Below are 56,674 nucleotides of genomic sequence, written 5' to 3'. Positions count from 1 at the left end.
TTGCGCCGCGTGGCCGTGTCCGGCCTGCTCGGCACGGCCGTCGAGTTCTACGACTTCCTCGTCTACGGCACGGTCGCCGCGCTCGTCTTCGGCGACCTGTTCTTCCCGCAGGCCGACCCGGCCGTCGGCACCGTCGCGGCGTTCGGCACCTTCGCCGCGGGCTATCTGGCCCGTCCGCTCGGCGGCATCGTCTTCGGCCACTTCGGCGACCGGATCGGCCGCAAGTCGATGATGCTGCTGACCATGGTCCTGATGGGCTGCGGCAGCTTCCTGATCGGCCTGCTGCCGACCTACGACGCGATCGGCGTCTGGGCCCCGGTGCTGCTGGTCGCCCTGCGGGTCGTGCAGGGCATCGCCATCGGCGGCGAGTGGGGCGGCGCGATGCTGATGGTCGTCGAGCACGCCGAGCACACGCAGGGCTCCCGGCGCGGCCTGTGGTCCAGCTTCACCCAGCTCGGCGCGCCGCTCGGGTCGGTGCTGTCGGCCGGCGTGGTCACCCTCGTCGCCGGTCTGCCGGACGAGGAGTTCCGCTCCTGGGGCTGGCGGGTGCCGTTCCTGCTGAGCATCGTGCTGCTGGGCGTCGGGCTGTTCGTGCGGCTGAAGGTCGCCGAGAGCCCGCTGTTCGCCCGGGCCGTGCGGAAGCCGGCGGACAGGCCGCCGATCCTGGAGGTGCTGCGCCGCCCGAAGCCCGTACTGCTGGCCGCCTGCGTCGGCATCGGCGCCTTCACCGCGCAGTCGCTGCTGACCAGTTTCATGATCTCCTACGCCGTCGGCGAGGGGTACACCCGCCCGCAGGTGCTGACGGCCGTGACCGTCGCCTCCTGCGTGGCCCTCGCCGTGCTGCCCGCCGCGTCCGCGCTGTCCGACCGGGTCGGCCGCCGGCCCGTGGTGCTCGCCGGCGCCATCGCCTCGGCCGCGCTCGCCTTCCCGGTGCTGGCCCTGGTCGACTCCGGCTCGCCCGGACTGCTGATCCTCGCGCTGGCGCTCGGCCACGGCGTCGCCCAGTCCACGATGTACGGGCCGCTCGGCGCGCTGCTCAGCGAGATGTTCGGCACCCGCGTCCGCTACACCGGCGCCTCCCTCGGCTACCAGGGGGCGACCCTGATCGGCGCCGGGTTCTCCCCGCTGATCGCCGGCAGCCTCCTCGCCTCCTACGGCGGTGGCAGCACGCCGGTGTCACTGCTGCTGTGCGCGGGCGCGGGGATCACCGCGATCACCGTGTGGCGGCTGCGCGAGACCCACACGGACGCCCTGGACTCCCCCGCCGCCGCCCCCGCCCTGGAAGGAACGCCCCGTTGAGGATCCGCCTCGCCCTGCTGACCGCCTGCCTGTCCCTGGCGGCGACCGCCCTGCCCGCGCGGGCCGCCGACGACGGCACCCGCCTGGAGGGCCGGCTGCCCTCCGGCGCCGCGTACGTGATGGACGTCCCCGCGGCCTGGAACGGCACGGTCCTGCTCTACAGCCACGGCTACACCCCGGCCGGCGCGCCCAACCCGGCGCAGAACACGCCGGGTCCGGCCGCCCGGGACAGACTGCTGGCCGAGGGCTACGCCCTGATCGGCTCCTCGTACGCGACGACCGGCTGGGCGGTCACGGAGGCGGTGCCCGACCAGCTCGCCACCCTGGACCTGTTCACCGAGAAGTTCGGTGCGGCCCGGCGGACCCTCGCCTGGGGGACCTCCTACGGCGGTTTCGTCACCGGCCTGCTCGCCGAGCGGCACGCCGACCGCTTCGACGGGTCGCTGTCGATGTGCGGCCTGGTCCAGGGCGGTGTCGCCAACTGGAACAGCACCCTGGACCCGGTGTTCGCGCTGCGCACGCTGCTCGCGCCGGACTCCGGCATCCGGCTGACGGGCTTCGCGGACGCGACGGAGGCGGCCGCCGCCGCGAAGTCGCTCACCGCCAAGGCCGACGCCGCCCAGCGCACGCCCGGCGGCCGGGCCCGGATCGCCCTCGCCGCCGCCCTGCACCACATCCCGGGCCACAACGACCCCGCGCAGCCCGAACCCGGCCCCACCGACTGGACGGCCCGGCAGGCCAACCAGTACACCGCCGTCCGGGGACTGCTCGGCCTGCCCGCGTTCAGCTGGCGGCAGGAGGCCGAGAGCCGGGCCGGTGGCAACCCGTCCTGGAACACCGGAGTCGACTACACGTCGATGCTGGCCCGGTCGCCGCTGTACAAACAGGTGAGCGAGCTCTACCGGGAGGCGGGACTGTCCCTGCGCACCGACCTCTCGGCCCTGGCCGGCGCCCCCCGCGTCGCCGCCGACCCGTCCGCCGTCCGGTGGATGCGCGACACCAGCGCACTCTCCGGCCGGCTCACCGACCCGCAGCTGAACATCCACACGACCGGTGACGCGCTGATCCCGGTGCCGGCGCAGAGCGCGTACCGCAGGGCCGTCACGGCGGCCGGTTCCGCGGGGCTGCTGCGCCAGGCGTACGTCGACCGCCCGGGCCACTGCACCTTCACCACGGGCGAGACTCTGGCCGCCCTGCGCACGGTGGAACACCGCCTGGACACGGGCCGCTGGAGCGCCGCGCCGGACACCCTCAACTCCCGTGCCCGTCTGGAGGACCCGGCGGCCGAGCCCCGCTACGTCCGGTACCGTCCGGCCGCGTACCCCCGCCCCTACGACCTCGCCCACCCGGGAGACAGCCGCCCATGACCACCGGCCCCCGCGATCCCGGCCCCGCCCGGCCCGGGGGCACCCGCACCGCGCCCGGCCGGCTGCTGTCGGTGCTCGCCGCCTTCGACCACGCGCACCCGGCGCTGAGCCTGACCGACATCAGCCGCCGGGCCGGGCTCAGCCTCACCACCGCGCACCGGCTGGCCGCCGCCCTCACCGAGTGGGGCGCCCTGGAGCGGGACGAGTCCGGCGTCTACCACATCGGGCTGCGCCTGTGGGAGCTGGCCGCACTGGCCCCGCGCGGCCTCGCCCTGCGGCAGATCGCGCTGCCGTACCTGGAGGACCTGTACGAGGCCACGCACGAGAACGTGCAACTGGCCGTGCGGGACGGCCGGGAGGTCGTGTACACCGAGTGGCTGTCGGGGCGGTCGGCGGTCGGCGTGCACATCCGCGTCGGCGCCCGCTGGCCGCTGCACGCCACCGGGGTGGGCCTCGCCCTGCTCGCCCACGGCGACCCTCGGTTCCAGCGGGAGTACTGCGCGGGCGGACTCGCGTCCTTCACCCCGTACACGCTCACCGACCCCGCGCGGCTGCGCCGGGTGCTGGCCGAGGTGCGGCGGTCGGGCGTGGCGGTGAGCGATCGTCAGATCACCGAGGACGCCGTGTCGGTGGCCGCCCCCGTGCGCGGCGCGGACGGTGCGGTGACCGCCGCCGTGTCCGTCGTGGTGCCGCACGCGGACGCCCGGGTGCCGGTGCTGGCGCCGGCGGTGCGGGTGGCGGCGCGGGGCATCTCGCGGGCGCTGGGGTGGCAGCCCTGACCGCGGCCGGGGCGGTGCGGGTCAGGCGTCCCGGGGCGGGGTCATGGCCCAGCGGATGGTCCGCGTCAGGGCCTGGCCGGCCGGGCGTACGGCGATGTCCTCGACGACCGGGACCCGGGGCAGCCGCAGCAGTCCGCGCGCCCAGGGCGGGAGCAGGGTGACGGCGTTGGCGACCAGCCCGCCGTAGAACGGCCGCACGGGCAGCGGCAGCGGTGGCCGGAACAGCAGGAAGCGGGCGGCGGCCCGGGCCTCGGGGGTGGCCCGCAGTTCGGGCCGGTAGGCGGCCAGGCGCTCGGCCAGTTCGCGGCGGTTGCGGGGCGGGTCCGTCACGCCCAGCGCCTCGCCGACGCGCGCGGTGTCGGCGACGTAGCCGTCGTACCCGGCGGCGTCCAGGGGACTTGCCCCGTAGCGGGCGTGGGCGCGCAGGAAGCTGTCCGTCTCGGCGGCGTGCACCCAGCCGAGCAGGTGCGGGTCGGCCGTGTGGTAGGGGACGCCCTCGGAGGTCGTCCCGCGGATCCGCTCGTGGATGCCGCGCACGTGGTCGACGGCCCGCTGGGCGTCCCCGGCGGTGCCGTAGGTCGTCACGGCCAGGAAGGTGCTGGTGCGCTGCAGCCTGCCCCACGGGTCGCCGCGGTAGCCGGAGTGCCCGGCGACCGCCGCCATGGCGAGGGGGTGCAGGGACTGCAGGAGCAGTGCGGTCAGGCCGCCGATGAACATCGAGGCGTCGCCGTGGACCGCGCGGATCGGCCGGTCGGGGCCGAACCAGCGCGGGCCGGGCGTGTCGTGGATACGGGCGCGGGTCTCCGGCCCTCCGGGCCCGGCGACACGGCGGAACAGGGCCTGGCCCAGCTGCTCACGGACTCCGGTCAGCACGATCGGTCTCCCTTCCCCTGCTGCCAGTGTCCGTCATGGGGCGGCGCGGCGGGGCGGGGGTGTCCTCCCGTGCCGCTGCCCGGTGCGCCGCCGTGCCCCGGGGGAACGGGCGGAGGCGTCGTCGTGCGTCGCGACTGCGGGCCACGGGACCGACCGGCTCGGCAGCGCGGCAGGGGGCCGGTCCGTCGCGTGGCGCCGCGACGACGTGGTGAGCCGCGCCGCCGGTGGTCCCGCCGTTCCGGGTCGCGTAGCCGGTGACGCTGCCGGTCGCGGCCGAGGCCGACAGGGCCTGGTGGATCGCGATGCCCGTGGTCGCCCGGACCGTCTGGCCGCCGGCGCCCGCCCTGCCCGGCCGCACCCCGCACCACGGACGGCCTGCCCCAGCCCGTCCGGCACGGCGGCCCGCCGGACCTGCGCCGCACTCGCCTCACCTGCGCCGGAACACGCGTCAACCGTCCTGCCCGGAGGCCTCCTGGTCGGCCCGGCCGCCGGCGCCGAGGGGGCCCGTGTAGCCGGCCGGGTCCTCGGACTCCAGCCGGGGCAGTTCGCGGCGGGCCACGCGCAGCACCACGGGCGGTATGGCGGGGCGCAGCGGCTGGGCGAGCCGCAGCCAGGGCGGCGCGTACACGGCCGTGCGGCGGCGCTCCATGCCCCGCACCACACGGGCGGCGACCGCGTCCACGGAGTGCACCCGGTCGGCGGGCGGGGGCATGCGGGTGCGCAGGGCGCGCAGCAGGGTGTACCGGTCGGCGTCGCGGATCATGTCCGTGTCGGTCCAGTTGAGGTAGGCGATCCCGACGGCGACTCCCCGGTGCGCGACCTCGGCGCGCAGGGCGTGCGCGAAGGCCTCGACCCCTGCCTTGGAGGCGCAGTAGGCGCTCATCAGCGGGGCGGCGCCGATCGACGCGAGGGAGGCGATCTGCAGGAAGTAGCCGGCCGTGTCGAACAGGTCCGGCAGGAACGCCCGGGCCGTGTGCGAGCTGCCGGTGAGGTTGACGTCGATGACGCGGCGCCAGGCGGCCGGGTCGGAGGCGAGGAACGCGCCGCCCTCGGCGATGCCGGCGTTCGCGACCACGGCGGAGGGGCGGCCCAGGCCGCTCCGCACGGCCCGGGCGGCGGCGTCCAGCGCGGCGAGGTCGGTGACGTCGGCCTCCACCGCCAGGGCGGGGCCGGGCAGGGACGCGGCGACGGCCTCCAGGGCGGCCTTCTCGTGGCCGAGGAGCGCCACCCGGGCTCCGCGCCGGGCGGCCTCACGGGCCAGGGCCGCGCCGACGCCGCGGGCGGCTCCGGTGACGACGACCGTGCGCCCGGCGAGCGGACTGCTGCTGCCCATGGGGTGCGCTCCTTCCTCTCCGGTCCCGCGCCCGCCCCGGCCGTCCCGTCCGCTCAGCGCTTGGTTCCCGTGCGGTCGCGGCGGGCCAGGACCCGCTGCGCGCCCGCGAGGCCGGGTGGCCGGTTGCGGCGCAGCGCGGCGCGGGCGGCGTTGGCTCCGGGCGCGCCGTGCACGCCGCCGCCCGGGTGGGCCCCGGAGGAGGCGAGGTACAGGCCGGGCACCGGGGTCTCGGGTCGTCCGGTGCCGGGCAGCGGGCGGAAGAAGAGCTGCTGGTGCATGGCGGTCGTGCCGCCGTTGATGGCGCCGCCGGCGAGATTGCCGTCGAGTGCCTCCAGGGTCGGGGGCGCGAGGACGCGGCGGCTGCGGATCAGGCCGCGGAAGCCGGGCGCGAAGCGTTCCACCTGGCGTTCGACCCGGTCGGCCATCAGCTCCTGGTCCTTGGTGTCCCAGCTTCCGGTGACGCCCTCGTCGGCGGCGTCGGCGCGGATGTCGTGGGGGAGGTGGGTGTAGGCCCAGGCCGACTCGGTGCCCTGCGGGGAGCGGGAGGCGTCGGAGGTGGTCATCTGGCCGAACACCAGGAAGGGCCGGTCCGGGACCTGCCGCATGGCGATCTGCGCCGCGAAGCGGGTGAGTTCGTCCAGGCCGTCGGCGAGGTGCACGGTGCCGGCGCGGGAGGCCTGCTCGGCCTGCCAGGGCACCGGGCCGTCGAGCGCCCAGTCGACCTTGAAGGTGGCGAAGTCCCACTGGAAGCGCCGCAGGTCGTCGAGGAGCTGGGCGGGCAGGTGGCCGGGGTCGACGAGCCCGCCGTACAGGGCGGGCACCGACACGTCGGCGAGCACCGCCCGGCGGGCCGGCACACCGTCGCCGTTCGCCGTGCGCACACCGACGGCCCGCCCGCCGCGGACCACGACCTGCTCGGCCCGCTGCCCGCACCGCACCCGTCCGCCCAGGCTCTCCAGCCGCCGTACCAGGGCGGCAGTCAGCGCGCCGGAGCCGCCGGCCGGGACCGGGAAGCCGTACGTCTGCCCCAGCATGGCCATCAGCCAGCCGAAGCCGCCGCTGCCCGCCGACTCCGGGGCGAGGTCGGCGTGCAGGGCGTTGCCGGCCAGCAGCAGGCGGCCGCCCTCGCCGCGGAACTCCTCCTCGCCCATCCGGCGCACCGGCAGCACGAGTGAGCGGGCCATGCGCAGCCCGCCCGCAGCCCGCAGCCGCAGCGCGAGCCGGGCCGCGGCGCGCACGGGCGGGAAGGGGGTGAACAGGGCCTCCACGAGACCGGGACGCAGGCTCTGCCACACCTCGTGCAGCCGCTGCCAGGCGGCTCCGTCGCCCGGTGCGAAGGCGTCGAGGGACGCGGCGGTGGTGCCGATGTTCCGGTCCAGCACCGCGCAACTGCCGTCGCTGAGGGGGTGCGCCAGCACGCTGGGCGCGTGGCTCCAGCGCAGTCCGTGGTCGTCGAGGCGGAGGCCCGCCAGGACGGGCGAGGCGGCGGCGAGGGGGTAGAAGGAGCTGAACAGGTCGCTGACGAAGCCGGGGTCGACGCCGTGGTCGTGGCGCACGGCCCCGCCCGGTTCGGGCTGTTCCTCCAGCACTTCCACGCTCCACCCGGCGTCCGCGAGGAGGTTGGCGGCGACCAGGCCGTTGGGGCCGGCGCCGATCACCACGGCGTCAGGCACGGCCGGCTCCGTCCGCTTCGGACCCCGCGGTCACCTGGCCGAGGGGGCGGCGGGCGCCCCCGGTGTGCGTCGTCCCGCTCTCGCACAGCCGGGCCAGTCTGGCGAGCATGGTGCGGTGGCGCAGTTGGATCAGCGCCTCGAAGCCGACGTTGTGCAGCCGGCCGCCCGCGCCGCGCAGGGGATGCTCGTCGACGATGACCAGGCAGTGCTCGCCCCAGGGCCGCAGCTCGATCGAGATGCGCGCGGTGCCCAGCGCACCGGCGTGGGCCTCCAGTTCCAGCCGCCGGCCCCGCTCGCAGGAGCGGACGACCGTCCGGTTGGTCAGCTCCACCGGGCCGAGCCGGACCTGGTAGCGGATCGCCGCGTCCTTGTCGGGCCAGTGCCCGCTCACGGGGTGGGACTCCGAGGTGCCCACCACCCACTCGGCGTAGCGGTCGCCGTCGGCGAGGACGTCCCACACGGCGCTCGGAGCGACTCGGATCAGGCGATGGCGAACGGCCACGGGTACCTCCTGCTGCGTGTCTGTCGTCCACCCCGAGTGCCCCCACATTCCCCCGTCCAACAGCGCGGCGCGAGCCCGGACCGGCCGGACGGACGCGGACAGGGGCGATTACCGGCCATGCGCACGTCGTTCATCAACAAACGGACCGGTGCTCTGTCCCGGGTGACAGTTGATCAATAGCCTTGTCCCGTACACCTGTTACCGACTTATGGGAGCCCCGTGTCCACCGCGCAGCAGGTCCCCGACATCCTCTCGCCCGAGTTCGCCGCAGACCCCTATCCCGCCTATCGCGTGATGCGTGAGAGCGCTCCCCTCATCTGGCACGAGGCCACGCAGAGCTACATCATCTCGCGCTACGAGGACGTCGAGCGGGTCTTCAAGGACAAGGAAGGCCAGTTCACCACCGACAACTACGACTGGCAGATCGAGCCGGTGCACGGCAAGACGATCCTGCAGCTCAGCGGCCGGGAGCACGCCGTGCGGCGGGCCCTGGTCGCGCCGGCCTTCCGCGGCAGCGACCTGGAGCAGAAGTTCCTGCCGGTCATCGAGCGCAACTCCCGCGAGCTGATCGACGCCTTCCGCCACAAGGGCTCCGCCGACCTGGTCACCGACTACGCGACGCGCTTCCCGGTCAACGTGATCGCGGACATGCTGGGCCTCGACAAGGCCGACCACGCCCGCTTCCACCGGTGGTACACCTCGGTCATCGCCTTCCTCGGCAACCTCTCGGGCGACCCCGAGGTGGCGGCGGCCGGGGAACGGACCCGGACGGAGTTCGCCGAGTACATGCTGCCGATCATCCGGCAGCGCAGGGACCACCTCGGTGACGACCTGCTGTCCACGCTGTGCGCCGCCGAGGTGGACGGCGTCAGGATGAGCGACGAGGACATCAAGGCGTTCTGCAGCCTGCTGCTGGCCGCCGGCGGCGAGACCACCGACAAGGCGATCGCCGGCATCTTCGCGAACCTGCTGCTGCACCCCGACCAGCTCGCCGCCGTGCAGCGGGACCGCTCGCTGATCCCCCGCGCGTTCGCCGAGACGCTGCGCTACACGCCGCCCGTCCACATGATCATGCGCCAGTCGGCGACGGAGGTGGAGCTGAGCGGCGGCACCATCCCCGCGGGGGTCACCGTGACCTGCCTGATCGGGGCCGCGAACCGCGACGCGAGCCGTTTCGGCGACCCGGACCGGTTCGACATCTTCCGCGACGACCTCACCACCAAGAACGCCTTCTCGGCCGCCGCGGACCATCTCGCGTTCGCCCTCGGCCGGCACTTCTGCGTCGGTGCCCTGCTGGCCAAGGCCGAGGTGGAGATCGGCATGAACCAGCTCCTCGACGCCATGCCCGACATCCGGCTCGCCGACGGCTTCGACCCGGTCGAGCAGGGCGTCTTCACCCGCGGCCCGCAGAGCCTGCCGGTGAAGTTCACGCCGGTCGCCTCCTGACGCCCGCGGTCGCGGACGGGGCCCCGGCGCCGGGGCCCCGCTCCCGCCGCCCTACTGCACGACGGGCGTGAACTCCACCGGCAGCGCGGTCAGGCCACGCATCCAGATGGACGGCCGCCACCTCAGCTCGTCCGGCTCCACCGCCAGGACCAGGTCCGGCAGCCGCTCCAGCAGGGTCTCCACGGCCGTGCGCGCCATGACGTCCGCCAGCAGCGGTGCCGGGTACGGGCAGCGGTGCTCACCGTTGCTGAACGACAGGTGCGCGGCGTTCTCCGCCCCGACGTGCGCATCCGGCCAGATCTGCGGATCGGTGTTGGCCGCGGCCAGGCCCAGCACCAGGCAGTCGCCGGCCTGGATCCGCCGGCCGCCGAGCTGGGTGTCCCGCACCGCCCAGCGGCCGATGAAGTTCTGCGTGGGCGTGTCCAGCCACAGCACCTCGTTGAGCGCCTCGCCCACGCTGAGCCGGCCGCCCGAGACGTTCAGCGCGAACCGCTCGTCGGTGAGCAGCAGCCGCAGCGTGTTGCAGATCCAGTTGGCCGTCGGCTGCTGGGCCGCCGCGATCACCGAGATCAGATCCTGGACGATCTCCTCGTCCGTCAGCCCCGCCGGGTGCTGCAGCATGCGGGAGGTGACGTCCGGGCCCGGGCGTTCCCGCTTGTCCTTCACCAGCTGCGTCAGCCGGGCGCCGACCCGCCCGTAGGCGGCGATCGGGTCCTCGCCCTCCGCCGCGTCCAGCGAGATCCGCAGGTCGTCCACGAGCTGCCGGGTGTCCTCGCCGGCGAGCGGCATGCCGCACACCTGCACCACGGCGCGCGCCGGCAGGGAGTGCGCGTAGGCGCTCATCAGCTCCGCCTGGCCGCTTCCGGCGAAGGAGGAGATGAGCTCGTCGGCGATGATCTGGCAGTCCCGGGCCAGCTCGAACTGGTCCACGCCCTCCAGCGCCTCCGTGATCACCCCGGCGCGCCTCTGGTGCTCCTCGCCCTCGGTGAACAGCACGGACGGCTGGTAGCCGACGAAGGGCAGCAGCGGCCAGTCCTCGGGGATGTTCGGCCACTGGTTCCAGCGCCGGGAGTCGCGCGCGAACAGCTCGTCGTGGCTGGTCACGTAGCTGACCTCGGAGTAGCCGAGCACCAGCCAGGCGGGGATGTCGCCGTCGAGCAGGACGGGGGCGATGGGGCCGTGCTCCCGGCGCAGGGCGCGGTAGAGCTGGGACGGCGCCTGCTGGTACTCGAGTCCGCCCAGGCGCACCGCGCCCGGGTGGGCGGGGCAGCCCGGGGGCGGCGCGTCGGCGAAGGAGGGTCCGGTGTCGGTCACAGTGTCGTCTCCTGGGCCAGGGCCCGTTCGTAGAGGTAGTCCACGAGGGTGATCAGGACGTCCTTCCCGGACTGCCGGACCCGGGCGTCGCAGTCGATCAGCGGCACGTGCTCGGGCAGGGCGAGGGCCTGCCGGATCTCGTCCAGGGAGTGCCGGGCGGCGTCGTCGTCGAACCGGTTCACGGCCACCACGAACGGTGTGCCGTGGTGCTCCAGCCTGTCGATCGCGTACCAGGAGTCGTCCATGCGGCGGGTGTCGACCAGGACGACCGCGCCGAGGGTGCCGGAGAACAGCCGGTCCCACAGGAACCAGAAGCGTTCCTGCCCGGGCGCGCCGAACAGGTAGAGCACCATGGTCTCGTTGAGGCTGATGCGCCCGAAGTCGAACGCCACCGTGGTGGTCGTCTTCCCCGCGACCTGGTGGGTGTCGTCGACGCCCATGCCAGCCTGGGTCATCACCTCTTCGGTGTTGAGGGGCCGGATCTCGCTGACCGAGCGGACCAGGGTGGTCTTGCCGACCCCGAACCCGCCCACGATGACGATCTTCAGGCCGGTCTCGGCGGCGTCGGCCAGGGGTGTGCGTCGGGAGGGCAGCTCAGAGGTTGCGGAGCCCATGGAGCACCTCCTTGAGAAGGGCGGAGTCGGGAAGCGAGGCGGCGGACCGGGCCGCGCGGGGGTGGCGGGCGGTGATGCGGCCCGTGGCGAGCAGATCGCCGAGCAGGATCCGGACCACCGTGATCGGCAGCTTGAGTTCCGCCGCGATCTCGACCAGGGCCGTCGGGTGGCGGCACAGTTCGAGGATCCGGGCGTGCTCCGACTGCATCCCGGTCGTGGGCTCGCATTCGCTGACGATGAGGGTGACCAGGTCGAACGCGTCGTCCGCGCGGCTGCGACCGCCGGTGACCGTGTAGAGCCGGTCGGGGTCGCCGGTGTCCACGGGCCTGCGGGTCACGAGCCGGCACTCCCCGCGGCGGGCTGGCGCGGCTCGGCACGCAGGTGGTCGCCGATCTGCTCGACCAGCTCGGTCATCTGGTGGCCGACGACGCCGGGGTCGGCGTTCTGTTCGGCGAGGACCGCGAGATGGGCTCCCTCACCGGCCTCCACGATGAACAGCAGGCCGCCGTGGAACTCGGTCATCGAGTGGCGGACGCCGCCGGTCCCGTCGCCGAACTCGACGGACGCGCCCTGGGCGAGGGCCTGGATGCCGGAGCAGATCGCCGCCAGCTGGTCGGCCTGGTCCTGCGTCAGATGGTCGGTCCAGCACAGCTTCAGGCCGTCCCGGGACAGCACCAGGGCGTGCCGGGTGCCCGGGGTGCGCTCCAGCAGGGACTGCAGAAGCCAGGTGAGGCTGTTGTCGGTGGTCTGCATGGTGGGTAGTGGGACGGTGGTGCCCGGGTGACCGGTCACCGGCCCGTTCCTCCAATCTCACGAACTCAGGCGAGGGAAGTGGGCGCCGTGTCCACGGCGCTGGGCGGGAGGGCGGGGGTCACGGGGCGGACGGCGGTTCCGGCTCCCCCTCCGGCCGGGCGACCGCGCGGCCGGAGTCCCGTCCGGTCTGGCGCCCGCGGTGGAAGGCGCCGAAGCTGGAGCCCGCGTCGCGCGCCGGGGCACGGCCTTCGGTGGCGGGGCCGGGCTGCGCGGTGCTGCGGCGCTGTTCGCGCTCGCGTTCCGCCTGGGCCATGGCGCGTCCCGGCGTGCGGACGGGCAGCCCGTTCGGCGTGGGCGCGCTCGGCGCCGGTCCGCTCGATGCCGGCCCGCTCGATACCGGCCCGTGCGAGTGCCCTCGCGCGCCGGTGGGTTCGGGCGAGTCCGCGCGGGCGGCGGGCCGCTCCGGGGCGACCGGCCGCGTGTGGGGCTCGGGCTCGGGTGCCGGTGCCGCCGGGGCGGGCCGGGCCGCCGGCAGGGCCGGGGCGCGTTCGGGGGCCGGCGCCGCGGGCGCGGGTCCGGGCGTCGGCGCCGAGGGGGCGGGGCGCCGCAGGGGCTGCGCGAGGGCCGGTTCGCGCCGCTGCGCGAGCAGCTGCGGCGGGATCAGGACGACCACGCCGGTGCCGCCCCGGGACGAGGGCCGGTAGTTGACGCTGATGCCGTACTTGACCGCCAGGCGTCCGACGACGGCGAGGCCGAGGCGGGTGCCCTGCAGCGAGGCGAGGTCGGTCATGCGCCCGGACACCGCCTCCTCGACCCGGCGCATGGCCGCGGCGGCCATCTTCAGGCCGCTGTCCTCGATGGTGACGACGATTCCGGCGCTGCGCTCCTCGACGTAGACGTGCACCTCGTCGATCGGCGGGGAGAAGTTGGCGGCGTTGTCCATCAGTTCGGCGAGCAGGTGCATCACGCCCTCGGCGGCGAAGCCGGAGATCGCGGCGGAGGTCGAGCAGTGCAGCCGCACCCGCTGGTAGGCGGCGATCCGGCCGACCGCGCCGCGCAGGATGCTCTCCATCACGATGGGCTTGTTCCAGGCGCGGCTGGAGCGGCCTCCCATGAGCAGGGCGAGCCGGTCGGTCATCAGGCCGAGCTGCGAGGTGGCGTGGTCGAGCTTGAGCAGGTCGCCGAAGACCTCCTCGCCGTACCTCTCCTGCATGTCCCGCAGATCGGCGAGCATGCTGACGGCCTTGGCCTGGACCCGGCTGAGCGCCTTCGCCGACGCGGCCTGCGCGGCGGCGGCCCGGCGCTCGCTCAGGGCGAGTTCGCGCACGAACGACTCCACGGGCGAGCGCAGCAGCGGGGACTGCGGCCAGTCCAGCGCGCCGAGGACCGTGTCGGCCGGCTGGCCGTCGCGGAGCCTGGCGACGGCGGTGGGCAGGGTCTCGCTCGTCAGCCGCTCCACCTGGGCGGCGGCCTCGTCGAGTTGCTGCTGGAAGTGCCGGCGCTCGGCGTCCACGGCGGCCGCGTACTGCGTGCTCTCCTCCACGACGGAGGCGAAGGTGTGCACGAGGCGGCGCAGCTGCGGGTCCGACGGCGGTGTCACGGTGGCCAGGGTGTCGCTGGCGCTCACGCCGTCCCGCAGCCTCCCGGCGACGGCGGGCAGGGTGACGTTCACCAGGTGCGCGGTCTCCGCCGACACCTGTGCCCACTGCGCCAGGTGCCGGTCGGCCTCGGCGAGGTTCTGGGCCGTGGACCGGCGGGTCCTGCGGATCAGCAGGGTGCTGACGAGGACGGTGACGGCCAGGCACAGCCACCCGCCCGCCACCGCGCCGAGCGTCCACGAGCGGGCGTGGTCCGGGGCCGCCGCCACCACACCGGCCGCCGCAGCGGCACTCACCGTCAGCACGGCCAGGGGTACGGCCGGCGACGCCTTCGGAGACTTCGCCGGCCGGTGCTGACTGGGCGGTGCAGGCACTGACATTTCCGCGGTCCCTCGGTCGTTGAGAGCAGAAGACGAACGTCGACCGGCATGTGGACGGTCGCAGGTCAAGGACTGGAACGCCGACGCGACAGCGCTCCTCCGACCCCGTGCGGCCATGCTAGTCACCCGGCGGGCCGGTCCGATCAGACGAGCTGGTTCCTGGAGGGAAGACGCGATGTCGTCGCGAAGTAGTCGCCCCGGACCCCTGGCAGTGGTATCGGAACGACCCCTTCCCCGCGCCCTCTTACGGGTGGGACGCGAGTGGTCCAGGCCACTCGGTGCGGCAACTGCCCTGTTTTCGCCGCATCTTCGAGGTTGCGGGCGCGTTCACGCGAGGGGCGAGATTCAGCCAACTAACCGCGGCTTGAACCTTGTTCGATTTCCGCAATGCACGGTTCGCCCCCTCTCGGCCGCCCGGCCCGGCCGGAACCCACACAATTTCGCCACATCCGCTCCCGCCGCGAGGAGGGGCGGGCATCGCACCGACCGCTCCCGCGCCCCGCCCTCGCACCCAACACCCTTGCCCCGCACGTCGGTTCAGCCTGTGCACCCAGGTGCCGCCGCGAACTTCACACGGCTTCACCTCTTGACGCCCCCGTGCCGGTGCAGCACATTGACGGCACTCTGAGAGCGCTCTCACCCCCGTGCACCGAGCAGCGTTCGACTCCCCACGTGTCCCCTCCGGAACCGAGAGGCCCCCACATGAGCGACACCTCCGGCACCTCCCGCAGACCCCGCCCCTTCCGGCGCGCGTTCGTCGCCGCCGTCGGCGCGCTCGGCCTCGCGCTGGCCGCCACGGCGGTCGCCACCCCGCCCGCCGGCGCGTCCGCGCCGGCACCCCCGTCGGGCTGGACCCAGGTGTTCGTGGACGACTTCAACGGCCCGGCCGGCAGCGGCGTCAACACCTCCCACTGGCAGTACGCGACCGGCAAGGGATACCCGGGCGGTCCCGCCAACTGGGGCACCGGCGAGATCGAGACCATGACCAGCAGCACCGACAACGTCTCGCTCGACGGCAACGGCAACCTCCGCATCACGCCCCGGCGGGACGCCGCCGGCAACTGGACCTCCGGCCGCATCGAGACCAACCGCACCGACTTCCGGCCCCCGGCCGGCGGCAAGCTGCGCGTCGAGTCGCGCATCCAGGTCCCGAACGTCACCGGCGCCGCGGCCAAGGGCTACTGGCCCGCGTTCTGGATGCTCGGCGGTCCCTACCGGGGCAACTACTGGAACTGGCCGGCCGTCGGCGAGCTGGACATCATGGAGAACACCCAGGGCATGAACACGGTGTTCGCCACCATGCACTGCGGCACCTCGCCGGGCGGCCCCTGCAACGAGACCAGCGGGATCGGCGGTTCGACCACCTGCCAGGGCACCTCCTGCCAGGCGGGCTTCCACACGTACCGAATGGAGTGGGACCGCTCCACGAGCGTCGAGGAGATCCGCTTCTCCCTCGACGGCGCCACCTTCCACACCGTGCGCGCCAACCAGGTCGACGCCACGACCTGGCGCAACGCCACCGACCACGGGTTCTACATCATCCTCAACGTGGCGATGGGCGGCGGCTTCCCGGACGCGTTCGGCGGCGGCCCGGACGGGGGCACCCAGCCCGGTCACGCGATGGTCGTCGACTACGTGCAGGTGCTGTCCTCGGGAGGCGGCGGCACCACGCCCCCGCCGACCGGCAACCGCGACGCCTACGGCACCATCCAGGCGGAGTCCTTCGACGGCCAGTCCGGCGCCATGACCGAGACGACCTCGGACTCGGGCGGCGGCCAGAACATCGGCGCGCTGGCCAACGGCGACTGGCTGCAGTTCAAGGGCGTCAACTTCGGCTCCACGGCGGCCCGGCAGTTCAGCGCCCGGGTCGCGAGCGGCGCCGCGAGCGGCGTCAGCGGGCTGGTCGAGGTGCGGCTGGACAGCCGGAGCAACGCGCCCGTCGGGAGTTTCGCGGTGGGCAACACCGGGGGCTGGCAGTCCTGGCGGACCGTTCCCGCGAACATCAGCGCCGTGACCGGCACCCATGACGTCTATCTGACCTTCACCAGCGGCCAGCCGGCGGACTTCGTGAACGTCAACTGGTTCACGTTCGGGCGCTGACCGGCCCGGCGAGGGGCTCCACGCACGCGTGGGGCCCCTTTTCGCCGCCCTCAGCGCAGCTCCGCGCGGAACGCCGCCGGCGTCTGGTCCGTGTGCTGCTGGAAGAACTTGGAGAAGTTGGCGGCGTCGGGGAAGCCGACCGCGGCGCCGACCCGGCCGATAGGCAGGTCGGTGTGGGCGAGGAGGCGTTTGGCCTCCAGCACGACGCGCTTGTCGATGAACGCCTTCGGCGTCTCGCCGGTGGCGGCACGGACGGCGCGGACCAGGGTGCGGCGGGAGTAGCCGAGGGCGTCCGCGTAGGCGCTGACGCTGTGGTTGGTGGCGAACTCCCGCTCCACGGCGTCCCGGAAGAGGGTGAAGGTCGAGTCGGACTGCCGGCGCACCGCCTCGGCCGCACTCGCCGCGAGATGGGCGAGGCGCAGCAGGAACGCCGTCAGGGTGTGGCGCAGCACGGCGGTGTGCAGGCTCTGCGGCAGCGTCGCCGTGTCCTCGTACTCGCGCCGTAGCTGGCCCAGTCCGGCGCGCAGCGCGTCGAGTTGCGCCGCGTCGGGGTGGAGCAGCGGCGGCAGGTCGTAGCGGTACAGGCCGGTGGCCTCCACCGTGGAGCGGGGCAGAAAGCCGGGCTGCATGGTCAGCACCGTTCCGCGGTACTCGCTGCTGCGCGAGAAGCGGTGGACCTGCCCCGGGCGGATCCACAGCAGGTCCCCGGCCGTGGCTTCGTACTCGGTGAAGTCGATCATGTGCCGGACCGGGCCGCCGCCGAACAGCATCACGACGTGGAAGTCGATGCGGTGCACGCGCTCCAGCGGCGCGTCGGCGTGCCAGGTGCGTCCGGTCCCCATCGGGCCGACCTGCATGCCGACTCCGCCGACGCTCAGCTCGACAGGGAAGGGGAACGTTCTGATCCCGTCGCCGCCCCGGTGGCCTCTGTCCGCCATGTCCGCCATATCCGCCTCGCACCGCCCCGCTCGTGTGCCGCGCCGCCCGCGGGTGTCCCACTTTCACCACAGGCTGACACACGGCGACCTTCCGGCAAATAAGTCTGACTTTTAGCTTTGAACGCGTCAGAGCACCCCCTTCACTTCGATCGAGGACTTCTTGAAGATGAGCACGCAGCCCGCGGACCGCTTCGAATGGACCGACCTCGACCGGCGTGCCGTCGACACCGCCCGCCTGCTGGCGGCCGATGCCGTGCAGCGGGTCGGCAACGGCCATCCCGGCACCGCGATGAGCCTGGCACCGGCCGCCTACACGATCTTTCAGAAGGTGATGCGGCACGACCCCGCCGACCCGGAGTGGACCGGCCGTGACCGCTTCGTCCTCTCCCCCGGCCACACCTCCCTGACCCTCTACACACAGCTCTACCTCGCCGGTTACGAGCTGGAGCTGGACGACCTGAAGGCGTTCCGCACGCACGGTTCGAAGACGCCCGGCCATCCCGAGTACGGCCACACCGCGGGCGTGGAGACCACCACCGGCCCGCTCGGCCAAGGCGCGGCGAACGCCGTCGGCATGGCGATGGCGGCCCGTTACGAGCGCGGCCTGTTCGACCCGGACGCCCCCGAGGGCGAGTCGCCCTTCGACCACACGATCTGGGCGATCGTCTCCGACGGCGACCTCCAGGAGGGCGTCTGTGCCGAGGCCTCCTCGCTGGCCGGCCACCAGATGCTCGGCAACCTGGTCTTCCTCTACGACGACAACCACATCTCCATCGAGGGCGACACCGCGACCGCCTTCTCCGAGGACGTGCTCGAGCGGTACGAGGCCTACGGCTGGCACGTGCAGCGGATCGCGCCGCGGGAGGACGGCGACGTCGACGTGCACGCGCTGTACGCGGCGCTGCGGGCGGCGCGGGCGGAGACCGGGCGGCCCTCGATCATCGCGATGCGCACCGTCATCGCCTGGCCCGCCCCGAACGCGCGCAACACCGAGGCCGCGCACGGCTCGGCGCTCGGCGAGGACGAGGTCGCCGCCACCAAGCGCCTGCTCGGCTTCGACCCCGGGCGGACCTTCGAGGTCGCCGACGAGGTCCTGGCCCAGACCCGCAAGGCCCTGGACCGGGGCGCCGAGGCGCACACCGCCTGGGACAGGCGGATCGGCGCCTGGCGCCGCGGAAACCCGGAGCGCGCAGCCACCTTCGACCGCGTCGGCAAGGGCGAGCTGCCCGAGGGCTGGGAAGACGCCCTGCCGGTGTTCGAGCCGGGCAAGGCGGTCGCCACCCGTGCCGCGTCCGGGAAGGTGCTCCAAGCGCTCGGCGCGGTCGTCCCCGAACTGTGGGGCGGCTCGGCCGACCTGGCCGGTTCCAACAACACCACCATCGACAGGACGTCGTCGTTCCTGCCGCAGGGCAACCCGCTGCCGGAGGCCGACCCGTACGGCCGCACGATCCACTTCGGCATCCGCGAGTTCGCCATGGCCGCGGAGATGAACGGCATCGCCCTGCACGGCAACACGCGCGTCTACGGCGGCACCTTCCTGGTGTTCTCCGACTACATGCGCAACGCGGTGCGGATGTCGGCCCTGATGCAGCTGCCGGTGACGTACGTGTGGACGCACGACTCGATCGGCCTGGGCGAGGACGGCCCCACGCACCAGCCGGTCGAGCACCTGGCCGCGCTGCGGGCGATCCCGGGCCTGAACGTGGTCCGCCCGGCCGACGCCAACGAGACCGCCGTCGCCTGGGCCGAGATCCTCCGGCGGCACACCACCGACCCGGCCCCGCACGGCCTGGCGCTCACCCGGCAGGGCGTGCCCACCTACGAGCCGGACCCGCGGGCGGCGCGCGGCGGGTACGTGCGGTTCGAGGCGGAGGGCGGCACGCCCCAGGTCGTCCTGATCGCCACCGGCTCCGAGGTGCACGTCGCGGCCGAGGCGCGCGAGCGCCTGCAGGCGGCGGGGGTGCCCACCCGTCTGGTGTCGATGCCGTCCGTGGAGTGGTTCGAGGAGCAGCCGCGCGCCTACCGCGAGAGCGTCCTCCCGCCGTCCGTGACGGCCCGGGTCGCCGTGGAGGCCGGGATCGGCCTGACCTGGCACCGGTTCGTCGGGGACGCGGGGCGCATCGTCTCCCTGGAGCACTTCGGCGCCTCCGCCGACGCCGCCACCCTGTTCGCCGCGTACGGCTTCACCCCCGACCACGTCGTGGCCGCCGCGAGGGAGTCCCTCGCCGCCGCCCGCGCCTGATCGACCGCACGAAGGAAGATGATCACTGTGACCGAAGCGACCGCGAGCGCGGGAGCACTGAAGCGCCTGTCCGACGAGGGCGTGTCGATCTGGCTCGACGACCTGTCACGCCGGCGGATCGAGTCCGGCGACCTGGCCGAGCTGGTGGCGACCCGGAACGTCGTCGGTGTCACCACCAACCCCTCCATCTTCCAGGCCGCCATCGGCTCCGGGGAAGGTTACGAGGAGCAGCTCGCCGACCTCGCCGTGCGGGGCGTCACCGTGGACGAGGCCGTCCGGATGATGACGACCGCCGACGTGCGGGCCGCCGCCGACGTCCTGCGGCCGGTGTTCGACGCGACCGGCGGCCGGGACGGCCGGGTCTCGATCGAGGTCGACCCGAGGCTGGCCCACGACACGGTGGCGACCGTCGCCGAGGCCCGCCAGCTGGCCTGGCTGGTGGACCGCCCCAACGTGATGATCAAGATCCCGGCGACGGAGGCGGGCCTGCCCGCGATCACCGAGGTGATCGCGGCGGGCATCAGCGTCAACGTGACGCTGATCTTCTCCCTGGAGCGCTACCGCGAGGTGATGGACGCCTACCTCACCGGCCTGGAGAGGGCCCGGGCGGCCGGCCTGGACCTGTCGGCGATCCACTCGGTCGCCTCGTTCTTCGTCTCCCGGGTGGACTCCGAGATCGACAAGCGGCTGACCCTGCTGGGCACGGACGAGGCGCTGGCGCTGAAGGGCCGGGCGGCCCTCGCCAACGCCCGGCTCGCCCACGAGGCGTACGCAGAGGTCTTCACGGGGGCGCGCTGGCGGGCCCTGGAAGGCGCCCGCGCGCACCGGCAGCGCCCCCTTTGGGCCTCCACCGGTGTGAAGGACCCCGCCTACAAGGACACCCTGTACGTGGACGAGCTGGTCGCCCCCGGCACGGTCAACACCATGCCGGAGGCCACGCTGAACGCCGTCGCGGCGCGAGGCGACGTCCGGGGCGACACCGTCACCGGCGGTTACGCACAGGCCCGGGCGGACCTGGCGGCCATTGAACGGCTCGGCATTGCATACGACGAGGTGGTGCGGCAACTGGAGGACGAGGGAGTGGCCAAGTTCGAGGTGGCCTGGCAGGACCTGCTGGACGCGGTCACCAAGTCCCTCACCAGCAAGGGAGCTGACGCGGAATGAGCGAGGGGATCCCCCGGACGGCCGAGCAGGAGACCAAGGGGACCAAGGAGGACAAGGAGGCCCGGGCGGCTCAGGAGGCGGCGGGGGTCGAGCCGACCGGGGTGAGCGGCAGCGCTCCCGGGGCGGACGGCACCGACACCCCGGCCGCGACCGAAGGCGTCCGCGCGGGCAGCGGCGCACCCCGCACGGCGCAGCCCGACACCCGCTTCGAGAACCCCCTGCGCGATGCGCGCGACCGCCGGCTGCCGAGGATCGCGGGCCCCTCCGGGCTCGTCATCTTCGGCGTCACCGGCGACCTGTCCCGCAAGAAGCTGATGCCGGCGGTGTACGACCTGGCCAACCGCGGCCTGCTGCCGCCGGGCTTCTCGCTGGTGGGCTTCGCCCGCCGGGACTGGGAGGACCAGGACTTCGCGCAGGTCGTGCACGACGCCGTGCGCGAGCACGCCCGGACCCCGTTCCGCGAGGAGGTCTGGCAGCAGCTCGCCGAGGGCATGCGGTTCATCCCCGGCGACTTCGACGACGACACGGCGTTCAAGCAGCTGCGCGCCGCCGTCGAGGAGCTGGACGCCTCCCGTGGCACCAGCGGCAACTACGCGTTCTACCTCTCGGTGCCGCCGAAGTTCTTCCCCAAGGTCGTCCAGCAGCTGAAGAAGCACAAGCTGGCCGACGCCCCCGAGGGGTCCTGGCGCCGCGCGGTCATCGAGAAGCCGTTCGGGCACGACCTGGAGTCGGCCGAGCAGCTCAACGCGATCGTGCACGAGGTGTTCGATCCGGAGCAGGTCTTCCGGATCGACCACTACCTCGGCAAGGAGACCGTCCAGAACATCCTGGCGCTGCGCTTCGCGAACCAGCTGTTCGAGCCGGTCTGGAACCGGTCGTACGTCGACCACGTGCAGATCACGATGGCCGAGGACATCGGCATCGGTGGCCGGGCCGGCTACTACGACGGCATCGGCGCGGCCCGTGACGTCATCCAGAACCACCTGCTGCAGCTGATGGCCCTCACCGCGATGGAGGAACCGGCCGCCTTCGACGCCGCCTCGCTGCTCACCGAGAAGCTGAAGGTCCTCAAGGCCGTGCGGCTGCCGCAGGACCTGGGGGCGAACGCCGTGCGCGGGCAGTACGCGGCGGCCTGGCAGGGCGGCACGAAGGTGCGCGGCTACCTGGAGGAGGAGGGCATCGACCCGGCCTCCACCACCGACACCTACGCGGCGATCCGGCTCCAGGTCGACAACCGGCGCTGGGCGGGCGTGCCGTTCTACCTGCGCACCGGCAAGCGCCTCGGGCGCCGGGTGACGGAGATCGCGGTCGTCTTCCAGCGGGCCCCGCACTCCCCCTTCGACTCCACCGCCACCGAGGAGCTGGGCCAGAACGCGATCGTCATCCGCGTCCAGCCGGACGAGGGCGTCACGGTCCGCTTCGGCTCGAAGGTGCCGGGCACCTCGATGGAGATCCGGGACGTGACGATGGACTTCGCCTACGGCGAGTCGTTCACCGAATCGAGCCCGGAGGCGTACGAACGGCTGATCCTGGACGTCCTCCTGGGCGACGCGAACCTGTTCCCCCGCCACCAGGAAGTGGAAGAGTCCTGGAAGATCCTCGACCCGATCGAACGGTACTGGGCCACGCACGGCCGGCCCGCGCAGTACGCCTCGGGCAGCTGGGGACCCGCGGAAGCCGACGAGATGCTCGCACGAGACGGACGGAGCTGGCGCAGGCCATGAAGATCGACCTGACCGACACCACGGCAAGCAAGATCAACAAGGCGCTGGTGCAGGGCCGCCGCGCCATCGGGACGCCCGCCGTGGGCATGGTCCTGACGATGGTGATCGTCACGGACGAGGAGAACGCCTACGACGCGATCAAGGCGTCCGAGGAGGCCTCCCACGAGCACCCCTCGCGCACCCTGGTCGTCATCAAGCGGCACGCCCGCACCCCGCGCGACCGCCAGTCCTCCCGGCTGGACGCCGAGGTCCGGGTGGGCGCGGACGCGGGCACCGGGGAGACGGTGATCCTGCGGACCTACGGCGAGGTGTCCGAGCACGCCGACTCGGTCGTCCTGCCGCTGCTGCTGCCGGACGCCCCGGTGGTGGTGTGGTGGCCGGTGGACGCCCCCGAGGTGCCCGCGAAGGACCCGCTGGGGGCGCTGGCCCAGCGGCGGATCACCGACCTGTACGCCGTGGAGGACCCGCTGGCCACGCTGCAGGCCCGGGCCCGGGCCTACGCACCGGGCGACACCGACCTGGCCTGGACCCGGCTGACGCCCTGGCGCTCGATGCTGGCGGCGGCACTGGACCAGGCCCGGGTGCCGATCACCTCGGCGGCCGTGGAGGCCGAGGCCGAGAACCCGGCCGCCGAGCTGCTGGCCCGCTGGCTGGAGGCCCGGCTGCACGTCCGGGTCGACCGGGTGGTGACCGCCGGCCCGGTGGTGACCGCCGTACGCCTGGGCACGGAGTCGGGCGAGATCGTCATCGACCGCCCGGAAGGCCCGCTGGCCACGCTGAGCCTGCCGGGCCAGCCCTCCCGCACCCTCGCGCTGAAGGTGCGTGCCACCTCCGAACTCATCGCCGAGGAGCTGCGGCGCCTCGACGCGGACGAGATGTACGCCATCGCCCTGAACGGCGAGGCAACCGAGGAGAACCCCGCCCATGTCTGACTCCCCCCGGCTCACGCGACGGCCCGAGTGGGCCGCCCTGGAGGACCACCGCGCGGACGCCCTGCCGCGCCCGACCCTGCGTGAGCTGTTCGACAGCGACCCCGGGCGCGCCGAACGCTACGTCGTACGCGTCGGCGACCTGCGCATCGACTACTCCAAGCACCTGGTCACCGACGAGACGCTGGCCCTGCTGCGTGAACTGGCCGCCGCGACCGATGTGTTCGGGCTGCGGGACGCCATGTTCCGCGGCGAGCGGATCAACACCACGGAGAACCGGGCCGTGCTGCACACCGCGTTGCGGGCGCCCCGGGACGCGGTGATCGAGGTCGACGGCGAGAACGTGGTGCCGGGCGTGCACGCCGTGCTCGACAAGATGGCCGACTTCGCGGACCGGGTCCGCTCGGGCGAGTGGACAGGGCACACCGGCAAGCGGATCCGCAACGTCGTCAACATCGGCATCGGCGGCTCCGACCTCGGCCCGGCGATGGCGTACGAGGCGCTGCGGCCGTTCACCGCGCGGGAGCTGACGTTCCGTTTCGTGTCGAACGTGGACGGCTCGGACCTGCACGAGGCGATCAGGGACCTGGACCCGGCGGAGACGCTGTTCGTCGTCGCCTCCAAGACCTTCACCACCATCGAGACGATCACCAACGCGACCTCGGCGCGCTCCTGGCTGCTCCAGGGCCTGGGCGGCGAGGAGAAGGCGGTGGCCCGGCACTTCGTGGCGTTGTCGACGAACGCCGAGAAGGTCGCCGACTTCGGTATCGACACGGCCAACATGTTCGAGTTCTGGGACTGGGTCGGCGGCCGTTACTCGTACGACTCGGCGATCGGCCTGTCGCTGATGATCGCCATCGGCCCGGACCGCTTCCGGGAGATGCTCGACGGGTTCCGCATCGTCGACGAGCACTTCCGCAACGCCCCCGCCGAGGCCAACGCCCCGCTGATCATGGGCCTGCTGGGCATCTGGTACGGCAACTTCCACGACGCCCAGTCGCACGCGGTGCTGCCCTACAGCCACTACCTGTCGAAGTTCACCGCCTACCTCCAGCAGCTCGACATGGAGTCCAACGGCAAGTCCGTGGACCGTGACGGGCGCGGGGTGGAGTGGGAGACCGGGCCGGTGGTCTGGGGCACGCCGGGCACCAACGGGCAGCACGCGTACTACCAGTTGATCCACCAGGGCACGAAGCTCATCCCGGCGGACTTCATCGGCTTCGCCCGCCCGGTCGGTGAACTGAGCGACGGCCTGAAGGCGCAGCACGACCTGCTGATGGGGAACTTCTTCGCCCAGACGCAGGCCCTGGCCTTCGGCAAGACGCCCGAGGAGGTCCGGGCCGAGGGCGTGCCGGAGGAGCTGGTGCCGCACAAGACGTTCCGGGGCAACCACCCGACCACGACGATCCTGGCCACCGAGCTGACCCCGTCGGTCCTGGGCCAGCTGGTCGCCCTCTACGAGCACAAGGTGTTCGTGCAGGGCGCGGTGTGGAACATCGACTCCTTCGACCAGTGGGGCGTGGAGCTGGGCAAGGTCCTCGCCCAGCGCGTCGAGCCCGCCCTGACCGAGGGCGCACACGTCCCCGGTCTCGACCCGTCCACGGCCGCGCTGGTGGCCGCCTACCGCAATCTTCGGGAAGTGAACTGACATGCAGATCGGTCTTGTGGGGCTCGGCAAGATGGGCGGCAACATGCGCGAGCGCCTGCGCAACGCCGGCCACACCGTCATCGGCTACGACACCAACCCTGAGCTGTCCGACGTGGCAAGCCTCGGCGACCTGGTCAACCAGCTGGAGGCACCGCGCACGGTCTGGGTCATGGTCCCGGCCGGCCACCCCACCCAGCACGTCATCGACCAGCTGTGCGGCCTGCTCAAGCCGTGGGACACGGTGGTCGACGGCGGCAACTCCCGCTGGACGGACGACGAGAAGCACGCCGAGGAGCTGGGCAAGCACGGCATCGGCTTCGTCGACGCGGGCGTCTCCGGCGGCGTGTGGGGACTGAAGAACGGCTACGCCCTGATGGTCGGCGGCGAGAAGGAGACCGTCGACCGGCTGCGGCCGGTCTTCGACGCGCTGAAGCCGGAGGGCCCGTACGGCTTCGTGCACGCGGGCAAGGTGGGCGCCGGGCACTTCGCGAAGATGGTCCACAACGGCATCGAGTACGCCATGATGCAGGCCTACGCCGAGGGCTGGGAGCTGCTGGAGGCCGTGGACTCGGTGGACAACGTCCGCGAGGTGTTCCGCTCCTGGCAGGAGGGCACGGTCATCCGCTCCTGGCTGCTCGACCTCGCGGTCAACGCGCTCGACGAGGACGAGCACCTGGAGAACCTGCGGGGCTACGCCCAGGACTCCGGCGAGGGACGCTGGACGGTGGAGGCCGCGATCGACAACTCCGTGCCGCTGCCCGCGATCACGGCCTCCCTGTTCTCCCGGTTCGCCTCCCGGCAGGACGACTCCCCGCAGATGAAGATGATCGCGGCGCTGCGCAACCAGTTCGGCGGGCACGCCGTCGAGTCGGCGAAGAAGGCGTAGCCGCGTGGGCGATCTGCTGCTGGTCCGCCACGGCGAGACGGAGTGGAGCCGCAGCCGGCGGCACACCAGCTTCACCGACCTGCCCCTCACCCCGCACGGTGAGGAGCAGGCCGGGTCGCTGGTCCCGCTCCTGGCGGACCGTTCCTTCGCGCTGGTCCTCACCAGCCCGCTCAGGCGCGCGGCGCACACCGCCGAGCTCGTCGGCCTGAAGGGCGCCGAGCAGGACCCGGACCTGCACGAGTGGTGGTACGGCGCCTACGAGGGCGTCACCACCGAGGAGATACACCGCACCCGCCCCGGCTGGGACCTGTGGACCGACGGCGCCCCGCCCGGCGACGGCGACGAGCCGGGCGAGTCCCCCGAGGAGGTCGGCGAGCGCGCCGACCGGGTGCTGTCCCGGGTGACGGAGGCGCTGCCCGGCGGCGATGTCGTGCTGGTGGCCCACGGCCACTTCCTGCGCGTGCTGACCGCCCGCCGGCTGGGTCTGTCCCCGGCGGAGGGCCGGCTGTTCCGCCTGGAGACGGGCACGGTCTGCCGGCTGTCCACCGAGCATGGCCGGCCCGTGATCGAGGAGTGGAACGTCCGGTCGTAACAGGCCCCGGCCAAAAGCGAGTTGACAGTCTCCGGCCGGGCGCGTCAGAGTCCCCGTCGATGCAGATCGACGACTTGACGCCCGCCGAGCAGCGGGTCTGGGACGCCTTCCCCCGGGGCGGGGACGTGGACTTCCGGGAGCGGGAGGACGAGGACCCGGCCCGGGGAGCGGACCACGGCCCCGAGCGGACCATCCGGGCGCAGGTGCTGCGGACGCTGCTGCTGAGCGCTCCGCAGGTGCCCGGGGAGACCGCCGCCCTCCGGGTGGCGGGCGCACGGATCACGGGGACGCTCACCCTCCAGTACGGGGAGATCGACCACGCCGTACGCCTCAGCGACTGCTTCTTCGAACACACGCCCGTGCTGTACGCGGCGCGGCTGCGGCAGCTGAATCTGCGCGGCTCGGTCCTGCCCGGCCTGGATGCCGCCACCCTGCGCGTGGACGGCGTCCTGCGCCTGTCGGACTGCCTGTTCGAGGGGCCCGTGCACCTCGGGGGCGCCCAGATATCCGGGGCGCTGTTCCTGGACCGGGCGGGCGTCGGCGCCCCGCCCGCCGGTCGGCCCGCGCTCCAGCTCAATCACCTGACCGTCGGGGACGGCCTGTCGGCCGCGGGGCTGCGCACGCGCGGCGAGGTACGGCTGACGGGCGCCTCCGTCGCGGGCACGATCAACCTCACCGAGGCCCGTCTGGAGGCGGGTGCCGGCGAGGTCGCCCTGGACGCGGAGACCCTCACGGTGGAGGGCGACGTCCTGCTGCGCGAGGTGGAGGTGCTCGGCTGGATCGGCCTGCGCGGCTCCCGCGTCACCGGGCGCCTGGACCTGTCGTACGCGCGCCTCGCCAACCCGGGGGACGCGGCGCTGCGGGCCGGCAGCTGCACGATCGGCGAACTCTGGCTGCGCAGGAGCGAGCCGATGGAGGGCACCCTCAACCTGCGCCGCGCCCAGCTGGACGTGCTGTTCCTGGAACCGGAGGTGGTCCCGGGGCAGGTGCTGCTCGACAGCCTCGTCTACACCTCCCTCACCCCGCACGAACCGGCCGAGCGCCGCCTGGCGATGCTGGAGCGGGACGGCGAGGGCTATGTGCCGCATGCCTACGAGCAGTTGACCGCCGCCTACCGGCGCATCGGCGACGACCACGCCGCCCGCCAGGTGCAGCTCGCCAAGCAGCGCCGCCACCGCGGCACCCTGCCCTGGTACGGCCGGATGTGGGGCTACGTCCAGGACGCCACCGTCGGCTACGGCTTCCGTCCGCTGCGGGCCGCGGGCTGGCTGGTGTCGCTGCTGGTGATCGGCTCCCTGGCCTACGCCCTGGAGCATCCCGAGCCGCTCAAGGCCGACGAGGCGCCGCCGTTCAACCCGGTCTTCTACACCCTCGACCTGCTGCTGCCGGTGATCTCCTTCGGCCAGGAGAGCGCGTTCGCACCCACCGGCGCCCACCAGTGGCTCTCCTACGCGCTCGTCCTGACCGGCTGGATCCTCGCCACCACGGTGATCACCGGCATCACCCGGACCGTCAGCCGCCAGTGAGCGACCGCACCGCGTGCTGCGCCGCCAGCCGCACGGGGGCGTTGGCGGCGCCGTAGCCCCGGTAGCCGTCGTCGCGCTGGACCAGTTCGAAGAAGACCCGGCCGACGGTGCGGGTGTAGCAGTGGCGGAAGACGCCGTGGGCGTCGCGGTCGTAGAGGATGCCGAGCTCGCGGTAGGTCTCCAGCTCACCGTCGGCGAACGTGAAGCGGGCGGCGAGGTCGTCGTGGTAGTTGGCCGGGACGGGCAGCAGCCGGCCACCCGCCTCGCGGAAGCGGCGGGCCGCGGCGACCACGTCGTCGGTGGCCAGGGCGATGTGCTGGGCGTGGACGGTGTCGTCGGTGGGCGCGGCGCCGACGGTGAGGGCGATGCGCACGCTGCCGTCGGGGGTGGTGACGGCGCGGCTGCGCATCAGCCCGTAGGGGTCGGCGACGTCCACGCTCTCCTGGGCGCGCAGGCCGAGCACACCGCGGTGGAAGAGGGCCGCCTCGTCGAAGTGGTGCCAGGGCTGGGTCAGGGCGAGGTGGTCGATGCCGCGGATCCCGGCACCGGCGCCCGCCCGGCCGGTGTCCTCGAAGTCGGCGCGCCAGTCGGGCAGTTCCGGGTGTCCGGTGGCGCAGAAGAACAGTTCGGTGCCGTCGGGGGCGGCGACGGCGTCCAGGGGGGCGTCCTCGGGGGCCCGGCGGCGCGGCAGCACGGGCGCCAGCAGCGCCTCGGCACGCCGGGCCGCGCCCGCCGGGTCGGGCGACTCCAGCCCGATCGCGGCGAGCTGGGCACCGTCCCTGCGGACGGCCGGCCCGGTGTTGACCAGGATCCGGGCGTCGCCCTGCTCCCACAGGCCGACCGGCTTGCCGCGGTGCCGTGCGGTCCGGGTGAACCCCAGGGCGCCGAGCAGGGCGGCGAGGGGTTCGGCGTCGGGGGTGACCAGCTCGGCGAAGGCGACGCCGGTGGGGACGACCGGGTCGGGCAGGGGCGCCCGGCCCAGCGTCTCCTGCAGGAGCAGCAGGGAGCGCCGGGCGTCGACGGCGGTCGGACCGGCCTCGGCCTGCCGGAAGACGTCGTTGAAGACCTCCAGGGAGAGCGGGCCGTCGTAGCCGGTGCGCAGCACACGGTCCACCAGGCCGGCGACGTCGAAGCCGCCCTGGCCGGGGAAGCAGCGGTAGTGGCGGCTCCACTGCAGGACGTCCATCGCGAGCAGCGGGGCGTCGGCGAGCTGGAGGAAGAAGATCTTCTCGCCGGGGAGGGCCGCGATGCCTTCGAGGTCCGCGGGGTCCTGGCTCCGCGAGAGGATGTGGAAGCTGTCCAGGCAGGTGCCGAGCGCGGGGTGGCCGGCGCTCTCGACGATCCGCCAGGCGTGGTCCCAGGTGCTGACGTGCCGGCCCCAGGCGAGAGCCTCGTAGGCCACCCGGACTCCGGACTCCCGGGCCAGGTCGGCGAGCCGGCTGAGCTGCTCGGCGGCCAGGGAGTCGTCGTCCACCGCCTGCGGTGAGACGCTGGAGCAGACGAGCACCGTGCCGGCGCCGAGCCTGCGCATCAGCTCGAACTTGTGCCGGGCGCGCCGGAGGTTGCGGGCGAACTCCGCCTCGGGGACGGCCTCGATGTCGCGCATGGGCTGGTAGAGGTCGATGCCGAGGCCGAGGTCGGCGCAGCGGGCGCGGATGTCCTCGGGGGTGAGGGGGCTGGCCAGCAGGTCGTTCTCGAAGATCTCCACCCCGTCGAAGCCGGCCCGGGCCGCGGCGTCGAGCTTCTCGGTGAGGGAGCCGCTGAGGGAGACGGTGGCGATGGACGTACGCAACGTCGGTGTCCCTTCCTAGTGGGGTGCGCCCACGGCGCCGGCCAGCTCGGTCAGGTCCGCGAGCATCCGCGCGGCCTCGGGTTCCCGTCCGGTGAACAGGCGGAACGCGTCGGCGGCCTGGAAGGCGGCCATGCCGCCGCCGTCGAGGGTGGCGCAGCCCAGGGCGCGGGCGGTGCGCAGCAGTTCGGTCTCCAGTGGGCGGTAGACCACCTCGGCGATCCACAGCCCGGGGTGGAGCAGCTCGGCGGGCAGGGGCAGGCCGGGGTGGGCGGCCATGCCGGTGGGGGTGGCGTGGACGACGCCGTCGGCGCGGGCGAGCAGCCCGTCCCACCGGTCCGGGGGCGCGGCGGCCGCCCGGTCCGGCCCGAAGGCCCGGTTCAGCGAGGCGGCGAGGGCCGCGGCCCGGTCGGGCAGGGCGTCGACGACGGTGACGCGTTCGGCGCCGAGGGTGAGCAGGGCGTGCGCGACGGCCGCGCCCGCACCGCCCGCGCCGAGCTGCACGACCCGCTCCAGGGGCGCGTCCGGCAGTCCGCGCGCGAAGGACGCGGCGAAGCCGGTGACGTCCGTGTTGTGGCCGACGGCCCGGCCGCCGTCGAAGACGACGGTGTTGACCGCGCCGAGCGCCTCGGCCTGCGGGGCGAGCCCGTCCAGGTGCTCGATGACGAGCTGCTTGCAGGGGTGCGTGATGTTGAGCCCGTCGAAGCCCAGGTCGCGGGCGGCCCGGACCAGGTCCCCGACCCCCTCGGGCGGCACGCCGAGCGGATCGAGGTCGATCAGCCGATACAGCATCCGCAGCCCCTGGCGGTCGGCCTCGCGCTCGTGCAGCGCCGGGCTGAGGGACGGGCCGATGCCGGAACCGATCAGTCCGACGAGATACGAGTCCTTGGGCACGCGCGCCTCCCGAGCGGCTGGCTAATGTACGAACTAGTACGTTAGCTATATCAGCCGAGCGCGGACTCCGGAAGACCCACCGGACAGGCGGGCCCCTGCTTCTACAATCACCGGCACCGGCCCCTTGCCCTAAGGAACCTGATGACCAGCGTCGAAGAACCGGCACGCCCCGGCGAGCGCGAGCGCGTCCGGGACGCCGCCCGCACCCGGGCCGAGATCCTCGACGTCGCCACGCAGGAGTTCGCCCGGGCCGGTTTCGACGGCGCCCGGGTCGACGAGATCGCCGCCCGCACCCGCACCACGAAGCGGATGATCTACTACTACTTCGGCGGCAAGGAACAGCTGTTCACCGCCGTGCTGGAGCGGGCCTACGGCGTGATCCGCGAGGCCGAGCAGCAGCTCGACGTCGAGCACCTCGACCCGGTGGCGGCCATCCGGCGGCTGGCCGAGGTGACGTTCGACCACCACGAACGGCACCCGGACTTCATCCGCCTGGTCAGCATCGAGAACATCCACGAGGCGCAGCACATCGCCGCCTCCGAGAAGCTCGGCAGGATCGGCTCGCCGGCCCTGGACGTGATCCGCCGGATCCTCGCCTCGGGGCAGGAGTCGGGCCTGTTCACGGCCGACGTCGACGCGGTCGACCTGCACGCGATGATCTCCTCGTTCTGCTTCTTCCGGGTCTCCAACCGGCACACCTTCGGCGCCCTCTTCGGCCGCGACCTGCTCGACGCCGGGCAGCGGGAGCACTACCGCGCCATGCTCGGCGACATGGTGATCGCGTACCTGACGGCGGAGCGCGCGGCCGGCTGAACACCGGGCGCGGGACCTCTTGACACCGGCGGCACACGGGCGCAGCATCACTGGCCATCCCCTACTAACTACCCAGTGGGTTAATTAGCCGCGATCCGGCCCGCCCTCTCTGCTCGTGTTCCCCGTCGCTCCGCCTATGGTGGAGCCCCCAAAGGAGCCGCCGTGTCCGTCCCCGCCATGCCCGAAAACGCCGCCGCCCCACCCGGTCAGCCCAGAAAAGCCGCGACCGCCGCCTGGATCGGCAGCGCGCTGGAGTACTACGACTTCTTCATCTACGGCAGCGCCGCCGCGCTGATCTTCCCGGAGGTGTTCTTCGACGCGTCCGACCCGGCCACCGCGACCCTGCTGTCGCTGGCCACGTTCGGTGTCGCGTACGCCGCCCGCCCGGTGGGCGCGCTGGTGCTGGGCCACTTCGGGGACCGGCTCGGCCGCAAGAAGATCATGGTCTTCACGCTGATGCTCATGGGTGTGTCGACGTTCCTGATCGGCTGTCTGCCGACCCGCGAGCAGGTCGGCACGCTCGCCCCGGTACTGCTGGTGCTGTGCCGGGTGCTGCAGGGCATCTCGGCGGCGGGGGAACAGGCCAGCGCCAACTCCATGACCCTGGAACACGCGCCACCGGGCAGGCGCGGCTTCTTCACCAGCTTCACGCTCAGCGGCACGCAGGGCGGTCAGCTGCTGGCCACGCTGGTCTTCATCCCGGTCGCCGCCCTGCCCGAGGAGCAGTTGCTGTCGTGGGGCTGGCGGGTGCCGTTCTGGCTGAGCGTCGCGGTGGCGGTGGTCGGCTTCGTCATCCGGCGCAAGCTGGACGAGACGCCGGCGTTCGCCCAGCAGGCCGCCGAGGAGGGCGTGGTCAAGCTGCCGCTGGTCGTGCTGATGCGCGAGCACTGGGCGGACATGCTGCGGGTGGTCGCGGGCGCGCTGATCGCCTCGGTCAGCACCGTCTTCACGGTGTGGGCGCTGGCGTACGCCACGAGCGACGCGGTCGGCATGTCCCGCACGGCGATGCTGTGGGTGGGCGCCCTGGCGAACGTCGTCGCGCTCGCGGCGATCCCGCTGTGGGCCACGCTGTCCGACCGGATCGGCCGCCGCCCGGTGTTCCTGATCGGCGCGGCGGGCAGCGCGGTGACGATGTTCCTGTACCTGTGGGCGGTCTCCACGGGCTCCTACCCGCTGACGTTCCTGACGGGCGTGCTCTGCTTCGGCGTGGTCTACAGCGCCGCGAACGGGGTGTGGCCCGCCTTCTACGGCGAGATGTTCGCGACCCGGGTGCGGCTGTCCGGGGTGGCCATCGGTACCCAGATCGGCTTCGCGGCGGCCGGGTTCGCGGTGACGTTCGCGGCGCAAATCGCGGGGCCGGACGGGGACGACTGGTCGGCGGTGGCGCTGTTCACGGCGGCGCTGTGCGTGCCGCCGGTGGTCGCGGCGCTGACGGCCCGGGAGACGCACAGGGTGCCGACCGAGTCGCTGGGTGAACGCCCGGCGCGGGAGGCGGTCGAGCCCGCCAAGGCGGCGGTCTGACCGTCCCCGCGGGGAGAGCCGTGCGGGCGGGTCCGTGGACGAGGTCCACGGACCCGCCCGTGTCGTGCCGTCGCGCCGGGGCCGCGGCCGCTACGCCTTGGTGTGCACGATCTGGATGAGGTTGCCGCAGGTGTCGTCCAGCACGGCCGTGGTGATCGAGCCCATCTCCAGGGGCTCCTGGGTGAAGTGCACCCCGTGTCCGCGCAGCCGCTCGAACTCCGCCTGGACGTCGTCCACCGCGAAGGACGCGGCCGGGATGCCGTCCTCGACCAGCGCCGTCTTGTACGGCTGCACCGCGGGGTGGCCGGAGGGCTCCAGCAGCAGCTCCGTGCCGTCGGGGTCCTCGGGCGAGACCACGGTGATCCAGCGGGCGTCGCCGACCGGCACGTCGTGCTTCTTCACGAAGCCGAGCACGTCCGTGTAGAAGCGCAGGGCCCGCTCCTGGTTGTCGACGAAGACGCTGGTGATGTGGATCCTCATGAGGTGCCCTCCGGTTCCTCGGGCCTGAGCCATCGGGTCATGATGCGCTCCAGGGGTGCGGTGTTCAGGTCGTGGAACTTGTAGCGGCCCTCGCGCCGGGTGACGACGAGACCCGCCGATTCCAGGACGGCCAGATGCTGGCTGATCGCCTGGCGGGACAGCCCCAGTCCGTGCTTGGTCACCAGACGCGTGCAGATCTCGAACAGGCTCTGCCCGTCCCGCTCCACCAGCTCGTCCAGGATGCGCCGGCGGGTGGGGTCGGCCAGCGCCTTGAACACATCCTCCGCCATGCCCCCACGATAGGCAAGCAGCGACTTGCCTATCAAGCGGCCGGGGTTTCGGGTTCCCGGGCCTGCGGATGCCCGGGCCCTGGGGCTCCCGGGCCGCCCTCGGATCCTCGGGCCCACAGACCTTCGGGCTCCCGGACCTGTGGGCTCCCGGACCTCCGGACGCTCGGCACCGCGGGTCCCCGGACCCGCGGACCCGCGGGCCTTCGCCCTCCCCCGGACCCCAGGGTTCCCGGGTTCCCGGGGTGATCGCGCCCGCTTCCCCCTCCCTGCGCGATCATGAAGAGTTCCTGCACCACGAAGGGATCGGGGGCGGTCCGGGCGGGGTATGCCGGATCTCACCTCGACGAGCGCGACGGAGGAAGAGCGATGGCACAGTTGCGACAAGAGGCCGACCCGGGCGAGGCCGGGCTGGATGCCCGGGCGCTGGGCCGCCTGGACCGGCACTTCGCCGCTCTGGTCGACGAGGGACGGCTGCCGGGCTTCCTCGTGTCCGTCGCCCGGGGCGGACGCGTCGCGCACCTCACCACCCACGGCCTGCGGGACGTCGCGGCCGGGCTCCCGGTCGAGCCCGACACGCTGTGGCGGTTCTACTCCATGACCAAGCCGGTGACGGCGGTCGCCGCGCTGCTGCTGATCGAGGAGGGCCGGCTGTCACTGGACGACCCGGTAGCCGACCACCTGCCCGCCTTCGCCGAGCCACGCGTGTACGCCGGCGGCTCCGGCGACGAGGTGCGCACCTGCCCGGCCGCGGGCCCGATACTCGTCCGGCACCTGCTGACCCACACCTCGGGCCTGACCTTCGGCTTCTACCACGCCCACCCCGTCGACGCCCTGTACCGCGCGGCCGGCCTGGAGTCGTCGGTGCCGCCGGGCGCCGACCTCGCGGAGACCATCGAGGTGTACGCGAGCCTGCCGCTGCAGTTCGAACCGGGCACCGAGTGGAACTACTCGGTGGCGAGCAACGTCCTGGGCCGGGTCATCGAGGTGGTCTCCGGGCAGCCGCTCGACGTGTTCCTCGCCGAGCGGATCTTCACCCCGCTCGGCATGGCCGATGCAGGCCTGTGCATCACCGACGAACAGGCGCCCCGGCTCTCCGAGATGTACGGGGAGAAGGAGGGCGGCGGCATCGAGCCGATCCCGGGGCTGCCGCTGCGCGGCCGGCCGCGGTTCCTTTCGGGCAGCGGCGGGATGGTCGCGTCCGCGCACGACTACCACCGCTTCATGGAGATGCTGCGCCGCCGGGGCGAACTGGACGGAGTGCGGCTGCTCACCCCCGGGAGCGTGGAGCTGATGACCCGCAACCACCTGCCCGGCGGCGCCGACCTGCGTTCCTTCGGCAGCCGCCCCGCGCACGACGAGCCCGGCAACGACGGGGTCGGCTTCGGTTTCAACTGCTCCGTGGTGATCGACCCGTCCCGCACCCTGGTGCCGTCCGGGCTCGGCGCCTACGGCTGGAGCGGGGTCGCCACGACGACGTTCTGGGTGGACCCGGGCCGCGACCTGACGGTGCAGTTCCTGACGCAGGTGCGGCCCAGGACCTCGCACACGATCTTCAAGGACCTCAAGCGGATGGTCCACGAGGCGCTGACGGACTGAACGCCCCGGCACGCGGCGTCCGTTGTCGGCGTCCGTTGTCGGCGTCGGTCACCGGCGTCGGTCACCGGCGTCGGTCACCGGCGTCGGTTGTCGGCGTCATCCGCCGAGGGAGCCCGGCGCGTCGAGTCCGTGCGCGCGGCAGGCCTCCCGGAACCGGTCCAGGCAGCGTCCCCAGGGCCCGGACACGCCGAAGTCGAGCAGATGGGGCAGCAGGGCGGCCGAGAAGTCGGCGCTGGACTCCAGCGGCAGCAGGGAGGGCAGGTTGTCGATGGCGATCAGGTCGAGCGGGGGCGCCTCGCGCAGCCGCCGCACCGGCGCGTCCCAGTCGGTGGTCTCGTCGTACACCGGCAGGACGTTGAGCGGGGAACCGACGTCGCACGTCACGTCGCACAGGGTGCGCAGGCGGCGGTCCGGGTCGTCGAGGTCCCGCTCACGCAGGAAGGGCGGGACCGGCGTGGTGGCGAGGACGCAGTTGACCAGCACGTCGTGCCGGAGCAGGGCCGCGCGGTCCAGGTCGCGGGTCTCCTCGAGGTCCCAGCAGGTCGGGTCCACCCCGGCGGTGGCGAAGGCCGCGCGGGCTCCGCGGCCGCTGCGGCCCAGGGCGCCGATGACGAGACCGGTGAACTCCGCGTCGCCCGGGACGGGTTCGAGTGTCTCGTCCAGGGCCTCCTTGGTGGTGGGCGTCAGCGGTGCGCGCAGCCGGCCGCGATGCCGCAGCACGGCCAGGGCGGCGCCCAGGTAGCCGGCCCAGAAGCCGAAGGCGGCCAGGCGCCGCCCGCTGTCGTCGACCAGGTACTCCAGGTCGAACAGCGCCCCTCCCCCGGCGGCGAACCGGCCCAGCAGGTGCGCCGCCCCCGGCTGGCCCTTGTAGGCGTGGCCGAAGAAGATGTGGCGGTGCGTCAGTTCCGCTGGCTCGTCCGGCAGTTCCTTCAGGCCGAGCACGACGGCGTCCCGCGGGGCGGACACCCAGGAGCCCGCGGGGGCGACGCGGCAGCCGGCCGCCTCGTACTCCTCGATCGGGAAGATCCGCTGCGGGGACTCCTCGACGGTCAGTTCCACTCCGTTCCCGACGAGCCGGCGGGCGTCGTCGGGAACGATCGGCGTGCGCCGCTCGGTCGTGCGGGCCTCGTGGCGCAGCCACAGATGGAGCTCGGTCATACCGGGTGGGCCTCCGGACGTGAGGCGCGGGCCGCCTGCGGCCGGCGCTCGAGGGTCGGTCGGTGACGAAGCGTACGCGGCCCGCCTGCGGGCCGCGTACGGATTCGCCCCCGGGTCACGTCGTGGGGGCCGGGACCGGTCCCGGGTCTCAGGAGGAGCTGAGCACCGCGTCCAGGTGCGGCAGGTGGTGGTCGAGCCGCTCCCGCTTGGTGCGCAGATAGGTGATGTTGCTCTCGCACGGCGGGATCAGCAGCGGCACCGTCTCGGCGACGCTGATGCCGTGGCTCACCAGCGCCTCGCGCTTGCGCGGGTTGTTGGACATCAGGCGCACGGAGCGCACGCCCAGGTCCTCCAGGATGCGGGCGGCGACGCCGTAGTCGCGGGCGTCGACCGGCAAGCCCAGGGCCAGGTTGGCCTCGACGGTGTCCAGGCCCTCCGCCTGCAGGGCCATCGCGCGCAGCTTGGCGAGCAGGCCGATGCCGCGGCCCTCATGCCCTCTGAGGTAGACGACGATGCCGGCGCCCTCGGAGACGACCGCGCGCAGCGCGGCGTCGAGCTGGTCGCCGCACTCGCAGTGCTGGGAGCCGAAGGAGTCACCCGTCAGGCATTCCGAGTGCAGCCGTATGAGGACGTCGTCCGTGCCGATCTCGCCGTGGACCAGGGCCACCTGCTCGTCGCCGCGGTCGTGGTCCATGTAGCCGATCGCCTGGAATTTCCCGTACACCGTGGGCAAGGGCGCATTCACGACGCGTTCCACGCCGGTCCGCTGCGGTGACTTCTTGCCGAGTACGCCAATGTTGTCTGTCATGATTCTCGAGTTCCTAAACAGAGACGAAAGGCCGTGACGTGATGAGTGATCTGGTGCCGGCGGACACCACGGAAGACGTACGGACGCGGGGCGCCGGTGTCTCACGGCAGGTCGCGGTGCTTCCCGTGGGGAGCTTCGAGCAGCACGGTCCGTACCTCCCGCTGGCGACCGACACGCTCGTCGCCTGTGCCGTCGCGCGGGAGATAGCCGGCGCGTACCCGGTGCACCTCCTTCCTCCGGTGACGATCTCGTGCTCGCACGAGCACGCGGCCTGGCCGGGGACCGTCAGCATCTCCTCGGTGACCCTTCATGCGGTGGTACGGGACATAGCGGCTTCGCTCCGCCGGTCCGGGGTCGACGCCCTGGTGGTGGTCAACGGGCACGGCGGGAACTACGTACTGGGCAACGTCGTTCAGGAGTCCTCCGCACGCGGCGAGCGGATGGCGCTCTTCCCGGCCGCGGAGGACTGGGAGGCGGCGCGCGAGCGGGCGGGTGTGGTCACCTCGCTGCTCACCGACATGCACGCCGGGGAAATCGAGACCTCCATCCTTCTGCACGCTCATCCCGAAATGCTCCGACCCGGTTACGAGACTTCCGATTTCGTCGCTGACGACCGGCGTCATCTGCTCACCCTCGGCATGTCCGGCTATACCGATTCCGGTGTCATCGGCCGTCCTTCACTGGGTTCTGCGGAAAAGGGGAAGGAACTCCTGGCGAGCCTCGCGGATTCCTTCGGGGCGTATTTCTCGTTGCTGACCTCCGGGGAGTCGGACGCGTAGGGACTCCGGGGCGCGGGGCCGGCGTCCGGGTCCGCCGCGGCGGCGGCCCGGGTGCGGTCCCCGGCGCGCAGGCCCGCGTACCAGCGGGCGACGAGCACGATCACTCCGGGCAGGCTCGCCACCAGGCTGAGCACCCCGTAGACGACCGCGACGGCGAGTCCCCGGCCGGCGCCGAGGCCCGCGGCGCCGAACGCCCAGGCGGTGACGCCCTCCCTGGGCCCCCAGCCGCCGACGTTCAGCGGCAGTCCCATCGCCAGCAGGGCGAGCACCGCGAGCGGCACCAGGACGGTCACGGAGGCGGCGGTCCCGGCGACGCGGGCGGCGAGGACGAACATGGCGACGTAACCTGCCAGCACGACCACCGAAGAGGCAACCACCCCGGGTCCGTTACGACGGGACAGCAGCCCCTCGCGCGCCTCGGCGAGGACCGCCCGCACCTTGCGGCCCCGGCGGGACGGCGCCGCCCGGTTCATCCGCACGGCGAGGACGACGGCGAGCGCGCCCACCCCTGCCAGCGCGGCGAGCGGAGCGATGTGCCGGGCCTCGGCGAGCACCGGAGACGGCATGGTCAGCAGCACCACGGCCCCCACGGCGAACAGGGCGATCTGCCCAGCGGCCCGCTCCAGGACGACGGCCTTCACGCCGCGCCGCACGTCCCCCTCGCTCTGCCCGTGCCGCACCGCCCGGTGCACATCGCCCAGGACGCCGCCGGGCAGGGCCGCGTTCAGGAACAGCGCGCGGTAGTAGTCGGCGACGGCCGGCCCGAACGGCAGCCGGATGCGGAGCCCTCGGGCCACCAGCGCCCACCGCCACGCGCTGCACACCGTGGTGAGGAGCCCGATGCCGAGCGCGAGCAGCAGGGTCACCCCGTCGATCCGGCGCAGCCCGTCGAGGAAGAGCCCGGTGCCGAGACGCCAGAACAGCACGCCCAGGAGGGCGACTCCGGCGAGGGTGCCGAGGTGCGTGCGGACCTTCGGGGAGCCGAGGAGGGACAGGGTCCTGCGGACGGGGCCGGGGCCGGGGGGTGTGGTGGCGGGGATTGCGCCGGGGGGTGTGAGGGGGGCTGTCGCGGCGGCGGGGTCTGTGGAGGCGGCGGGGCCCCGGGCGGCGGACTCGGCCGGGGCCGGGGCTCCGGTCTCCACCGTGAGGCGAACAGCGGGCTCGACGGACATCACGGCGGCGGACTCGGCTGTTCCGCCCGCGGTCGGGCCTGTCACGACCGCCTCGGCCAAAGCCGTGCCCGCGCTCCCGGCCGGCGGCGCGGGCCGGGGACGTGTCCCCGTCGCCTGAGGGCTCATGACGCTCCGTCCACCGGGCGGCACAGGGCGAGCAGGTCGGTGTGGTGGACGGTGACGCGCAACTCGCCCGCGGCGCAGGCCGCCAGACGGTCGGCCAGGTAGGCCTCGGCGTCGGCGCGCAGCTCGGGGCGCTGTTCGACGGCGGCGCCGACCCAGCCGCGCAGCCACTGTTCGGTGAGCGCGGCCTGCTCGGGCCCGAGCCGCCAGGGGCTCGGGTGCAGCCGTACGGTCGCGCCGCGCTCGGAGAACGCCTCGGCCGCGGCCGTGACCGAGTCCGGGCCGAGCAGCCCGTCGCGGCGCTGGTGCTCGTTGAACGCCTGGGCGATCTCCTGGTCCAGCGGGTGCGGCGGCGTCAGCTCCACACGCCCGGCGACGGACAGCGTCAGCAGGGCGGGGGCGCCGGCTCCGGCGCAGGCGGCGACGAGGGTGTCGAGTTCCTCCCGGGTGAGGACGTCCAGCAGGGCCGACGCCGTCACCAGGGACGCGCCCTTCAGCGCGTCGGGCGTGAGGCGGGCGACGTCACCGCGCCGCGTCTCCACGGTGACCCGGCTGCCGTCGGCCGCCGAGTGCGGCGAGGCGACGGCGGCGAAGTGCAGCAGGTAGGGGTCGCGGTCGTGCAGGATCCAGTGCTGGGCGCCGTCCAGGCGGGGGGCGAGCCAGCGGCCCATCGAGCCGGTGCCGCAGCCCAGGTCGTGGATGACGACACCGGACTTGCCCGGCATGTTGGCGAGCCGGATGCGCAGCGGGTCGAGCAGGTCGTGCGCCCGCGCCGAGGCGTCGGTGGGCTCCCTCAACTGCAGCCACTCGGGCGCGTAGCGGGGCGGGTCGTCGGGCCCGGCCTCCCGCAGTTTGACGGTGGGCCGTGCGCCGGGGGTGCCGCTCGGGCCGGCGCCCGGGATGACACCGACGGCGCTCGGCCCGCCGGGCCCCGCGGGGGCCGTCTCCGGCCCCGCGGGGGCCGTCTCCGTCGCCGGCCGGCCGGTGCCCGGTTCCGGTCCCGCTCCCGATCCCGCGTGCACGCCGTTCATGGACGTGTCAGCCTCCCTCGGCCCCGGCTGGGCCGGAATCGACCCGCTCTGCTGGGTCGTCGCCGGGTTCGTCATGCGGCCCTCCGGGGTTCGGTCGGGAGCCGGCGCAGTACCGCCGCCAGGCTCTGTGCGGTCGTCGCCCAGCCGTCGAGGGCGGCGCGGCGGCTGCGGGCGGCGGCCCTCAGCCGGCGTCGTACGTCCGCCTCACCGAACCAGCCGCGCAGTTCGGAGGCGATGGCGGCGGGGTTCTCCGGCGGGACGAGGATGCCGGGCACCCCGCCGTCAGGCGCGCGGCCCACCGCCTCGGGGAGTCCGCCGACGTCCGTGGCCAGGACGGGGATACCGCGGGCCAGCGCCTCGGTGACCGCCATGCCGTAGGTCTCGGCGTACGAGGTGAGGACCAGGAGGTCGGCGGTGGAGTAGCTGGCGTCGAGCGCGGCGCCGGACTGCGGCCCGGCCAGTTCCAGCCGGTCCTGCAGGCCGTGCCGCGCGATGAGGGACCGCAGATGGGCGACGTACTCCGGGTCCTGGTCGAGCCCGCCGACGCACACGCAGGTCCACGGCAGGTCGGTCACCGTGGCCAGTGCCTCCACCAGCCGGTGCTGCCCCTTGCGGGGGGTCACGGCGGCCACGCACAGCAGGCGCGACATGCCGTCGGTGCCGGGCGCGAGGGGTGCGATGTCGGCGCCGGGGGCGGCGACGTGGACCCGCTCCGGGGGCAGGCCGTGGTGGGAGACCAGGCGGCGGACCGCCCAGTCGCTGGTGGCGATCACCGCCGGGACCGCCCGCAGCACCGCCCGTTCCCGGGCGTCCAGTTCGGCGGCCACGGCCGCGTCCAGACCGGTCTCGTCGCCGAGCGGCAGGTGGACGAGGACGGCCATCCGCAGCCGTTGTGCCTCGGGCACCACGATCTCGGGCACTCCGCAGGCCACGAGTCCGTCCAGCAGCACCGCGGCCCCGTCGGGCAGACCGGCGAGCGCGCGGGCGAGTTCCTCGCGGGCCGCGGCGTCCGGCCGGGGCCAGTCACCGGCGACGGCGTGCTTGGTGACCTGCCAGCCGAAGCCGGGCAGGTCCAGGCAGACGCGCCGGTCGTACGCGTTGCCGCCGCTCGGCGCCGTCGGATCGTCGACGCCGCCCGGCAGCACGAAGTGCACGGTGCGCAGGGACATGGGGATGATCTCGGCGTTCTTCAGGGGGGCGTGCTGCACCGGAACGTAGTGCAGACGTGCCGGTCCGGTCTGCCCGGGCCGCTCGATCGTCGTGTCGGTCACAGCGCACGCTCGTAACTCGCCCAGGCGATGTGCGACTCGTGCAGGGTGACGGTCAGGCCCGCGATGCCCTTGGCTCCCTCGCCCAGCGCCCCCTTGTGGATCCGCTCGGCGAGCCGGTCGGCGATGACCTTGGCCAGGAACTCCGTCGAGGTGTTCACGCCGGCGAACTCGGGCTCGTTGTCGAGGTTGCGGTAGTTCAGCTCGCTGACCACCGCCTCGAGTTCCTGGGTGGCCAGCCCGATGTCGACGACGATGTTGTCCTCGTCCAGCTGTTCGCGCCGGAAGGTGGCGTCCACCAGGAACGTGGCGCCGTGCAGGCGCTGCGCGGGTCCGAAGACCTCGCCGCGGAAGCTGTGGGCGATCATGATGTGATCGCGGACGGTGATGCTGAACAACGGACGACCCTCCAGGTGCGGCGCGTCGGCTCCCCTGCTGTCGTCTGCCGGGGATGCCGGGTAGTACGGCTCTTTGCCTTCCCCCGTTCAGCCTTCCGTACGTCTTTTCTCAGGTCAGGCGCTCGTGTCCGGACGATCTCGTACCGGATGGAACGAATCGTCAGCCGATGCGTCCATCGTTCCGGTCGTACAGGTCAGTCCGCCTGGTCGTAGCGGACGCGGTGGCAGAGCGCCGGGATCTCGCCCGACGCGAGCTTCGGCAGGACCTCCGGCAGGTCCTCGAAGGCGGACTCACCGGTGACCAGCGCGTCCAGCGCCGGGTCGGCGAGCAGGTCGAGGGCGACGGCGAGCCGGTCGGCGTAGGTGCGGTGCGGACGGGCCGGGGAGACGGTGCCGACCTGGCTGGAGCGGATGACGAGCCGCCGGGAGTGGAAGGCCTCGCCGAGCGGCAGGCTGACCTGCCGGTCGCCGTACCAGCTCAGTTCGAGGACGGTCCCCTCGGCGGTGAGCAGTTCCAGGGAGCGGGCGAGGCCCTGCTCGGTGGCGCTGGCGTGCACCACCAGGTCGCAGTCGCCAGCGGCGTCGCCGGGCGAGGCGAAGCCGACGCCGAGCGCACCGGCGACCTCGGCGCGAGACGGATCGGCGTCGACCAGCTGCACGCGCACGCCGGGGAACCGCGCGAGCAGCGCCGCCACCGAGCAGCCGACCATGCCGCCGCCGACCACCGCGATCCGGTCGCCGACCAGGGGCGCGGCGTCCCACAGGGCGTTGACGGCGGTCTCCACGGTCCCGGCCAGCACGGCGCGTTCGGCGGGAACGGTGTCCGGCACGGGCGTCACGGCGCTCGCCGGGACGACGTACCGGGTCTGATGCGGGTAGAGGCAGAACACCGTACGGCCGGTGAGCGCGGCGGGCCCCTGCTCCACCACACCGACGTTGAGATAGCCGTACTTCACCGGGCCCGGGAAGTCTCCCTCCTGGAACGGTGCCCGCATGGCCGTGTGCTGGCTGACGGGCACACCGCCGCGGAAGACGAGCGTCTCCGTGCCGCGGCTCACACCGGAGTACAGCGTGCGGACCAGCACCTCCCCCTCACCCGGGTCCGGCAGGGCGACATCCCGGATCCCGCCTCGCCCGGGCGAGTCGATCCAGAACGCGCGACCGGTGTGCTTCATCGAAGTCCTCCTGAACGATCGGGAAGCTGCTTGCGTACCGAGGGGTGCACAGGCCGCGCACAAGGTAGCGGCGTTGATCGACTCTGTCACACGGCCGGAGGGTGTTCGGTGGCCCTGAACAACACTTACGACGCGAGGCTCGTACAGCAGGAGACCGCTGTGGGGGCGGGCGTGCAGGTTCTGCTGCTGGCCCTGATCGGCACGGCGATCGGGATGGGGCCGGCGGGCTGGCTGACCGGCCTCGCGTTCGCGATCGCCACCTGGGCGGTGCTCTCCCGGGCCCTGCACCGCTCCCGGCTGCGCTCGTTCGGCGCGGCGAACCGGGTCACGCTCGGCCGGGCCACCCTCGTCGGCGGCGTCACCGCGCTCGTCGCGGACTCCTTCCACAGCTCACCCCCCGTGTCGCTGTTCGTGGGCCTGACGGCGGTGGCGCTCATCCTCGACGGCGTCGACGGCAAGGTGGCCCGCCGCACCGGCACCTCCACCCCGCTGGGCGCGCGCTTCGACATGGAGGTCGACGCCTTCCTGATCCTGGTGCTCAGCGTGTACGTGTCGATGCAGCTGGGCCCGTGGGTCCTGCTGATCGGCGGCATGCGCTATGTCTTCGTCGCCGCGGCGAAGGTCTGGCCCTGGCTGACCGCCGCCCTGCCGCCGAGCACCGCCCGCAAGACGGTCGCCGCGCTCCAGGGCGTACTCCTGCTGCTGGCGGGCGCCGAACTGCTCCCCTACCTCGCCAACTTCGGCGTCGCGGCCCTGGCGCTGGGCCTGCTGGTGTGGTCGTTCGGCCGAGACGTGCTGTGGCTGTACCGGACCTCGCGGGTGGAGAAGGCCGCGGAGACAGCAGAGACCGCGGAGGCTGCGGCGCCTCGGCAGGTGCGGGAGCTGGTCGCGGGGTGAGAACCCGGCCGACGTACGGCGGGTGCCCGGCGGAGGTACGGCGGTAAGCCGGCCGCCGTACGACGGATACGTGGCCGATACGTGGCCGACCCACCGCCGATGCCTGGCCGAGGTGCGACAGACGCCCGGCCCTCCCCGCCCGGCGCGCCGGCTTCAGGCCGAACCGGCGAGGAGCCGCAAGACCGCCGGTCAGGCGCCGAACCGCCCGCGAGCCACCCCGTCAGGCACCGAACCACCCGCGAGCCACCCCGTCAGGGCCCCCCACGAGCCACCTCGTCAGCCACCGAACCGCCCACGAGCCGACTCGATGTGGCCGAGGTACTGATGGGTCCAGCCGCATATCGCGTCGACCGTGGCGCGCAGGGCCCGGCCCGGCTCGGTCAGCGTGTACTCGACCTTCGGCGGCACGGTGGGGTGCACCTTCCGGTCGACCAGACCGTTCCGCTCCAGCATCCGCAGGTTCTGCGTCAGCATCTTGTGACTGACACCCTCGACCTCGTCCCGCAGCTCGCTGAACCGCAAGGTGCGTTCGCCGAGGGCCTCGATGATCAGCAACGCCCACTTGTTGGCGACGTCCGAGAAGATCTCCCGCGCCAGGGAGTCCGCTCTCCGCAGATCTGCATGCTCGGGCAGGTCTCCCACCTGCTTGGTCACCATCTGGTTCCTCCGTCACCGAAAAGTGCGTTCTTCCAGGTTACCGCTCACTCTCTTACGGTTTCCCAGTAACCACAAGAGAGCACGTGGCCGCCTCGCCCGTGCCCGCCGGAAGGACGACCCCATGACCACGCTCGACGCCTACGACCACGACATCCCCGCCGAGAGCTACTTCGGCTACACGCAGGCGATCAGGTCCGGCGACCTGATCCACGTCTCAGGACAGCTGTCGTTCGACGCGGCGGGTGACTTCCACCCCGAGGAGGACGTCACCGCCCAGCTCGACGGGACCTACGCCAACATCGACAAGGTCCTGGCCCACTACGGCGCCACCCGCAACCAGATCGTCTCCCAGACCCTGTACATCGTGGACCCCATCCGCCACTCCGAGGCGGTGGCGCAGGGCAACCGGGCGTACTTCGGCACCCACCGCCCGGTCACCACGGCACTCGGCGTCACCGAGCTGACCTTCCCCGGACAGTTGATCGAGATCAGCTGCGTGATCGACACGAAGCTGCCCGCGTGAACCACCGACCGGCAACGGCGCAACCCCCATAAGGAGTAGCGGATTTGACAGTGCCGGCGATCACTCCCTAAACCTATCCACATGACATCCATTTTCAAAAAGGTGGAACGACTGTGAGGGTCGCGTTCGTCGGCAAGGGCGGCAGCGGCAAGACCACCCTGTCGGCACTCTTCTCCCGCCACCTGGCACGGTCCGGCGCCCCGGTCCTCGCCATCGACGGCGACATCAACCAGCACCTGGCGGAGGCGCTGGGCGGCGAGGAGAAGTCCGCCCCGCCCTTGGGCGCGCACCTGCCCGACATCAAGGCCCTCCTCCGGGGCACGAACCCGCGCATCACCTCCCCCGAGGCGATGATCAAGACGACCCCGCCGGGCCGCGGCTCCCGCCTCCTGCGCCCGCTCGGCGACGACGAGTTGCACACCCGGCACGTCGGCCGGGCCGGCGGAGTCCCCCTCATGGTCACGGGCGAGTTCGACGAGTCCGACCTGGGCGTGGCCTGCTACCACTCCAAGCTCGGCGGGGTCGAGCTGTACCTGAGCCACCTGATCGACGGCCCCGGCGAGTACGTCGTGATCGACATGACAGCCGGCGCGGACGCCTTCGCCTCGGGCCTGTTCACCCGCTTCGACCTGACGTTCCTGGTAGCGGAGCCCACGCGCAAGGGCGTCTCGGTCTACCGCCAGTACCGGGACCACGCGGAGCAGTTCGGCATCCGCATCGCGGTCGTCGGCAACAAGGTGACCAGCGAGGACGACCTGCTCTTCCTCAAGGCGCAGGTGGGTGACGACCTCCTGACGCACCTCGTGCAGTCCCCCTGGGTCCGCGCGGCGGAACAGGGCCGCACGCAACCGGGGCTTGATGCCCTGGACTCCCTGGAGCCGCACAACCTCCACGCCTTGCGCGTCCTGCGGGAGACGGTGGACTCCCACGTCCGCGACTGGGACCGGCTGCACCGGCACGCGGTCGAGTTCCACTTGCGGAACGCGCGGGCATGGGGGGATGCGCGCACGGGAGAGGACCTGACGGCTCAGGTGGATCCTGAGTACGTCCCGGGACCGGCAGCACAGGCCTGACCTCAGCCCAACCGACACACCCCACCGGACTGACACACCCCACCGGCTACTCGATCCCGGTCGCGTCGAGTAGCCGGACCAGGTCCTTGCGCCCGTACCCGAGCAGCCGGGCGCGGTCGGCGGCCATCAGCACCAGGTGCGCGACGATCTCGGCCGCGTGTCCGTCCTTGCTGTCGGCGTCGAACCACTCCTGGGGCTTCTCGACGCCCAGGCTGTTCATCACCAGCCCGTGCTCTCGGCGGACTTCGGCGACGGTACCGGCGACGGCGTCCATCAGCGTCTTGCCCGGCCGCACGCACTCCAGGGCGAGGTCCCCCCAGTCGACGGGCGCACACCCCTCAGGCGGACGCGCCCGCAGCCCCGCATACCGCTCGTCCCCGAACCCGGAGGCCCGGGACTCCTCGTGCACCAGCGAGAACCGATGGAACCCGGGTGGAACAGGAGGCGGTGGAGGCGTGTACTCCCACCCGGCGTCCTCGTACAGCTGCCGCTTCACCTCTTCTTCTTCGGCATGCGTCACGGTGAAGCCGTTGGATTCGTTACGTCCGGTCGTCGTGCCGTCGGGGTTGCGGTGGAAGGTCAGTCCCATGGTGTACTCCCATCACTCCGTCACTGTGCCGGGGACGAAAAGTCCCGTCACCAGCTCGAACGGCCCGCGGTCCGGGCAGGTGCCCATCCGGCGAAGCACCATCCGATAGCGTGAAAAACGGCCCCTCGGGAACTGTTCGGCCCGGCCGGACGCCGGACGAACGGTTGTTACGCTCCCCCGATGAGGATTCCGGGCCCCGAAGAGATCCGCGCGCTGCACGAGAAGCACGCGCCCACCACCGAGGCGTTCACTCTCGTCCACACGCACTGCGAGATCGTCTGGTCCATCGCCGAGCGGCTCCTCACCGCTCCCCACCTCGCGCACGTCGACGCCGACCTGGTCCGCGCCGGCTGCCTCCTCCACGACATCGGCGTCTACCGCCTCTACGCGGAGGACGGCCGACTGGACCACGCGAACTACGTCCGGCACGGCCTGCTCGGCCACGAGATCCTCGAAGCGGAGGGCTATCCCGAAGCCCTCCGCCGCTTCTGCTCCCACCACACCGGGGTGGGACTCACGCGGCAGGACATCGTGAACCAGGGACTGCCTCTTCCGCCTGGCGACTACGTGGCGGTCACGGCGGAGGAGAGGCTGGTGATGTACGCGGACAAGTTCCACACCAAGTCCAGGCCGTCGGTGTTCCTCTCCCCCGACGAGTACGCCGCGCATGTCGGGCGCTTCGGTGCGGACAAGGTGACCGCTTTTCAGGCACTGCGGGCGGAGTTCGGCGAGCCGGATCTCACGGGGGCCGTGCCGGGTTTCGGGATGGGTGAGGACGCCGCGGCAGCGACCGCCCTCCAGGCCTAAAGGTTGAGTCCGCGTCACACGCCGGGGCTACCTCGTGGAAGAGGTGCCCCGTAGGGCGGGAATGGTGCCGAGCTTCGCACCCAACACGAATGCCCCGTACCGCGCACGAATGCCCCGTACAGCTCTCGCGTGTACACGCGCCCATGCCAAGGAACCACCGCAACCAGCGAGGCAGTGCGCACTCAGACGCGACCGCACCCTCGTTAAAGGACCCGCGCCGGGCGACCGAGTGCTTCTGATGCCCAGCCAACTCAGCGCACACTCGGACATTTTGACCGGTGAGGGGGGTGGTTCACATGCTGCCGGTTCCCGTGCCGGGATCGCCTGTCCGTAGACCGATGGATGCGCCTGCAGTCCTTCGGCGTGAAGGACGCCGAAGCGGAGGCGGCCCACGAGGAAGTGACCGCCCTCTGCGCTGAGCTGGACGGCTGAAAGCCCGACATCGCCGGCCCGCCCCGCCGGTGGCGGACCTGCGCGCTTCCGGGTTCCCCGACGTCCGCGGCGCCTCGTCTCGGCCGACCGTACCGGCGGTCGGGGCGCCCCTCCCTGCGCGGTCGTGGACCGGGGCCGACCCGACCTCGGAATCCGTCCGCCCGGTGATTCCGGAACGCCGGTAGGCGGGCGACCTCGCGGGGGAGAATGGCCGGCATGACGGTTGAAGGCCCCTCCATCGACTCCACCAGGCCGAGCATCGCCCGCGTCTACGACTACCTGCTCGGCGGCAAGGACAACTACGCGGTGGACCGGGAGGTCGGCGACGTGTTCTTCCGCGACCTCCCCGGCTCGGTGGCCATCGCCTTCGCCAACCGCGCGGCCCTGACACGGGCGGTCAAGCAGATCGTGACGACCACCGGCATACGGCAGTTCATCGACCTGGGCAGCGGTCTGCCGACCGCCGACAACGTCCACCAGGTCGCGCAGCGGCACGCCCCGGAGTCCCGGATCGTGTACGTCGACAACGACCCCCAGGTGCTGGTCCACGGCTGCGCGCTGCTGGAGCAGAACGACCGGACCCGGGTCGTCCGGGCGGACGTACGCGACCCCGAAGGCGTCCGCACCCACCCGGACACCCTGGAGCTGATCGACTTCGACCGCCCCGTCGCCGTCGTCCTCAGCGCCATCCTCCACCACGTCAACGACGAGGAGGACCCGGCGGGCATCGTCCGCCACTGGCGCGAGCACGTGCCGTCCGGGAGCCACTTCTTCGTCAGCCACTTCCGTTCCGGCGACAACCCGGAGACCGCGGAGGCCGAGCGGGTCCTCCAGCAGACCTTCGGCCGCGGCCGCTGGCGCACCGACGAGGAGATCGCCTCCCTGCTAGAGGGTCTGGAGATCCTCGACCCAGGGATCGTTCCCGCGCCCCTGTGGCGTCCCGACACGACCGCCAACCGTTGGAGCGCCGACGGCGCACAGCCGGAGCTCAGCGTCTGGCAGCACCTCATCGTCGCCGGGCTGGCCCGCAAGGCGTAACGGCTCCCCGGCGGGCGGCGATCCGTGGGCTGCTGGCCCCGGCGGGGGTCAACAGGGGCGGGACAAGGGAGTTGGACTCCCGACGGCGCCAAAACGGCTAATATCGCCTGAGTCTCGGCGGGGGGGAGGGCATGGTGGCAGGGGCATCCGATGACCATTCCGCTGCCAAGGTGTGGGCACTGATGGGCGGAATCGCATCCGTGCTGTCGATCCTGGGCTGGCTGGGCTTGAACAACGTGGGTGAGCTGAAGGACTTGGTGGCCGACTCATCCCCCTCCAGTTCCAGCGCGGCCCCGTACACGTCTTCGCCGACCGTCCGCATCCCCGATGACTCCGGCACCGGTGAGGGGAGCACTGACACCGGTGAGGGGAGCAGTGACGAGCCCGACCCCGAGCCGTCGACACCCGCTCCGGATCCCACCGAAGTGGCGTTCGAAGCCGTCTCGGTCGGCGACTGCCTGGCCGTCTACGACACGGGCCGCGGGGGCACCACCAGCATCGACTGGAGCGTCGGTGCTCCGCCGGCCCCCGTGTCCTGCGCCGGCGAGCAGGCGCAGGTCCAGGTGACCGCCATCAACACGGCCTGCCCCACCGGCTATGGGAAGTCGTACTGGAGCTACCGGTCCACCACCACCGGCGACACCACGAAGCTCTGCCTCACCCGCGTCTACCACGCCAACTACTGCATGCTCGGCCGGCAGTCCGGCGACTCGATCTCCCTCGCCCTGATGACGGCCGTGGCCTGCCGACGCGAGCCGGTACCCGTCCCGTACAACCAGATCATGCACATCACAGGCGTCTACCGCGCCCCGGCGGGCGCCGACGCGAACAACTGCCGCCGGGCGGCAGGTGATCAGACGCGCTACTGGGCCGCCCTGGTGGACGACGGCGCCACGCTGCTGTGCACCACGATCTACCAGGGCAGCTGACCGACAGCTCAGTTCCCACCCCAGCCGCCCGAGTACGCTCGCGGAAAGGCCGGTTCGGACCCGGCTCTCCGTCGTCGTGACAGCCGTCGAGCCCGGGTTCACCGAAAGGGACGGCGTTGTCACCCGAAAGCCCTCACCCTGGGCTGTTTCATCCCCCTTCACCTCTGTGCCGCATACCGTGGGCCCGCCGCCCGAACACCTCTCGGCAGAACGGGAAGCGGCGGCGACACGCAGGTCAAGGGAGACGAGGAAGAACGGGATGACACAGGCCGCCGCAGGGAGCGAGCGGGTGCCGGGGCGCCGGTGGACCGTGCGTCTGGACCCCGTCGGCCGAGGCAGCTCGGAGGTGCGCGTCTCATGCAGCCGGCCCGCCTGTGCCGAGCGGCGTCTGCCCTCCGCATTGGCAGGCCGTACGGCCGCGGTCGCCCACCTGGAGGCGCACCTGCGCACGACCCCCGCCCCCAGAGCCGATACCTACTGCGCCTGCCGGGCCGACGGCTGCCGCGCCCACCTCCCCGACACCGGCAGGCATGCGCGTACCGGACAGCCCTGGCAGTGCGGCGGACCGATCGTCCTGGCCGTGATCTCCGACCGGGCAGGACGCTGGTGGCAGGCCCTGGAGTGTTGTTCACAGTGTGCCGCCGCCACTCCCGGGGCCCGGACCGTGGCCACCTCCCGTCCGTCCGCACCCCGGACCGCCGGCCGCCCGGCCCCCGCGGCGGCGGGCACCGGCGCGGGCATGCCGCAGTTCTCCGACCAGCAGGTCACCACCCGGACGGGCTGTCCGGCGCCCCTCCCCCTGCCCGCACCCCGCCCCGTACCCGCGCGGCGCCGCCGCCCGCCGGAGGCGAGGATCGGCCGGCGTGTCATTCCGCGCGACCTGCGGCCCGTGTCCCTGCGGGACGAACTCACCGAGCTCGGTGACCTCTTCCGCGCCTACCAGAAGCGCCCCGAGCCCGACCTGGCGCTGCTGGCCGATCTCCAGGAACGCAAGGCCCGCGCCTTCCTCACCTGGTCAGACGTCAGTTGTGACGTCACCCTGCGGCTGGAGGCCCGGCGTGCCGAGCAGGCCGCCGCCGTCATCCGGCGCCAGCACCAGCACCGCACCGGCTGCGTCCCGGACGGCGACGAACCGGGCGTGGCGCGCCTGCTGACCGTGCCGACGCAGTGGGAGAGCGCGCGCTCCGTCCTCGCGCACGTGGTCGGCCACTCGCCGCTGTCCGGAGCGGAAGCACGGCTGCTGGTACTGATGCTGACTCTGCGCACCGCGCACACCGGCACCGGCAACCTCGTCGGCCAGGACGTCAACGCGCTGGGCCTGACCGACCCGGAGGGCCTGATCGAGCAGCTGACCGGCTGCGGCTGGCTGTCCCTCCCCGGCACCGTCGGCGACCTGCTCGCCTCCCGCCCGGAGAACCCCACCCCGGTCACCGTCCCCTCCCTGGTGCCCGACCAGGACGGGACGAGCCCGTTCACGTTCGGCAGGAAGACACGGCCCAAGCTCTCCGGCTGGGCCCAGAGAGTGGTCTCGGACAAGAAGCTCCGCAAGGCCAAGGCATCCGCCGGCGCCCGGCTTCTCGCCGTGACGCTGGCCACATGGACGGACGACGTGGGGCGCCTCGGACCCGGCGGCCGGGGCGTCACCCTGAACGCCCTCACCACCCGCGTCCCGGTCGGCGCCGGCGAACTGCGGGACCTGATCGACCGGCTGACCGCAGCGGACTGGCTCACCGACACCGCCCTCACCGACACCCACCTCACCGGCCGGCTGACCGAACGCGTCCTCCCCCTCACCTGTCCCCTGCCGGATTGAACTCCCGCCCTCCCTCGTCCGCGACCGCTCCCGTGGGCGGGGCGCCGTCACCCCGCCCACGGGTTCACCACCACTCCACGTCCCGGTGGTTCGGTCGTTCCCCCCTCCGGCGAGCTCGGAGAATGCCACGCTGACGGTGGTGCGTCGCTCGGAGCAGCGGACGAGGAGGCTGCTCCGGCAGTCACTGCTTCCCGGCGGGCCGACCGCCCACCGTGCCCGTCCTCAGTCGGCCGCCCGCACGCGTGCAGCGGTCCGCTCGGCGAGCGCGCGAACGCTCTTGGCGGCGTTGTCCGAGAGCTCGCCGAGTACGGCGTCTGCGGCGGTGAGGAGGGCACGGGCCTCCTCGGGGCGGCCCGCGTCGGCCAGGGCGAGGGTGAGCCGGTAGTGCTCCTCGGCGATGAAACGGCCGAGGTTGACCCGCTGCCAGTAGCGCAGTGAGTCGTCGCCCGGAGTCGCCAGGGCCTCGCGTACGGCGGCCAGGCTGTCCACCGCCTGCGGCAGCCGGCCCGCCTCCCGTTCCAGGCGGGCGAGGGTGCGCCGGGCCGAGGCCCGGTCCCATGCCGACTCCTGAAGGGCGGCGTACAGGCGCTGGGCGCGCAGCGCCTGGGGAAGGTCGCCGAGATCCTCGAAGTCCTGGGCGAGCGCGCTCAGCGGAGCCGTGGCCAGGGTGTGGGGCGCTTCAGGGCGGCGGAGTGCGCTCTGGTCCATGACGATGCTGTCGAGTTCGCGGATCAGTGTCACCCGCGCGAGGTCCGTCATCCCCTGGTCCCGCGCCAGGTCGGTCCATGTGGCGACCGGCTCGTCCGACGGGTCCGTCCCGAACATCGACTCGTCGAGCTCCCGCGCCCACCGTCGCAACTCCTCAGCGCTGGCACCCGGTTCCGGCATACCGCCCAGGCCGCACGCCGTGTCGAAGTCCGTCTCCCGGACCTCGAGCAGCAGCGGCAGGTCCCCAGTGTCCCCGTGCAGCCCCACCAGCACGGCCGCGAGCCGCAGTTCGTCCGACATCGAGGACCGTGTCTCGTGCCGCAGCAGATGCCGCAGCAGCTCCGGATCGCCCTCGGCGCGGTCGAACTGCGCGGCCCGCAGGGTGAGCCGGCGCCGGACCGGGTCCTCGGCGACTTCACGCCATGCCGTGCGGTCGCCCTCCCGCAGGCGGGCGAGATCGGCGCGGCCCGCCGCGAGCACCGTCTCCCACAGCGGTGGACCGGCCGGGCCCAACCGGTCGTACGCGCAGCCCTCATCCGCGTTGAGCAGGACGAAGTCCGGCTCGGTGCGCAGCAGGGCGGCACGCAGTCTGCCCACCAGCTCGACCGGGGAGCGTTCCGGGAAGCCGAGCCCCGCACGGAGTTCGGCCCGCTCCTCGTCGATTGCGTGGTGCTCACGGATCTCGTCCTCGGTCTCCGCGACGCACGCCAGGATCTTCTCCTCGCCGTCGTCCGGCGACAGACGCGTGTAGCCGCGCCAGCCGGGCAGGCCGATCACCACTTCCAGGGCCTCGTCGACACTGGAGCCGATGATCCCCGCGGCGCCCTCCGAGTCGGCGTAGAGCACCGAGCCGTCCGCGCACACGAAGTACGTGCCGCCGGTGTCGTCCCCGGCCACCGTCTCCAGCGGTCCGCCCGAGGCGAGGCGGACCTCCTCGACATGGCCGTGGGCGGCGCGGTCCAGGTCGAAGTCGAAGGGGCAGGCGGCCAGTTCGGCCAGTCGGCGGTCCCGCCGCAGCAGCCGTAGTGCGTGATCGGTCATGCCGCGGAAAGTAACACCGTCCCGTGACCGCGGATTCGCGGCCCCTGCAGGAGGCCATGCGGACAGGGGTGCGGTCACGGCCGGCGTTTCGGGCGCTCGCCCCGCGGTTGTACGGCGGTGGCAGCCGAGTGGAGGGTCGGGCACGCACCGTGGCTTTCGCACCGCTTCGGTCCGCTTCCCCCGTGCCGGGGACGAGCGCCCGCCCTCCCCCGTACAGCCCTCGCCTGTACACCCGCACCCGTGTGCTTCAGCGCCACTCCAGGAACACCGTGTCGTTGGTCAAGGACTCGGCGGAGACAGGGACCGCGGCCCCTTCCCCCGAGGTCGACACCACCCGGAAGTCACCCAGGCCCACCGGCTGCCCCGAGCGGTCGTTGGGCGAGTGAACGGACGCGATGAACTTCTCACCGTCCGCCGACACCACCATCCCCTCGGCGACCCTCCCGTCGTCCTCGCGGACCACGGCGACGGCGTTCCCCTCGGGACGGCCCCTACGGGCATCCACCGTCCGGAAGGTGCCCGACTGGGTGCGGCACAGCACCCGTTCGTCCGCGACCCAGCCGACGATGCCGACGCACCCACTGAGCAGGGTGGCGGAGCGGCCCGATGCGGCGGTGAGCGGTCCCGAGGAATCCCGGGTGTGGAAGACGTGCCCGTAGATCTTCGGGGCGGTCGCGGTGAGGCGGCGGCCGTCGGGAGCGAGGTGCACCATGTTGGCCTGGACGGCGTGCGGCGGCTTCCCGGTGACGGTCAGGGGTAGGTCGTGCCCGATCGCCGGGCCCTCGTCCGACAGGCGGTGATCCCCCTCGGTGGACCGCGAGCCGATCCTGCGCTCACCGTCGGCGGTGGTGTACGTGAACCACACGCTCCGCCCGTCGGGCGCCATCCCGGCGTTCTGCTCGTCGTCGCCGTTCGCGTCGCTCAGGCGCACGAAGTCGTCGGCGTTGCCGCCGCTCTCCACGTAGCCGGCGTGCGTCGACCTTCCGTCCGCGTCCCGGAGCACCACCGCCATGCGCGTGTACGCCAGGTCGAACAGGGCGCGGACGCGGGGAGTCACGTACTCCAGATCGTCCACGGCGTAGGGCGACGGGCTCTCCGAACTCACTCCGCAGAGGTCCACGAGAGCGCTGTTGACGTTCTTGGCGTCCGGGTGGTTGGTGAACGCGGCGTCGACCGGGATGAAGAAGTTCCGGGTCTCGCGCAGTTTCCACCGCTCGGGATCCCAGGCCTGCACGTTGACCCCGGCGAAGCGGGCGCCCATGCTGCACGTGGCGGTGACGACCGCGCCCTCGCGGGTGAACGGGCTGTCCGGAAGGGTGTATGCGCGGTTGCCCCAGTAGGGCGCCGAGGGACCCGGCTGCGGCGCTTCCTCCTCCTCCGACGGCGAGGAGCCGCACCCCTGGACACACAGGACGGTCAGCACGGCGACGAGGACCGCGACCTTGCTTCTCAGAGCAGGGAGCACATGTTCCCCTCGGGCTTGTCGTGGCAGGACGTCCAGGGAACGGGCCCGAAAACCCAGCTCTGCCCGGGGTTCTCAGGCACGGACTCCGTGCGGATGCGCAGTGGCTCGCCCTTGTCGTCCTTCAGTTGGACCCACCGTCCTTCCGGTCGGTGGGTGTCGTTGTAGTGGACCTGGATGCCCCATTCGCAGGTCTGTCCCCGCGGCGCGATGACCTCCGCCCGGAGTCCGCCCGAGGACTGGCCGTTGCCGACCTCGACGAAGCGGTTGTCGAAATAGGGCTCGCCCTGTCCCTCTGTGTCGTCGGTCAGCACCGGTTCGTCGGCGCGGGGCGGAAGGTGGAGCCGGATGCCCTCGTAGGCGACCCCGCCCTGCGGCGGAAGGCCGATGACGGCCTGCGCGGTGCTCTCCCGGCACGTCAGGTCGGTGACCTTCCAGTCGTTGATGGTCACCGCGTACTGGCGTGTGCTCATCACGGTCATCTTGAACGTGTCCGAGAACTCCATGCGCCCACTGGAGGTCTGTGCCTCGTTGTACCGCTGCGGAGCATGCTCCAGGAACGGCGCGTAGGCGAGCGGACGGCCGCCCAGGGACTTGAGGTAGGAGAAGACGTCCGCACTGGCCTTCATCTTCCGGACCTCATCGTCGGTCAGCGTCCGGTCGAGCACCATCGCCCACTCCCGGGGCTCGCTCTGCTCGGGCTGTACCGACACCGTGAACGGCGGCTGGGAGGCGTCGTACGCCTTGTTGGAGTCGTTCTCCTTGGTGACGCTCGGCCCGATCATGACGTAGGCCAGCAGCGCCCCGCCCAGGCCTCCCAGCACAGCGCTCACCGCCGCCACCGTCAACCACAGCCTCCTCTTGCGCCGGGAGGCGTCGGCAGGCACGCCGAGCACTTCGGGGAGAACCGTCCGGAGACCGTCGTCACCCCCGCTGCCCCCGCCGGTGGACGCCGAAGACGCAGGCGGCACGTCCGGAGGTCGCGTCGGTGAGGGCGGTAAGGGGGCGGGCGGTGCGGTACCGTCCGGGGTCCCGTTCTGCTGCGCCGACCCCGGAGCGGGGCTTCCCCCTGTGTTCCCTGTGGTGTTCGGCCGGGGTTCCGGTGTCCCGCCCGCTGGCGCGGTCGCCGTCATGCCGTCCCCTCACGACGTGGTAGGTGGTGTTCGCGCTCGGCTGCCCGATGTGGGGCCCCGTGCAGAACCCCCGTCGTGCACCAACCGTCCCTCGCCACCCACCATAGGGACAACGGCATTGCCTGTCCGCAGAGTTGACACCTCCCGTTCGAGCCCCACACCGGCACTCCGCCCCATGTACAGCCCTCTCCCATACAGGCGTCGCTGCTGGTGACACGCCGGTCGCCGCCGCCACGCTGACGGCATGCAGGGTCCTTCCCCCCCCCAGCGGCACCGGCCGGTCTCCCCCGGTCCCGCCTCCCCCACCGAGTTCGCCGTGGCGTTCACCTCGACCCCGCGCGGCGCCCGCCTCGCCCGCCTCGCCCGGCTCTACGTCGGGCAGTGTCTGGACTCCTGGGGCCACCCCTACGGCAGCGACGTCAACGAGACGCTGACCCTGATCGCCGCGGAGTTGTGCGCCAACGCCGTACGGCACGGGCACGTCCCCGGACGGGACGTCCACGTCCGGCTGGCCGCCGAGGCGGACGGGCGCCGGCTGCGCCTGGAGGTCTCCGACACCCACGCGGAACGCCTGCCCGCCGTCACCGCTCCCACGGA

Annotated in this window: 50 protein-coding genes and 1 pseudogene (2 of these 51 only partly in view); 25 read left to right on the top strand and 26 right to left on the bottom strand. The window is 72.8% G+C overall.

Features of this window, described 5'->3' with window-relative positions:
- The 3 genes in view from ABZY20_RS12495 to ABZY20_RS12485 are tightly spaced (each overlapping or abutting the next) and all read left to right on the top strand, a layout consistent with a single transcriptional unit that may run on beyond the window.
- Window positions 1-1,299, top strand: partial view of an MFS transporter gene (locus tag ABZY20_RS12495; RefSeq protein ID WP_356440500.1) — the 3' portion only. 27 nt of this gene lie to the left of the window's left edge; only the last 1,299 of its 1,326 coding nucleotides appear in the window; its start codon lies off the left edge, out of view; the stop codon is at window positions 1,297-1,299.
- A complete protein-coding gene (locus ABZY20_RS12490) occupies window positions 1,296-2,666 on the top strand; it encodes a prolyl oligopeptidase family serine peptidase (RefSeq protein WP_356440498.1) in 1,371 nt (456 codons plus the stop codon). Before ABZY20_RS12495 ends, ABZY20_RS12490 begins: the two co-directional genes overlap by 4 nt.
- Window positions 2,663-3,445, top strand: a complete 783-nt coding sequence (locus ABZY20_RS12485) for an IclR family transcriptional regulator (RefSeq protein WP_356440496.1) — start codon at window positions 2,663-2,665, stop codon at window positions 3,443-3,445. The genes ABZY20_RS12490 and ABZY20_RS12485 overlap by 4 nt, the downstream gene beginning before the upstream one ends.
- Window positions 3,446-3,466: 21 nt before the next feature.
- Here ABZY20_RS12485 and ABZY20_RS12480 read toward each other — a convergent pair whose 3' ends face one another.
- The 4 genes from ABZY20_RS12480 to ABZY20_RS12465 form a co-directional block, all read right to left on the bottom strand.
- On the bottom strand, window positions 3,467-4,318 hold the full coding sequence (locus ABZY20_RS12480) for an oxygenase MpaB family protein (protein WP_356440494.1): 852 nt from the start codon (window positions 4,316-4,318) through the stop codon (window positions 3,467-3,469).
- A 448-nt stretch (window positions 4,319-4,766) separates the two neighbouring features.
- Window positions 4,767-5,651 (bottom strand): SDR family oxidoreductase, encoded by an 885-nt coding sequence (locus ABZY20_RS12475; protein ID WP_356440491.1) that lies wholly within the window; start codon window positions 5,649-5,651, stop codon window positions 4,767-4,769.
- 53 nt (window positions 5,652-5,704) lie between these two features.
- Window positions 5,705-7,324, bottom strand: a complete 1,620-nt coding sequence (locus ABZY20_RS12470; RefSeq protein ID WP_356440489.1) for an NAD(P)/FAD-dependent oxidoreductase — start codon at window positions 7,322-7,324, stop codon at window positions 5,705-5,707.
- A complete protein-coding gene (locus ABZY20_RS12465) occupies window positions 7,317-7,826 on the bottom strand; it encodes an SRPBCC family protein (protein WP_356440487.1) in 510 nt (169 codons plus the stop codon). The genes ABZY20_RS12470 and ABZY20_RS12465 overlap by 8 nt, the downstream gene beginning before the upstream one ends.
- Window positions 7,827-8,045: 219 nt before the next feature.
- On the opposite strand from ABZY20_RS12465, the gene ABZY20_RS12460 reads away from it, so the two are divergent.
- A complete protein-coding gene (locus ABZY20_RS12460; protein WP_356440484.1) occupies window positions 8,046-9,272 on the top strand; it encodes a cytochrome P450 in 1,227 nt (408 codons plus the stop codon).
- 51 nt (window positions 9,273-9,323) lie between these two features.
- On the opposite strand, the gene ABZY20_RS12455 is transcribed toward ABZY20_RS12460, so the two are convergent.
- The 5 genes from ABZY20_RS12455 to ABZY20_RS12435 all read right to left on the bottom strand — a co-directional run bounded on the left by ABZY20_RS12455 (window position 9,324) and on the right by ABZY20_RS12435 (window position 13,931).
- The gene (locus ABZY20_RS12455; protein WP_356440481.1) at window positions 9,324-10,586 is read right to left on the bottom strand and encodes a cytochrome P450; all 1,263 of its coding nucleotides are present in this window, start codon (window positions 10,584-10,586) and stop codon (window positions 9,324-9,326) included.
- A complete protein-coding gene (locus ABZY20_RS12450) occupies window positions 10,583-11,200 on the bottom strand; it encodes an ATP/GTP-binding protein (protein WP_356440478.1) in 618 nt (205 codons plus the stop codon). Before ABZY20_RS12450 ends, ABZY20_RS12455 begins: the two co-directional genes overlap by 4 nt.
- Entirely contained in the window at window positions 11,181-11,537 is a 357-nt protein-coding gene (locus ABZY20_RS12445) for a DUF742 domain-containing protein (protein WP_356440477.1), read from the bottom strand. Before ABZY20_RS12445 ends, ABZY20_RS12450 begins: the two co-directional genes overlap by 20 nt.
- Window positions 11,534-11,992 carry a roadblock/LC7 domain-containing protein gene (locus ABZY20_RS12440; RefSeq protein WP_356440474.1) on the bottom strand — a complete coding sequence of 153 codons (459 nt, stop codon included), beginning with the start codon at window positions 11,990-11,992 and terminating at the stop codon, window positions 11,534-11,536. The genes ABZY20_RS12445 and ABZY20_RS12440 overlap by 4 nt, the downstream gene beginning before the upstream one ends.
- A 79-nt stretch (window positions 11,993-12,071) precedes the next feature.
- A complete protein-coding gene (locus ABZY20_RS12435) occupies window positions 12,072-13,931 on the bottom strand; it encodes an ATP-binding protein (RefSeq protein ID WP_356440471.1) in 1,860 nt (619 codons plus the stop codon).
- Between the two features lie 702 nt (window positions 13,932-14,633).
- On the opposite strand from ABZY20_RS12435, the gene ABZY20_RS12430 reads away from it, so the two are divergent.
- Window positions 14,634-16,031 carry a glycoside hydrolase family 16 protein gene (locus ABZY20_RS12430; RefSeq protein ID WP_356440469.1) on the top strand — a complete coding sequence of 466 codons (1,398 nt, stop codon included), beginning with the start codon at window positions 14,634-14,636 and terminating at the stop codon, window positions 16,029-16,031.
- 50 nt (window positions 16,032-16,081) lie between these two features.
- Here the strand turns inward: ABZY20_RS12430 and ABZY20_RS12425 are convergent, their stop codons facing one another.
- Window positions 16,082-16,978: an AraC family transcriptional regulator gene (locus tag ABZY20_RS12425; RefSeq protein WP_356440468.1), complete on the bottom strand. Its 897-nt coding sequence runs from the start codon at window positions 16,976-16,978 to the stop codon at window positions 16,082-16,084.
- A gap of 157 nt (window positions 16,979-17,135) precedes the next feature.
- Between ABZY20_RS12425 and tkt the strand changes: the two genes are divergently transcribed.
- From tkt to ABZY20_RS12385, 8 genes are read left to right on the top strand one after another with little or no spacing between them, the layout of a single operon-like run.
- Window positions 17,136-19,211: a transketolase gene (gene tkt, locus ABZY20_RS12420; protein ID WP_356440465.1), complete on the top strand. Its 2,076-nt coding sequence runs from the start codon at window positions 17,136-17,138 to the stop codon at window positions 19,209-19,211.
- 18 nt (window positions 19,212-19,229) lie between these two features.
- Complete coding sequence (tal, locus tag ABZY20_RS12415; protein WP_356440463.1) at window positions 19,230-20,375, top strand: transaldolase; 1,146 nt, start codon at window positions 19,230-19,232, stop codon at window positions 20,373-20,375.
- A complete protein-coding gene (gene zwf / locus ABZY20_RS12410; RefSeq protein WP_356440461.1) occupies window positions 20,372-22,099 on the top strand; it encodes a glucose-6-phosphate dehydrogenase in 1,728 nt (575 codons plus the stop codon). The genes tal and zwf overlap by 4 nt, the downstream gene beginning before the upstream one ends.
- Window positions 22,096-23,031 carry a glucose-6-phosphate dehydrogenase assembly protein OpcA gene (gene opcA / locus ABZY20_RS12405; protein ID WP_356440460.1) on the top strand — a complete coding sequence of 312 codons (936 nt, stop codon included), beginning with the start codon at window positions 22,096-22,098 and terminating at the stop codon, window positions 23,029-23,031. The genes zwf and opcA overlap by 4 nt, the downstream gene beginning before the upstream one ends.
- Entirely contained in the window at window positions 23,024-24,676 is a 1,653-nt protein-coding gene (gene pgi / locus ABZY20_RS12400; protein WP_356440457.1) for a glucose-6-phosphate isomerase, read from the top strand. The genes opcA and pgi overlap by 8 nt, the downstream gene beginning before the upstream one ends.
- Window position 24,677: 1 nt before the next feature.
- A complete protein-coding gene (gene gnd / locus ABZY20_RS12395) occupies window positions 24,678-25,562 on the top strand; it encodes a phosphogluconate dehydrogenase (NAD(+)-dependent, decarboxylating) (protein ID WP_356440454.1) in 885 nt (294 codons plus the stop codon).
- A gap of 4 nt (window positions 25,563-25,566) precedes the next feature.
- On the top strand, window positions 25,567-26,154 hold the full coding sequence (locus ABZY20_RS12390) for a histidine phosphatase family protein (RefSeq protein ID WP_356440451.1): 588 nt from the start codon (window positions 25,567-25,569) through the stop codon (window positions 26,152-26,154).
- Between the two features lie 59 nt (window positions 26,155-26,213).
- Window positions 26,214-27,680: a membrane-associated oxidoreductase gene (locus ABZY20_RS12385; protein WP_356440449.1), complete on the top strand. Its 1,467-nt coding sequence runs from the start codon at window positions 26,214-26,216 to the stop codon at window positions 27,678-27,680.
- Here the strand turns inward: ABZY20_RS12385 and ABZY20_RS12380 are convergent.
- Window positions 27,667-29,472, bottom strand: coding sequence for a TIM barrel protein (locus ABZY20_RS12380; RefSeq protein WP_356440446.1), 1,806 nt, complete (start codon window positions 29,470-29,472; stop codon window positions 27,667-27,669). The genes ABZY20_RS12385 and ABZY20_RS12380 overlap by 14 nt on opposite strands.
- A 15-nt stretch (window positions 29,473-29,487) precedes the next feature.
- On the bottom strand, window positions 29,488-30,363 hold the full coding sequence (locus ABZY20_RS12375) for a shikimate dehydrogenase (protein WP_356440443.1): 876 nt from the start codon (window positions 30,361-30,363) through the stop codon (window positions 29,488-29,490).
- Window positions 30,364-30,504: 141 nt separating this feature from the next.
- Here ABZY20_RS12375 and ABZY20_RS12370 point away from each other — a divergent pair, with 141 nt between their 5' ends.
- Entirely contained in the window at window positions 30,505-31,176 is a 672-nt protein-coding gene (locus ABZY20_RS12370) for a TetR/AcrR family transcriptional regulator (protein ID WP_356440440.1), read from the top strand.
- Window positions 31,177-31,338: 162 nt separating this feature from the next.
- Window positions 31,339-32,697, top strand: a complete 1,359-nt coding sequence (locus ABZY20_RS12365) for an MFS transporter (protein WP_356440438.1) — start codon at window positions 31,339-31,341, stop codon at window positions 32,695-32,697.
- 90 nt (window positions 32,698-32,787) lie between these two features.
- Here ABZY20_RS12365 and ABZY20_RS12360 read toward each other — a convergent pair whose 3' ends face one another.
- The gene (locus ABZY20_RS12360) at window positions 32,788-33,177 is read right to left on the bottom strand and encodes a VOC family protein (protein ID WP_356440436.1); all 390 of its coding nucleotides are present in this window, start codon (window positions 33,175-33,177) and stop codon (window positions 32,788-32,790) included.
- A complete protein-coding gene (locus tag ABZY20_RS12355) occupies window positions 33,174-33,467 on the bottom strand; it encodes a metalloregulator ArsR/SmtB family transcription factor (RefSeq protein ID WP_356440433.1) in 294 nt (97 codons plus the stop codon). The genes ABZY20_RS12360 and ABZY20_RS12355 overlap by 4 nt, the downstream gene beginning before the upstream one ends.
- A gap of 366 nt (window positions 33,468-33,833) precedes the next feature.
- Here ABZY20_RS12355 and ABZY20_RS12350 point away from each other — a divergent pair, with 366 nt between their 5' ends.
- Window positions 33,834-35,063, top strand: a complete 1,230-nt coding sequence (locus ABZY20_RS12350) for a serine hydrolase domain-containing protein (protein ID WP_356440430.1) — start codon at window positions 33,834-33,836, stop codon at window positions 35,061-35,063.
- A gap of 96 nt (window positions 35,064-35,159) precedes the next feature.
- Here ABZY20_RS12350 and ABZY20_RS12345 read toward each other — a convergent pair whose 3' ends face one another.
- Window positions 35,160-36,221: a saccharopine dehydrogenase gene (locus ABZY20_RS12345; protein ID WP_356440427.1), complete on the bottom strand. Its 1,062-nt coding sequence runs from the start codon at window positions 36,219-36,221 to the stop codon at window positions 35,160-35,162.
- A 148-nt stretch (window positions 36,222-36,369) separates the two neighbouring features.
- Window positions 36,370-37,029, bottom strand: coding sequence for a GTP cyclohydrolase II (gene ribA / locus ABZY20_RS12340; RefSeq protein ID WP_356440424.1), 660 nt, complete (start codon window positions 37,027-37,029; stop codon window positions 36,370-36,372).
- Between the two features lie 41 nt (window positions 37,030-37,070).
- Here ribA and ABZY20_RS12335 point away from each other — a divergent pair, with 41 nt between their 5' ends.
- The gene (locus ABZY20_RS12335; protein ID WP_356440422.1) at window positions 37,071-37,808 is read left to right on the top strand and encodes a creatininase family protein; all 738 of its coding nucleotides are present in this window, start codon (window positions 37,071-37,073) and stop codon (window positions 37,806-37,808) included.
- Between the two features lie 116 nt (window positions 37,809-37,924).
- Here ABZY20_RS12335 and ABZY20_RS12330 read toward each other — a convergent pair.
- The 5 genes and pseudogenes from ABZY20_RS12330 to ABZY20_RS12310 form a co-directional block, all read right to left on the bottom strand.
- Window positions 37,925-38,980: pseudogene (locus ABZY20_RS12330) on the bottom strand (lysylphosphatidylglycerol synthase transmembrane domain-containing protein); the annotation flags it as partial.
- 122 nt (window positions 38,981-39,102) lie between these two features.
- Window positions 39,103-40,209: a class I SAM-dependent methyltransferase gene (locus ABZY20_RS12325; protein ID WP_356440419.1), complete on the bottom strand. Its 1,107-nt coding sequence runs from the start codon at window positions 40,207-40,209 to the stop codon at window positions 39,103-39,105.
- Window positions 40,206-41,405, bottom strand: coding sequence for a glycosyltransferase family 4 protein (locus ABZY20_RS12320; protein WP_356440417.1), 1,200 nt, complete (start codon window positions 41,403-41,405; stop codon window positions 40,206-40,208). Before ABZY20_RS12320 ends, ABZY20_RS12325 begins: the two co-directional genes overlap by 4 nt.
- A complete protein-coding gene (locus tag ABZY20_RS12315; RefSeq protein WP_356440414.1) occupies window positions 41,402-41,800 on the bottom strand; it encodes a 6-carboxytetrahydropterin synthase in 399 nt (132 codons plus the stop codon). The genes ABZY20_RS12320 and ABZY20_RS12315 overlap by 4 nt, the downstream gene beginning before the upstream one ends.
- A 194-nt stretch (window positions 41,801-41,994) precedes the next feature.
- The gene (locus tag ABZY20_RS12310) at window positions 41,995-42,975 is read right to left on the bottom strand and encodes a zinc-binding alcohol dehydrogenase (RefSeq protein WP_356440411.1); all 981 of its coding nucleotides are present in this window, start codon (window positions 42,973-42,975) and stop codon (window positions 41,995-41,997) included.
- Window positions 42,976-43,083: 108 nt separating this feature from the next.
- Between ABZY20_RS12310 and ABZY20_RS12305 the strand changes: the two genes are divergently transcribed.
- Window positions 43,084-43,872 (top strand): CDP-alcohol phosphatidyltransferase family protein, encoded by a 789-nt coding sequence (locus ABZY20_RS12305; RefSeq protein WP_356440410.1) that lies wholly within the window; start codon window positions 43,084-43,086, stop codon window positions 43,870-43,872.
- Window positions 43,873-44,148: 276 nt separating this feature from the next.
- On the opposite strand, the gene ABZY20_RS12300 is transcribed toward ABZY20_RS12305, so the two are convergent.
- Window positions 44,149-44,529 carry a helix-turn-helix domain-containing protein gene (locus ABZY20_RS12300; protein WP_356440407.1) on the bottom strand — a complete coding sequence of 127 codons (381 nt, stop codon included), beginning with the start codon at window positions 44,527-44,529 and terminating at the stop codon, window positions 44,149-44,151.
- A 121-nt stretch (window positions 44,530-44,650) separates the two neighbouring features.
- Between ABZY20_RS12300 and ABZY20_RS12295 the strand changes: the two genes are divergently transcribed.
- Together ABZY20_RS12295 and ABZY20_RS12290 are read left to right on the top strand one after the other, a co-directional pair.
- Window positions 44,651-45,052 (top strand): RidA family protein, encoded by a 402-nt coding sequence (locus tag ABZY20_RS12295; protein WP_356440404.1) that lies wholly within the window; start codon window positions 44,651-44,653, stop codon window positions 45,050-45,052.
- 113 nt (window positions 45,053-45,165) lie between these two features.
- The gene (locus ABZY20_RS12290) at window positions 45,166-46,125 is read left to right on the top strand and encodes an ATP-binding protein (RefSeq protein WP_356440402.1); all 960 of its coding nucleotides are present in this window, start codon (window positions 45,166-45,168) and stop codon (window positions 46,123-46,125) included.
- Between the two features lie 46 nt (window positions 46,126-46,171).
- Here the strand turns inward: ABZY20_RS12290 and ABZY20_RS12285 are convergent, their stop codons facing one another.
- Window positions 46,172-46,714, bottom strand: a complete 543-nt coding sequence (locus tag ABZY20_RS12285; protein ID WP_356440399.1) for a hypothetical protein — start codon at window positions 46,712-46,714, stop codon at window positions 46,172-46,174.
- 180 nt (window positions 46,715-46,894) lie between these two features.
- Between ABZY20_RS12285 and ABZY20_RS12280 the strand changes: the two genes are divergently transcribed.
- From ABZY20_RS12280 to ABZY20_RS12265, 4 genes are all read left to right on the top strand, one after another.
- Window positions 46,895-47,521, top strand: coding sequence for an HD domain-containing protein (locus ABZY20_RS12280; protein WP_356440397.1), 627 nt, complete (start codon window positions 46,895-46,897; stop codon window positions 47,519-47,521).
- Between the two features lie 639 nt (window positions 47,522-48,160).
- Complete coding sequence (locus ABZY20_RS12275; protein ID WP_356440394.1) at window positions 48,161-48,991, top strand: SAM-dependent methyltransferase; 831 nt, start codon at window positions 48,161-48,163, stop codon at window positions 48,989-48,991.
- Window positions 48,992-49,173: 182 nt separating this feature from the next.
- Entirely contained in the window at window positions 49,174-49,920 is a 747-nt protein-coding gene (locus ABZY20_RS12270) for a hypothetical protein (protein ID WP_356440391.1), read from the top strand.
- A 664-nt stretch (window positions 49,921-50,584) separates the two neighbouring features.
- Complete coding sequence (locus ABZY20_RS12265) at window positions 50,585-51,733, top strand: hypothetical protein (RefSeq protein WP_356440388.1); 1,149 nt, start codon at window positions 50,585-50,587, stop codon at window positions 51,731-51,733.
- Window positions 51,734-51,955: 222 nt separating this feature from the next.
- Here the strand turns inward: ABZY20_RS12265 and ABZY20_RS12260 are convergent, their stop codons facing one another.
- From ABZY20_RS12260 to ABZY20_RS12250, 3 genes are all read right to left on the bottom strand, one after another.
- Entirely contained in the window at window positions 51,956-53,482 is a 1,527-nt protein-coding gene (locus tag ABZY20_RS12260; RefSeq protein WP_356440385.1) for a hypothetical protein, read from the bottom strand.
- Window positions 53,483-53,729: 247 nt separating this feature from the next.
- The gene (locus tag ABZY20_RS12255; RefSeq protein ID WP_356440383.1) at window positions 53,730-54,947 is read right to left on the bottom strand and encodes a hypothetical protein; all 1,218 of its coding nucleotides are present in this window, start codon (window positions 54,945-54,947) and stop codon (window positions 53,730-53,732) included.
- Window positions 54,932-55,777, bottom strand: a complete 846-nt coding sequence (locus tag ABZY20_RS12250) for a hypothetical protein (protein ID WP_356440380.1) — start codon at window positions 55,775-55,777, stop codon at window positions 54,932-54,934. The genes ABZY20_RS12255 and ABZY20_RS12250 overlap by 16 nt, the downstream gene beginning before the upstream one ends.
- A 544-nt stretch (window positions 55,778-56,321) precedes the next feature.
- Here ABZY20_RS12250 and ABZY20_RS12245 point away from each other — a divergent pair.
- Window positions 56,322-56,674: the 5' portion of an ATP-binding protein gene (locus tag ABZY20_RS12245; RefSeq protein ID WP_356440377.1), read on the top strand. 136 nt of this gene lie beyond the right edge of the window; the window shows 353 of its 489 coding nt (coding positions 1-353); it begins with the start codon at window positions 56,322-56,324; its stop codon lies off the right edge, out of view.

The organism is Streptomyces sp. NPDC006624 (genome assembly GCF_040611555.1).
Lineage (GTDB): Bacteria > Actinomycetota > Actinomycetes > Streptomycetales > Streptomycetaceae > Streptomyces.
The sequence above is the reverse complement of the archived record's forward strand: the minus strand, read 5'-3'. Positions and strand labels throughout refer to the sequence as shown.

Bases quoted from the DNA above. Each gene is read 5' to 3' on its own strand.
- ABZY20_RS12345 (WP_356440427.1), bottom strand. From the start codon at position 36,221: ATGACCGAGCTCCATCTGTGGCTGCGCCACGAGGCCCGCACGACCGAG.
- ABZY20_RS12350 (WP_356440430.1), top strand. From the start codon at position 33,834: ATGGCACAGTTGCGACAAGAGGCCGACCCGGGCGAGGCCGGGCTGGAT.
- ABZY20_RS12280 (WP_356440397.1), top strand. From the start codon at position 46,895: ATGAGGATTCCGGGCCCCGAAGAGATCCGCGCGCTGCACGAGAAGCAC.
- ABZY20_RS12275 (WP_356440394.1), top strand. From the start codon at position 48,161: ATGGCCGGCATGACGGTTGAAGGCCCCTCCATCGACTCCACCAGGCCG.
- ribA (WP_356440424.1), bottom strand. From the start codon at position 37,029: ATGACAGACAACATTGGCGTACTCGGCAAGAAGTCACCGCAGCGGACC.
- ABZY20_RS12435 (WP_356440471.1), bottom strand. From the start codon at position 13,931: ATGTCAGTGCCTGCACCGCCCAGTCAGCACCGGCCGGCGAAGTCTCCG.
- ABZY20_RS12475 (WP_356440491.1), bottom strand. From the start codon at position 5,651: ATGGGCAGCAGCAGTCCGCTCGCCGGGCGCACGGTCGTCGTCACCGGA.
- ABZY20_RS12425 (WP_356440468.1), bottom strand. From the start codon at position 16,978: ATGGCGGACATGGCGGACAGAGGCCACCGGGGCGGCGACGGGATCAGA.
- opcA (WP_356440460.1), top strand. From the start codon at position 22,096: ATGAAGATCGACCTGACCGACACCACGGCAAGCAAGATCAACAAGGCG.
- ABZY20_RS12285 (WP_356440399.1), bottom strand. From the start codon at position 46,714: ATGGGACTGACCTTCCACCGCAACCCCGACGGCACGACGACCGGACGT.
- ABZY20_RS12295 (WP_356440404.1), top strand. From the start codon at position 44,651: ATGACCACGCTCGACGCCTACGACCACGACATCCCCGCCGAGAGCTAC.
- tal (WP_356440463.1), top strand. From the start codon at position 19,230: ATGATCACTGTGACCGAAGCGACCGCGAGCGCGGGAGCACTGAAGCGC.
- ABZY20_RS12450 (WP_356440478.1), bottom strand. From the start codon at position 11,200: ATGGGCTCCGCAACCTCTGAGCTGCCCTCCCGACGCACACCCCTGGCC.
- ABZY20_RS12370 (WP_356440440.1), top strand. From the start codon at position 30,505: ATGACCAGCGTCGAAGAACCGGCACGCCCCGGCGAGCGCGAGCGCGTC.
- ABZY20_RS12325 (WP_356440419.1), bottom strand. From the start codon at position 40,209: ATGACGAACCCGGCGACGACCCAGCAGAGCGGGTCGATTCCGGCCCAG.
- ABZY20_RS12430 (WP_356440469.1), top strand. From the start codon at position 14,634: ATGAGCGACACCTCCGGCACCTCCCGCAGACCCCGCCCCTTCCGGCGC.
- ABZY20_RS12310 (WP_356440411.1), bottom strand. From the start codon at position 42,975: ATGAAGCACACCGGTCGCGCGTTCTGGATCGACTCGCCCGGGCGAGGC.
- zwf (WP_356440461.1), top strand. From the start codon at position 20,372: ATGAGCGAGGGGATCCCCCGGACGGCCGAGCAGGAGACCAAGGGGACC.
- ABZY20_RS12300 (WP_356440407.1), bottom strand. From the start codon at position 44,529: ATGGTGACCAAGCAGGTGGGAGACCTGCCCGAGCATGCAGATCTGCGG.
- ABZY20_RS12260 (WP_356440385.1), bottom strand. From the start codon at position 53,482: ATGACCGATCACGCACTACGGCTGCTGCGGCGGGACCGCCGACTGGCC.
- pgi (WP_356440457.1), top strand. From the start codon at position 23,024: ATGTCTGACTCCCCCCGGCTCACGCGACGGCCCGAGTGGGCCGCCCTG.
- tkt (WP_356440465.1), top strand. From the start codon at position 17,136: ATGAGCACGCAGCCCGCGGACCGCTTCGAATGGACCGACCTCGACCGG.
- ABZY20_RS12485 (WP_356440496.1), top strand. From the start codon at position 2,663: ATGACCACCGGCCCCCGCGATCCCGGCCCCGCCCGGCCCGGGGGCACC.
- ABZY20_RS12355 (WP_356440433.1), bottom strand. From the start codon at position 33,467: ATGGCGGAGGATGTGTTCAAGGCGCTGGCCGACCCCACCCGCCGGCGC.
- ABZY20_RS12335 (WP_356440422.1), top strand. From the start codon at position 37,071: ATGAGTGATCTGGTGCCGGCGGACACCACGGAAGACGTACGGACGCGG.
- ABZY20_RS12360 (WP_356440436.1), bottom strand. From the start codon at position 33,177: ATGAGGATCCACATCACCAGCGTCTTCGTCGACAACCAGGAGCGGGCC.
- gnd (WP_356440454.1), top strand. From the start codon at position 24,678: ATGCAGATCGGTCTTGTGGGGCTCGGCAAGATGGGCGGCAACATGCGC.
- ABZY20_RS12270 (WP_356440391.1), top strand. From the start codon at position 49,174: ATGGGCGGAATCGCATCCGTGCTGTCGATCCTGGGCTGGCTGGGCTTG.
- ABZY20_RS12385 (WP_356440449.1), top strand. From the start codon at position 26,214: ATGCAGATCGACGACTTGACGCCCGCCGAGCAGCGGGTCTGGGACGCC.